This is a genomic window from Streptomyces sp. NPDC002926 (assembly GCF_053591755.1).
Map to the genome: position 1 here is coordinate 393,294 of NZ_JBSFUK010000004.1, position 50,445 is coordinate 443,738.

The window sequence follows — 50,445 nt, forward strand, 5'->3', positions numbered from 1 at the left end:
GAAGGTGGCGCTGATCCTGCCCGGCGTCCTGGTCGCGGTCGCCGCGTTCATCGCGATGTGCGGACTGAACACGGTCGCGCCGGGCGAGGCGCGGGTGGTCCAGCTCTTCGGGCGCTACCGGGGCACGATCCGTACGGACGGCCTGCGTTGGGTCAACCCGTTCACCTCGCGGGTCAAGATCTCGACGCGGGTACGGAACCACGAGACCGCGGTTCTGAAGGTGAACGACGCGTACGGCAACCCGATCGAGCTGGCCGCGGTGGTCGTATGGAAGGTCGAGGACACGGCGCAGGCGATGTTCGAGGTGGACGACTTCCTGGAGTTCGTCTCCACCCAGACGGAGGCGGCAGTGCGGCATATCGCGATCGAGTACCCCTACGACGCGCACGAGGAGGACGGCCTGTCGCTGCGCGGCAACGCGGAGGAGATCACCGAGAAGCTGGCCGTCGAGCTGCACGCGCGCGTGGAGGCCGCGGGCGTGCACATCATCGAGTCGCGCTTCACACATCTCGCGTACGCCCCGGAGATCGCCTCGGCGATGCTGCAGCGCCAGCAGGCGGGCGCGGTGGTGGCGGCGCGGCGGCAGATCGTGGACGGAGCGGTGGGCATGGTCGAGGCGGCACTGGCCAGGATCGCGGAACAGGACATCGTCGAGCTCGACACGGAGCGCAAGGCGGCCATGGTGTCGAACCTGATGGTGGTGCTGTGCGGAGACCGCGCGCCGCAACCTGTCCTCAACACAGGCTCGCTCTACCAGTGACGCCACCCGAGCGGAAGCCGGCGTCCGAGCGGAAGCAGGTGCTGCTGCGGCTGGATCCGGCGGTGTACGACGCGGTGGCGCGGTGGGCGTCGGACGAGCTGCGCAGCGCGAACGCGCAGATCGAGTTCATCCTCCGCCGCGCCCTGGCAGACGCCGGCCGGCTGCCGGGCGGCGCCGGCCCGATCCCCCGGCGGGGCCGGCCGCCGGGGCGGGCACCTGACGGGGACGCGGAGTAGGAGCCGGTACACCCGCTGACCAGCGTCTCCACGCTGCAGAACTTCAAGCGTGACAGCCAGTTCTCCAGCGTGCGCACGGGTCTGTTCGTCGGCGCGACCGCGACGATGCTGCTGATCGCCGCGTCGATGCTCGTCTCCACCCTGGAGCAGCTCCGCGACCGTAAGCGGCTGCTGTCGGTGCTGGTGGCCTTCGGCACCCGGCGCGCCACGCTGAGCTGGTCGGTGCTGTGGCAGACGGCCGTGCCGATCGCGCTGGGCCTCGCTCTCGCGGTCACCGGCGGCATCGGGCTCGGTCTTGTCCTGCTCGAGCTGGTCGACAAGCAGGTCGCCGACCGGTGGGCCTTCCTGCCGGTCACCGGGGTGGGAGCCGCGCTGATCCTGCTGGTGACCGCGCTCAGCCTGCCGCCGCTGTGGCGCATGATGCGCCCGGACGGACTGCGTACGGAGTAGCGGGAGGGCCTGCGCGCGGGCCCGGAGCCACGCAGTCCGGGGAGTAGGGAGCGGTCAGCCGAGCACCCGCACCGGCAGCGCGCGCATCGCGTCCCGCAGTGCCTGTGCGAACTCCTCGAATTCGCCCTGGCGTGCCGCGCCCGCGCGCATCGCCAGGGCGATACGGCGCGCGGGGGCGGGCTCGGCGAAGTACGCCGTCTGCAGCCGGCCGGCCCGGCCCGTCTCCACCTCGACCGCCGTGCGCGGCAGCAGCGTCACTCCGAGCCCGCCGGCGACCAGCTGCACCAGCGTGGACAGGCCCGCGGCCGTCGTCGACACCGGAGCGCCGTCGGTACGGCCGGCCTCCCGGCAGATGTCGAGCGCCTGGTCGCGCAGGCAGTGGCCCTCGTCGAGCAGCAGCAGATGCAGTTCACGCAGCGCCTCGCGGGGGATGTCCTGGCGACCGCCCAGCCAGTGGTCCTCGGGCGTGACCAGCACAAAGTCCTCGTCGAACAGCGGCAGCTCGGTCACGCCCGGGACCCCGAGCGGCACAGCGAGCAGAAGCAGATCGAGCCGCCCCGCCGCGAGTCCCTCCCGCAGCGAGGAGGTCTGTTCCTCGTGGACCTGGAGGTCGAGGTCCGGGTACTTCTCGTGCACCAGGCGCAGCACGGTCGGCAGCAGATACGGGGCCACGGTCGGAATCACGCCGAGCCGGAGCACCCCGGTGAAGGGAGCGCGCACCGCATCGGCCTCCTCCAGCAGGTCACCGACCGCGTCCAGCACGGCCTTGGTCCGCACCGCGAGCCGCTCTCCGGCCGACGAGAGCAGCACCTTGCGGGTCGTACGCTCCAGAAGCTGGACACCGAGTGCCTCCTCCAGCGCCGATACGGCACCGGAGAGGGCGGGCTGACTCATCCCGATTGCTGCCGCGGCGTCCCGGAAGTGCAGATGCTCGGCCACGGCCGCGAACGCGCGCAGCTGCGCCAGGCTGGGCTGCTTACCTCTGGGATTCCCCTTATTTACGGCATTACCGACATTACCAATGGCCACTGATAGGCACCTCCGATCGCGATGACCCAGTCTAGCTATTTCCGTGATCAATGCACTCTGTGCCACTATCAAGATCCGTCCAACCCCCCGGAAAGACCCCACAGGGGAATTCCATTCTGCAAGGAGAGCGTGTGCTCACTGTTGGTGACCAGTTCCCCACGTTCGAACTGACTGCCTGTGTCTCGCTGGAGACCGGCAAGGAGTTCGAGGAGATCAACCACAAGTCCTACGAGGGCAAGTGGAAGGTCGTTTTCGCGTGGCCCAAGGACTTCACCTTCGTCTGTCCGACCGAGATCGCCGCGTTCGGCAAGCTGAACGACGAGTTCGCCGACCGTGACGCCCAGATCCTCGGGTTCTCCGGCGACTCCGAGTTCGTCCACCACGCCTGGCGCAAGGATCACGCGGACCTGCGTGACCTGCCCTTCCCGATGCTGGCCGACTCCAAGCACGAGCTGATGCGCGACCTCGGCATAGAGGGCGAGGACGGCTACGCGCAGCGCGCCGTCTTCATCGTCGACCCGAACAACGAGATCCAGTTCACCATGGTGACCGCCGGCTCGGTCGGCCGTAACCCCAAGGAGGTCCTGCGGGTGCTCGACGCCCTGCAGACCGATGAGCTGTGCCCGTGCAACTGGACCAAGGGCGAGAACACCCTCGACCCCGTCGCGCTGCTGTCGGGCGAGTGATCCGAGTGTCTCTCGATGAACTCAAGGCTTCGGTACCGGACTACGCCAAGGACCTGAAGCTGAACCTCGGGTCGGTGATCGGCAACAGCGAGCTGCCGCAACAGCAGCTCTGGGGCACCGTCCTGGCCTGCGCGATCGCCTCGCGCTCGCCGAAGGTGCTGCGCGAGCTCGAGCCCGAGGCCAGGACCAACCTCTCCCCCGAGGCGTACACCGCCGCCAAGTCCGCCGCCGCGGTCATGGCGATGAACAACGTCTTCTACCGGACCCGGCACCTGCTGTCGGACCCGGAGTACGGGACGCTGCGCGCCGGTCTGCGGATGAACGTCATCGGCAACCCGGGCGTGGAGAAGGTCGACTTCGAGCTGTGGTCGCTCGCCGTCTCCGCCATCAACGGCTGCGGCCAGTGTCTCGACTCCCACGAGCAGGTGCTCCGCAAGGCCGGCGTGGACCGCGAGACGATCCAGGAGGCCTTCAAGATCGCTGCGGTGATCCAGGCCGTGGGCACGACGCTGGACGCGGAAGCCGCGCTGACCGCGGTAGTCGCGCCGGCCGGGTAGTCCGCCGAGGTACGCGTACGAAGGGTCCCCGCCGACTCCGGTCGGCGGGGACCCTTTCGTCTGCCGCTGCCATCAGCTCTTGAGCTCGGTCATGCGCGTCCGCAGGAGGGCCGGGGACGTCCGCAGGAAGGCCGGGGACTCGTGTCCCTCACCGGTTGCGGCCCGGACATCACTCCGGTACCTCCCCGGCCACGGCGGGCGCCGGCGACGGGGTCGGCGTGGGGGGCGCCGGGGCCGGCGTCGGCTCGGCCTCGACCGCCGTAGCGCCGTGCGGCTGCGGTGAGGCCCGCAGAGTCTGCTCCTTGCCGTAGGCGCGCAGATAGCCGACCACCGTATTGGTCACCGCCACCAGCGGCACCGCCACCACCGCGCCACCGATCCCGGCGATCAGTCCGCCGGCCGCGACCGCGAGGACGACGGCGAGCGGGTGCACACGGACCGCGCGGCCCAGGATGAAGGGCTGCAGCACATGGCCCTCGAGCTGCTGCACCGCGAGGACGACGATCAGCACCATCAGCGCGGTGAACACGCCCTGGGTGACCAGCGCGACGACCACCGCGAGCGCGCCGGAGACGACCGCGCCGACCAGTGGGATGAAGGCGAACAGGAAGATGAACACGGCCAGCGGTACGGCCATCGGGACGTCGAGGAAGTAGATGCCGAGGCCGATGAAGATCGCGTCGATCAGCGCCACTATCACCGTGCCGCGGACGTACGCGGTCAGCGTCCGCCAGGCGCGTGGCCCCGCTCCGGCGACTCCCTCGCGGGCCTGGGCCGGGACCAGCTTGAGCACCCAGTGCCAGATGCGCTTCCCGTCGTACAGCAGGAAGAGCGTGGAGAACATCGCCAGCAGGATGCCGGTCAGTATCTCGACCATCACCGTCACACCCTGCAGACCGGCCGAGGTGATCTCCTCGGTGTTGGTCCCGATGGTGTCGCTGAGGTTCTTCGCTATGTCGTTGATCTGCTGCTCGGTGACATGGAACGGGCTGTCGAGCAGCCAGCGCTTGAGTTCCTCGATTCCGTCCCTGACCCGGTCGGAGAGATTGTCGAGGTTGTCCATGACCTGCCAGACCACGAACCAGCCGACCAGGCCCATGATGATGAAGCCCGCGATCGCGGTGACTGCGGTGGCGAGCCCGCGCGGCAGACCCAGCTTCTTCAGCCGGGCCACGGTGGGCTGGAGCATCGCGGTGACGAGCAGCGCGGCCACAAAGGCGAGGACCACCAGCTGCACGGCGCTGATGATGCGCATCAACACCCAGAGCGTGCCTGCCAGTACGAGCAGCCGCCAGCCGGCCTCGGCCGCGACGCGCATGCCCCAGGGGATCGCGGCGACCGGATCGGGCCTGGCCGCGACGGCGGGGGCGTAGGCGGGCGGCGGCGGGACGCTGTCCGGAACGGGCAGGACGACGACGGGCACATCGTCGTCCGCGTCCTCGCTGCGGTGCTCGTCCAGGCGCTCGCCCATCCGGGTCAGCCCGGCGCCGAGGTCGGCGAGCCATCCTGGCAGTCTCGACATGATCTTTCCTCTTCCCCCCACCACTCCCCCGGAAGCCTTTGCGACCGACCGTACACGCACGGAGCCCCCCACCGTAGGACGGTGGGGGGCTCCGAAAAGTTGAGCGCCGGCAGATCCTAGTACCAGTTGTTGGCCTGCCAGAACGACCACGCGCCACAGGGGCTGTCGTAGCGGCTGTTCATGTAGTTCAGGCCCCACTTGATCTGGGTCGCCGGGTTGGTCTGCCAGTCGGCGCCGGCCGAGGACATCTTCGAGCCGGGCAGTGCCTGGACCAGACCGTATGCACCGGAGGAGGCGTTCTGCGCCTGGTAGTTCCAGCTGGACTCGTGGTCCACGATGTTGCTGAAGCACTGGAACTGGTCGGCAGGGATCATCTGCCGGGCGATCGCCTGGACCTCGGCGACGGAGTAGGAGCTCTTCGCGGAGAAGGTGGAGGCCTCGCGCACCGAATCACGGCTGGCTCGCGCCGCCTTGGCCTCGCGCTCCTGCTCGGCCTTCTCCTCGGCGGCTTCCTTCTTCGCCTCGGCGACCTTGGCGGCCGAGATACGGGCCGCTTCCTCCGCGGACTTCTTCGCGGCAGCGTCTGCCGCAGCGGCCTGTGCGTCGGCCTGCTGCGTCAGGGACGAGACCTGCACCTGGGCCTGCTGACCCATGGGGATGTCTGCGAGGAGCGTCGTGTCGGCTGCGGTCGCCTCGAGGTTGTCGTTCGAGGGCTGAGTGCTGCCCGACGCAACGCCCACGACGGCGCCAACGGTGGTGACCGCAGTAGCTGACGCCACTGCGAACCCCCGGACCGAGATCCGGCTCACACGGTTTCCTTCCAGCAACTCCCGCATGGGTGACCTCGCGGGCGCAATCGTGCCCCTGACGCTGGCCTCCCCACTGCTTGGGTCACGGGAGGCGCGGGCCCGGTGGGCAACTCCTTTGACGGGAGTGCCGCATGTTGCTCGCGGGCGGCATACGACGGCAAGTGTTGAGTTGTGTGGTGCTGTGCACCTGTGGAGGTGCGGGTGTGCCGTATGCGGGGCCTGACGGAAGCAAGACTCTGCCGGAAGCAGACGCCGCAAGGCAATTCTTCGTTGCGTGTGAAAGCTCACACCTCGTTTGCGCCAGGTGTTTTACGGAAACGGGCGGACAGCACGGCGCCGCCCGGTTAGGCTCTTGCGCTCCGCCGGGCGGCGCCAACTGCCTCATTCCGTATTAGATCTGACCTTCCTCCAGCATTTCGGTCACGAGTGCGGCGATCTGCGAGCGCTCGGAGCGGGTGAGGGTGACGTGCGCGAAGAGCGGATGACCCTTCAGCTTCTCGACCACGGCGACGACTCCGTCGTACCGTCCGACGCGCAGATTGTCCCGTTGTGCCACGTCATGAGTCAGGACGACCCGCGAATTGGCCCCGATACGGGACAGAACGGTCAACAGGACATTCCGTTCCAGGGACTGGGCCTCGTCGACGATGACGAACGCGTCATGCAGCGAGCGGCCTCGGATATGAGTGAGCGGCAGGACCTCGAGCATGCCGCGTCCGAGCACCTCCTCGATCACTTCACGGCCCGCCACGGCCGAGAGCGTGTCGAAGACCGCCTGGGCCCAGGGGCTCATCTTCTCGGCCTCGGTGCCCGGCAGATAGCCGAGCTCCTGCCCGCCGACCGCGTACAGCGGCCGGAAGACCATCACCTTCTGGTGCTGCCGGCGCTCCAGGACCGCCTCGAGGCCCGCGCAGAGCGCGAGCGCCGACTTGCCGGTGCCGGCCCGGCCGCCCAGCGAGACGATGCCGACGTCCTGGTCGAGGAGCAGATCCAGGGCGATGCGCTGCTCCGCGCTGCGGCCGTGGATGCCGAAGGCCTCCCGGTCGCCCCGTACCAGCCTCACATTGCCCTCGGCCGAGATCCGGCCCAGCGCCTTGCCGCGCTCGGACTGCAGAACGAGACCGGTATGGACGGGCAGTTCCGCCGCTTCGGGGATGTACAGCGTCTCCTCTCCGTACAGCAGATCCACCTGTTCGGCGGAAAGGGGCAGTTCGGCCATTCCGGTCCAGCCGGAGTCGGTGATGGCCAGCTCTGCCCGGTACTCCTCCGCCAGCAAACCGACGGACGAGGCCTTGATACGGAGAGGCAGGTCCTTGGACACGACCGTGACGTCGTACCCCTCGGCCTGCAGATTGCGCGCTACCGCCAGAATCCGTGAGTCGTTGTCCCCCAATCGGAAGCCGGCCGGAAGGACGCCGGGATCGGAGTGATTGAGCTCGACGCGGAGCGTGCCGCCGAGGTCGCCCATCGGGATGGGAGCGTCGAGGCGGCCGTACCGGATACGGAAATCATCCAGAAGGCGCAGCGCCTGCCGGGCGAAGTAACCGAGCTCCGGATGGTGCCTCTTTGCTTCCAGCTCCGTGATCACCACGATCGGGAGCACGACTTCGTGCTCCTCGAAGCGGGTCAGGGCGTTCGGATCGGCCAGCAGGACGCTGGTGTCGAGAACGTAGGTGCGCCTGTCGGGCATGCGGCGCTTTGTGCTGTTCACCACGGAAGGACGTACCCCCTCGGATGAGGTCGGCAGTGCGACGGCGTCGCGGGCCATGGGGTCTCCCCGCCGAAGGCAGGGGACGGGCCGGGCTCTGGCCACGATGCACGGGCCGAGCTCCGGCCCTCCGCGGTGTCCGCACAAGGAGTGCGGTCCTTCGTGTGCAAAGGACCTCCCGGGCGAGCGGTTTCGGCCGCTCACTGAGATACGACGTTCGTGGATCGGACGTCGACCTGGAAGGGGTATTCCCTCGAACATGCGCAGCCATGCCACGGCATATGACGACGCGTGGATGAACAGCGGGTGATCAGTGCTACGGGGGGCCCTAGGGGGCCTCAGCTGCCGTAGCGGCGGTGGCGCGCGGCATAGTCGCGCAGCGCACGCAGGAAGTCGACCTTGCGGAAGGCCGGCCAGAAGACTTCACAGAAGTAGTACTCCGAATGGGCGCTCTGCCAGAGCATGAATCCGGACAGCCGCTGCTCGCCGCTGGTACGGATGACCAAGTCGGGATCGGGCTGGCCGCGTGTGTAGAGGTGCTCGGAGATGTGCTCGACATCGACGATCTCGGCGAGCTCCTCGAAGCTCGTGCCCTTGTCCGCGTGCTCCAGAAGGAGGGAGCGGACGGCGTCGGCGATCTCCTGTCGGCCGCCGTAGCCCACGGCGACGTTCACGAGTATTCCGTCGACGCCGACCGTGGCCTGCTCCGCTTCCTTCAGTACGGACTGGGTGCGGGCGGGCAGCAGGTCGAGCGTGCCGACGTGGTGCACACGCCAGCGGCCGTCCGCCGCGAGGTCGCGGACCGCGTTCTCGATGATGCCGAGGAGCGGGATGAGCTCGTTCTCGGGGCGGTCCAGGTTGTCCGTGGACAGCAGCCAGAGGGTGACGACCTCGACATCGGTCTCGGCACACCAGCCCAGCAGCTCCTGGATCTTGCTGGCGCCTGCCTTGTGGCCCTGCTCGGCCGTGCCGCCCGACGCCTTGGCCCAGCGTCGGTTGCCGTCGAGGATGACACCGATGTGCTTGGGCACCTGGGCGTGGTCGAGGCGGCCTTCCACCCGGCGTGCGTAGAGCCCGTACACCAGGTCGCGCAGGTTCACTTTTCCAACCCCTCCATGCGGCAGTCCCCGAGGCCGCCACACTACTGCGGACGGGCCACAGCGGCCCAACCCGGTCTGTCACAAGTCCGTGATAGGGAGGGTTGCGTGACTGATACCTCTTCCTACCGAGCTGCCGCCGACCGCTACGAGTCGATGGAGTACCGGCGTACCGGCCGTTCCGGGCTGAAGCTTCCCGCGCTCTCCCTCGGCCTCTGGCACAACTTCGGCGACGACCGCGCCCTCGACTCACAGCGCGCGATCCTGCGGCGCGCCTTCGACCTGGGTGTGACGCACTTCGACCTGGCGAACAACTACGGGCCGCCGCCCGGGTCGGCCGAGCTCAACTTCGGCAAGATCTTTGCACAGGATTTCGCACGATACCGCGACGAAATGGTTATTTCGACCAAGGCGGGCTATCTGATGCACCCGGGGCCCTACGGCGAGTGGGGTTCACGGAAGTACCTGCTGTCCTCGCTCGACGCGTCCCTGAACCGGATGGGGCTGGACCACGTCGACATCTTCTACTCCCACCGCTTCGACCCGCACACCCCGCTTGAGGAGACGATGGGCGCGCTGGCCTCCGCGGTGCAGCAGGGCAAGGCCCTGTACGTGGGTGTGTCGTCGTACAAAGCGGAGCAGACCGCGGAGGCGGCCCAGCTGCTGAAGGAGATGGGCGTACCGGCCCTCATCCACCAGCCCTCGTACTCGATGATCAACCGCTGGATCGAGGACGACGGACTGCTCGACACGCTGGAGAGCGCCGGCATGGGCTGCATCTCCTTCGTTCCGCTCGCCCAGGGACTGCTCACCGACAAATACCTCAAGGGCATCCCGGAGGGCTCGCGAGCCACGCAGGGCAAGTCCCTGGACCCGAATCTGCTCTCCGACGAGGTCGTGCGGCGGCTGAAGGGGCTGAACGACATCGCTGTCAGGCGCGGTCAGTCCCTGGCGCAGCTGGCGATCGCCTGGGTGCTGCGGGACGAGCGGATGACCTCCGCGCTGATCGGCGCCTCCAGCGTGAAGCAACTGGAGGAGAACGTCGCGGCGCTGGCCGGACCGGCCCTGAGCGCCGACGAGTTGAAGGAGATCGACACCTTCGCCGTGGACACCGAGGGCACCAACATCTGGGCCGGGCGGAGCTGAGCCACCCCCCGGAGAAACAACCGGAGAAACAACCGGCGGAACATCCGGGGACATAAAACGGGCCGGTCCGTGGGGGGGATACGGACCGGCCCGAGGGGGGGTTTCCACCATAACCCTTCGTAGCGGTGTGGAGTGCCACGCCATGCCGTAACTACGCTCCGAATGCGGCGTACGGCTGGGAAGCTGTCCCACGGGCCGGGAAAATGGCTGGTTCCCGGCCAAGGCGAATGTTCTGGGGCCGTCCCTCCCACGAGGGACCCCCGGTCACAGGCGTGACATTGACGGTGCGTCGGCCCAACGGCCCGACAGACTGCGGCCACCCTCTGCTAATTGGCGAGAATCCGCCCATGAAGGTGTCTCCACTCTCGCCGAGCGGCGGCGGGGCGGCGTCGCGCGCGTGGCCCATCCCGTACGTCACCGCGGGGGCTGACCACCGCCTCAGGAAAACGGCTTCATGCGGACAGGTACTGTCCTATATGGACCCTAGAGTCATCCGTATGACGACGCGACGCGTGACATGGACCCAGGCCAACGCCCGCCGGCTCGCACGGCAGGGACTGACCGCCCCGGCCAAGACCTCCCCCGCCGGGATAGCCGCCGCGATGCTCGGAGCGCACGCGCAGGTGTTGTCCGCCGCCGAACTGTCCGTCGCGCTGCGGCTGGACGGCGGTGCGACGCGTGCCGACGTGCGCGAGGCGCTGTGGACGGACGGCAGCCTGGTGAAGACTTACGGACCACGCGGCACCGTCCATCTGCTGGCGGCGACCGACCTGCCGCTGTGGACCGGCGCACTGTCCGCCATCCCGGCCGGCGCGAGCCCGATGCCCATCGCTGTACGGATGACGGCGGAGCAGACCGAGCAGGTCGTCGCGGCCGTCGGTGACGCTCTCATCGGCGCGGAGCTGACGATCGACGAGCTGACCGAGGCGGTCGTCGAGCGCACCGGACCCTGGGCCGCCGACCCGGTGATGGAAGCCTTCCAGGGCAAGTGGCCGCGCTGGCGGCAGGCGATGCACACGGCCGCGCACCGCGGTGCGCTCCGATTCGCGCCCGACCGAGGCCGCAAGGCCACCTACACCAGCCCCGGCGTCACCCCGATGGACGGCCCGGCCGCGACGGCGGAACTCATGCACCGCTATCTGCGCGCCTACGGGCCCGCCACCCCGGCGCACTTCGCCAAGTGGCTCGCCGCGCCCAGGGGCTGGGCCACAGAGCAGTTCGCCGCCTCGGCGGGTGAGGGGCGAATCGAGGAGGTGGCGTTCGAGGGCGGCCGGGCCTGGGTCGCGGCGGGCGACACCGAGTTCCCCGAAGAGCCGCCGCGGGGTGTACGACTGCTGCCGTATTTCGACGCGTACGCCATCGCCTCGCAACCGCGCGAGCTGCTCTTCCCCGGCCCCGCGTACGGGCGCGCGCTGGCGGGCAGCCAGGCGGGGAACTTCCCGGTGGTGCTCGTCGACGGGATTGTGGCCGGGGTATGGCACCAGCGGCGGTCCGGGCGGAGGATCGCGGTCACGGTGGAGCCGATCGGCGACGCGCTGGGCGCCGCCCGGCGCCGCGAGCTGGCCCAGCAGGTGGAGCACCTCGGTGAAATGCTGCAAGGTCGGGCCGAGTTGACGGTGGGTACGGTCACGGTCGGGCCGCACGCCTGAGTCGTAGCAGGGTGACGCCGTCGCGCTGGGCGATGCGCTCATAGCCGTACTTGCGCTGCGCGGCGTCGAGTTCGGCCCTCTGCTGCTCGATCGGGTAGGGCCAGTGGCCCGAAGGGTAGGGCCAGGCCTCCGGCGCCCTGCTGTCATGGATGATCCACTCGGCGGTGGGACGCGGCAGCCGCGTCTTGTCGTACTCGTACAGCTTCGCGTCGACCGGGAACGTCGGGAAGAGAACGACCTCGCAGCGTGAAGTGAGCTGCGGGACAAGGCGGTTGGAGGCTGCGACGCTCGCCCCGTCCGGGATCTTTGCGAGCAGCGAGCGCGCCGCCTCGATATGGGGCGTCGAGCGCCATGTGGCCCGCTGGGCCAGTTGGGCGAGCGGGAACGACGGCAGCATGACGACCGTCACAGCGAGCACGGTGACGAGCGAGGCGCGGACATGGCGGGCGGAGAGCGGATGGTGCGCGCCGCGCCACTGCCGCAGCGCGTCGATGAGGCCGGCGAGGACGATGGGCATCAGGACGGCGCTGTAGTGGAAGGACGTGCCCCAGTGGAAGCCGATCTGCGACAGCATTCGCCAGGTCAGTGTGGGCACGGCGAGGATCGCGAGTGGTGAGCGCAGCGCGAGCAGCGCGGACGGGGCGAAGACCAGGATCACTGTCATGGCCTTGATGTCCGGGCGCAGTGCGTCGAGCGGGGCGAAGGCGATGGTGGAGAGCAGCGAGCTGTGCGCGCCTTCGGTGAGATTGGCACCGTGCGCGTATTCACCCCCCGGATTGAAGGCGGGCAGCAGCAGCTTGATCTCGACGGCCGAGGCGAGCAGACCGGCCACGGCGGTGGCGATGCCGAGACGGCGGGGGCCCTTCCAGGCGACGTAACAGCCGAGAGCGGCGAGCGTGAGGCCCAGGTCTTCCTTGATCAGGACGAGCGGAGCCGCCCAGGCGACGGCGGGACCCCAGCGGCGGCGGCCCAGTGCCTCCAGGGCGAAGGCGAGCAGCGGTACGGCGAGGACGACCTCGTGGAAGTCGAAGGCGGCGGCCGAGGCGATGCCCCAGCTCAGCCCGTAGCCGACGGCGACGACATGTGCCGTGCGACGCCCGAGCTCCCGCAGAGCCCAGCGGGCCAGGGGGACGACGGCGAGGGCGAGCAGCGCCGACTGGGCCAGGAGCAGACAGAGGGGCGACGGCCAGAGCCGGTAGAGAGGGGCGAGGACAGCGAGCGCGGGATGGAAGTGGTCGCCGAGCAGATTGAAGTGGTCGCCACGCAAGGGGACGATCGGCGGCCGCAGTTGGGAGTACGCGCGTACGGCCTGTTCGAAGATGCCGAGGTCGTAGCCGGTCGTGCGGAGCAGCATATGACGGCGTACGGCGACGGTGGCGTAGAGCAGAAAGAGCGCCGCCGCCCAGCTCCAGGGGAGAAGGGCGGCGGGGAAGCGGGCAGTGGGGCGCGATCGGGTTTCCGGAGAGGGAGTGGGGATGAGGGACCACAGCACGCCGCGCCGAGTTGCCACATTGTCAGAGAATGTCCGCATACGCCCCGATGCTAGACGGGGCATCCGACGCTGGACGGCTTGACGGCCTCGATGAGAAAGCGCGTCGTCGTGGGACCCTCATGCAGTCGTCGTGGGGCCCCTCATGTACACGCTGTCATGTCGCCGTGTGCCCGGTGGTGCTGTCGACGTGGTCGGGGATCTCGCCGTCGCGCCCGAGGCTTGCGCCCGGCTGTCTAACCCGCCGCGAGGCCGCCGAGCAGCAGCCCGGTGAGCGCGCCCACGATCATGAACGGACCGAACGGGATCGCGGTCTTGCGGCCCGCGCGACGGAGCACCATCAGCCCGACCCCGTACAGCGAACCCAGCAGAAAGCCGGCGAAGGCTCCGGCGAAGAGGACCGTCCAGCCGTACCAGCCGAGGGCTACACCGAGCGAGAGGGCGAGTTTGACGTCGCCGAAGCCCATGCCGTTCGGGTGGATCAGAAAGAGCACGAAGTAGGCGGCGCCGAGGACGAGTCCGCCGAACAGGGCGGTGGGCCAGGAACCGGCGGCGCCGGGAAGCAGCGCGGCGAACCCGAGGAGCACGGCGGCCGCGGCGGCGAGCGGGAGGGTCAGCCGGTCGGGCAAGCGGTGGACGTTGCGGTCGACAAGAGCGAGAAGTACCGCGAAGGGCGCGAGCAGCAGCCAGGCGGCCAGCTCGGGGCGGGGGCCGGTGGCGGCTGCGAGGGCGGCGCAGGAGAGTGCGGTGACAAGAGGAACGAGCAGGTGGCGTTGTTCCGTGACTGCCGCGGCGGCGCAGGGCGCGCACCGCGCACCACCGAGCCAGCCCTGCGCGGGCCCGGCGAAGGAGTGCCCGGCGGGGCAGGTGTCGCGCCATGCCTCGTCCGGCTCGACGGAGAGCCGGTACGCGGCGCGCGGGACGAGCAGCCCTGAGGCGGCGCCCCAGAGGGCGGCGACGGTGATCAGCGTGGCGTACACGGCAGTGAGCGTAAGGGGCTCGGCCCGCCCGGTCATGGGCCCTGGGGCCCACTCCTGGTGATCCGGGGCGCATCGCCGTACGCCGGGCGCTACGGTCTACGACCATGGGCCGAAGGCGTCAATGGCGGGATGGCAATGGGTCGTTGAGGATCGCCGAACTGGACGGGACGGTGGCGGAGCCGGGGCCGGGGCTTCCTGTGGTTTCGGTGGATCCTCTGGTCCCGGTGGAGATCGCGGCTTCGTACGGGACACGACGGCGCGGACTGCTGGGGCGGAACGGTATCGAGGGCGCGATCCTGCTGACCCCGTGCAACAGCGTCCACACCTTCCGGATGCGCTTCGCCATCGATGTGGCGTATCTGGACAAGAAGTTGAGGGTCCTGGACGTCCACACGATGAAGCCGGGCAGGCTCGGCAAGCCGCGGCTCAGAGCGCGCCATGTGCTGGAATCGCAGGCGGGGGCGATGGCGGACTGGGGCGTACGTCCGGGCGTACAGCTGACGATCGCGCTCTGAATCCGGGCCGCCTCGCGGCTTCGGCTGCCGTGGCGGCTGTGCGGTCGCTTCGGCCGCTTCGGCCGCTTCGGCCGCTATTTGAGCTTGGCGATCTGAGCGGCGAGAAGCGTCGGCGGAATCGTCGGGGTCTGCGGCCCCTCGAGGTTCGCGGTGTAGAAGGTGGCCAACGTGCCGCCGGAGCGTACGACCTCAAAGACCAGCGGTACGGAGTCGCCCTCGAAGTCGCCCGTGACCTGGTAGGCGAAGGCATCGTCCCCGACCTTGGCGACAGGCAGCTTCTTTACGCTCTTGTACGCCGACGGCCCTTCGCCGCCGCTCGACGTGAAACCCCTCTCACACGCCTCGACGGCGGTCCGCAGCCGACTGAGCACCGTCATCGCGCCCTGCGCCCCATGGGCGGTGAGGAACTCGGAGACGGCGGGCCGGCCATCCCCGGCGCCGGTGAGCTGCCGGTACACGGAGGCTTGGGCGACGGGTTCCGGCTTGCCGTTGATGACGGCCGTGATCGGAATGCACTCGGCCTTGTCGGCCGTCTCGCCCTGGAGCGGCGGAGGCTCCATCGGCCCGACGTTGAAGCCGGACACATCACCCTTGGCGAGGATCACCTTCTCCAAGTCGGTTGTGGAGAGATCTTTTCCGGGAGTGTCGGGAGCTTCAGGAGAGGGGGTCACGGGGGCAGTGGTCTGCCGGGGCGGCGTGGACGTCGGCTTCGACGCGGCGGCGGCGTTGTCTCCACCGGTGCCGTCCGCTCCGCTCTTTCCGCCGCAGGCGGCCGTAAGCCCCACCACCAGAGCGAGGACCGCTGCCGCCACTGCCGTGCGCTGCCTCATCCGTGTCCCGTCCCGCCCGTGTGAATGGTGCCGTTGCCGCACGCTAACAGCGGTGCTCGCGCCCTCGCATGGGCCCAGGGGCCCAATCCGGCTGCCCCTACGGCCGCCGCTCCGGAGACGCTTTCAGGGCGGGCCAGCGTTCGCGCATGCGCCGCCGCACATCGGCGCTGAGCCGGCCGAGCCCGTCCAGGGATTCGCTCCCTTCGGCCATCCGCGCCACGACCCCGAGCCGGTGCAGCAACCGCTCCCGCGCGCTCACTGTCCCCCACTCCCAGTCCTCGTCCAGAACCCGGGCCAGGTGGTCGACACTCCCCCGGTGCGCGCGCTGGACCAGCGCGTCGCCCCGGATCAGCCACCCCGCGCAGGCGTCGACGAGCTCACCCTCGACATCCGCGCCGGTCGCCGACCGCCAAGCGGTGCGGTACGCCGCCTCGGCCTCGGCCAGCAGCGGTCCGGGAGCGGCGGTCACACACCAGCAGGTCGGGAAGCCGATGCGGAGATACGCGAGTTCCATGAGCCCGTTGCCGAGGCAGGCCTGCTCGAAGTCGATGAAACGAATGCCGTCGGGGGTGTGCAGATCGTTGCCGGGGCACGGATCCCCGTGCAGCAGTGCTCGCGGTCCGTTCAGCTTGCCCAGTCTTGGCAGCAGTTGGAGGAGTTCGTCCTCGACGCCGCCTGGCACTCCGGCCCCGAGTGCCTCTGCGAAGCCGAGAAACGAGCCGACGTCACCCGCGTCGGGCCCGGCCCAGGCCGGCAGCCCCGCGCCGCCCGCGCCCTCACCCTCGCTCCCGCTCACCGCCGCCGCGTGCAGCCGGGCGAGCCCGCCCGCGTACTCCACCTCCCATCCCTGGCGCGGTCGCCGGTGCTCCACGTACTCCAGCACCACGACCCGCGCATCGGCATCCACCCCGAGCACCCGCGGCACAACGGCCGGCCGCACCCGGGCGGCAAGCCGTAGCGCGGCCACCTCCCGCCCGTACCGCTCCCCGGCCTCCTCGCCGTCCAGCAAGTGCTTCACGACGGCGGGCGTACCGTCACCCAGCTCAACCTGCCAGACGGCGGAACGCGGACTGCTCTCGAGCAGCCGGGCACCGCGCAGCGCACCCAACTCGGCCCGCAGCCGGCCCCCGAAGGGCACACTGCCGACGCTGAACAGATCACCCGTCACGCCTCACGCCTCACTCCTCTGCCGCAGCCACCAGCTCTTCCCTCGTCGAGGTCTCGTCGACGGCAACATCGAAGCTGTAGCCGTCGTCGCAGAAGACAACCTCGATCTCCTTCGGAACGAGCTTGCGGTACCAGAGAGCGAAGTCTGCGACGAGATCGATGTTCCCGTCGAGGTAGATACACCGGCCGTCGACGTGGGTGTAACCCTCCACCTCTTCGTCACCGCGCTGCACCTCCCATTCGACATCACGGACTTCGGCGCCCTCGTCGAGTTCCCTGCGCCGCACGGCGGCCGCAGGCCACTCGGTCGTCAGAGACGACACGAGGGCGTCCTGACCCACACTCCACTTCTCGCTGTCGAACACCACCAGGTACGCCATCCCGTCCACTCCTCCACGCTTAAACGAGCTCACGGCTTCACTAGGCCACGGCTTCACGAGCTCACGGCTTCACGACAACCTGGCCAGGGATTCCGTACTGGCGCAGCTTGTCCTGGAAATACTGCACGGCGCGAGGATCATTCGTGACGATACGCAGCTTGTTCACCGGTGTGCCCTTGTCCTTGAGGACGGCGGCGTACCTCCGGAACTCGTCGTTGATCTCCGCGTCCACCTTCTCCCGGATGAAGTCGGGCGCCTTGGAATCCTTGATGAACGGGCTCCTGTCGGGCTTGTCGACGAACTTGGCGTCGATCAGTTCCCCGGTGTTGGAGTCGAAGCCGTCCGCCCAGACCTTCTCGCCGCCGCCCTCGGCCTGGTACTCGGTGTCGCCGGCGTGACGGCGCTGGTACGCGCGCTGCCTGGGGTTGCCGTAGTTGGCCGGACGCGTCTTCAGCTTGAGCTTGTACTTCGTCAGGCAGTCGTTGTTGTGGACGAGCGCCGAGCTGTCGCCCACCGCCACGTAGTACGTGTGGATACCGCTGACGGTGAGATCGTGCGTGGTCTGCCGCTTGACGAAGCTCTGGACGGCGCCGACCTGGACCGCGGTACCGGCCGAGGTGCGAAGGAACGCTCCGGGGCGGATGTCGTCCGCGTCGACCCAGCGATGGAGATCCACCACCCAGAACGGGTGGGTGTCGGTCGCGGTGATCACGGCGGGACCGGACTGCGTACGCGCGATGAGACGGGTGAAGGCCTTGTCCTCGCGGGTGGTGATGGTGTCCGTGACCTGCCGGGCGGTGGTCGCTCCACTCGCCGGATCGGTCGCCATGACACGGTCGCCGACACGTACCGTCTCGATGGGAATGCGTCGGCCGCCGGCGAGCAGGACCGGTGTGCCGGGCAGGAAACTGTGGCTGACCGGACACGCGGTCGGTTTGTCGCCGTCCTTGGGTTTCTTCTTGTCGGCGTCGAGCCTCTTCCTCGCGTCGGCGAGCTTCTTCTCCGCATCCGCGACCCGTTTGCGGTTCTTGATGAGCCCCTTCAGCCCGTCGTACAGCTCTCCGCCGTGCTTCTTGAGCTTCCTGACGAGCTCGACGGCCTTCTTCCATTTCCATGGCGCGCCGTACTTCGCCGCGAGTTTCCCGACCGCACCACCGATGACACTGAGGAGCACATTGATGAGCGTCTCGGTGCAGGCGCCCATGTCACCCTTGGTGATGCAGTCGAGGGCGTCGGTGATGCCGAGTTCCTCGGCGAGGATCTTCGCGAGTTCTTTCGCGGCCTCGATCGCCTTGTCCTGGTCGGACTTCTCCGCGGTCTGGGCGTCCTGGAGCTCTTTGAGCGCCTTGTCGTAGTCGACTTGGGTCTGCGTCGTGTGACCGTCGTCGCCGCCGTTGTCGGACGCGGGATCGCCGGAGTCGCCCGGATCGTCCCGCCCGCCGTGATCGCCCTGGTCGTCCTGCGCCTGGGGCGCGCCACCTCCGCCACAGTTCTCGCCGCCGGTGATCTTGCACACCTGGGTGCTGAGCCCTTCGGCGATGGTGGGGCCGATACCTGTTGCCAGCAGTGCCCCGACGATCGCCACGACGACGGCGACCAGACCCACGTACTCGATCGCCGACTGGCCGGACTGCGTCTTCCGCAGCCCCAGCAGCCGCGCGTCGGTGCGCGGGCCCCTCCTACGCACCCAACGATTGACTCGGCGAACAACCCCCACAAGCGACATGGCTCCGACGCTAGGCAGCATGCCCCTCCAAGGCATGGGCCCGCGGGCCCAAACCCGGGCTCAAGTCTCTTTGGGACCACGGTCGTTAGCCTTGGCGCGGTCAGCGCTCCCACGGCAGGGGCGACGACCCTCAGGACGCCCGCTGGGCCGACCTCACCGGCTTTGCGCACCGCTCCGCATTCCTCCGGCCCACTCGGCCGCGACCCGGCCCACAGCGCACTGGGGGCCGGCTGTACCACGTATGACCGGAGGGATCTCAGCTGCTTCCACCCGTTGGGAAAGAGACCTCGACCCTGCGGTTCTTCGTACGGCCCTCCTCCGTGGCGTTGTCGGCGATCGGGTAGTCCTCGCTGTAGCCGCGGACCTCGTAGGTGATCCCGGCGTCGGCCAGCTGCTGCGCGAGCACACCGTGAACGGCGCCGGCGCGCTTCTTGGAAAGGACCTGGCCGTGTTCGTAGGTGCCGAGGTTGTCCGTGAATCCGAAGACCCGGATCCTCTTGGCGTTGTGCTTCTTGATCTCCGCGACGATTGCGGCGATCCGGCCGTTCGCCTGGGGAGAGAGGTTCGCGCTGTCCTTGCTGAAGAGAACTTCGGCCTGCAGGGCGAACTTCAGGTTCGAGTTGGTCTCCTCGCGGCGCTCCTCACCGCCCTCGGACTCGACGATCGAAACGATGTCCAGCACCCGCGAATCGGCGAGGGTCGCGCCGTCGCGCATCTTCAGGCCGGGATTGTCGCTGTCGATCTTCGGCGGTGTGTACGTCGATTCGCTGCCCGGCGGGATGCTCGGATCGTCGTCGGCCGACGCGCCGTTCGCCGTGGCGAGCTGGCAGCCGACGAGCAGGACCGCCGCGGCGAGTGAGGTCGCTGCTGGACGCACATGGGCCTTGAGCCTGTGAGGCGCCGTGGCCCGCATCAGGAGATCTCAATCGTGGCGGAGGGCATCAGCGGAAGCTGCATATCCACCTTGTTCGTGGCGTTCGGAGGCGCCGGGAACTGGGCGAAGAAGTCGACGCTGCGCCCTGCATCAACGCCACTGAGCCCTGTCGTGGTCAGCGGGAATCCATCGGTGTCGCGCAGCACGTAGTAGCGCTTCTTCCCCACCTTGTCCACCAAGGTCATCCCGGCGAAGGACGGGCCGGTCCGCTTGACCTGGCTCTCTTCGCCGTTCCACTGGAGCGGAGGGAACTGACGCTTGCTGCTGGTGTTCTTGACCACGCCCGAGACCGTCAGGAAGCCCCCGTCGTCGCGGGCGGCGCTGTGGATGACGATCTGGAATCCGTTGCTGCCGTTGATGGTCGCCAGGGTCTTGGTGGTGTCCGGCACGGTATTGCCATCACTGGGCTTGGTCTCCTCCTTGCCCGGTGGGGCGGAGGTGGACTTCCCGCCTTCCGTCCCGTCCGACCCCTTTTCGTCGCCGCCGCAGGCGGTCAGCGAGACGGTCAGCGCCACCGCCGCAAGGGCAGCTGCCGCTGCCCTGCGGGTCATCGCTCCATGCCGAATACTCATCACTGGTGTTCCTTTGCGTTCGCTCGCGGTCAGTCCTCGGCCAGCCGGACAGAGAAGAGATGGGACAGGACCGGAAGCTGATCCGGATTCTCGGGATCGATGTCCCAGTCGTCGCCGTCGCAGACGAGCCGTCCCGGGGAGGATGTTTTGCCCTTGTCCGGCTCGTCTTCGTGGCCGTCGCCGTTACCCGGTTTCCCCTCGTCCTCCCGGGGTTTGAAGGTGCACAGGGGTTCGACGACGGCGGTGGCCACGGCCCATGCGTAGTCGCCCTCGGTGCCGGGCAGGATCGTGTCACCGACCGGCTTCTGCGAGACGACTCGGACGGTGAAGCCCCAGCGGCCGCCCTTCTCCCAGTCGCAGTTCTTCAGCTCCGTTCCGTTCCCGAGAGCTAGGCGCCCGGCCGTTCCGCAGCCGTCGTAAGTCCCGATCCTGTCGCCGTTGAAGAGGTCACGCAGAAGATCGAGGTCGAGAAGATTTCCCTGCAGGAAGCCCCGGAAGTGGTCACGGGATTCCTGGGCCGCGGCGAGCGCGGCCGCGTCGGCGCCGGACTGGGCGCCATTGCGCGTGGCTCCTGCCTGTCCTACCGCAAAGAACGCGAGCGCGAGAAAGAGCAGGCCCGCCACCATCGTGATGTAGATGGGAGCGGCCTGCCCTGCCTCACGAAACCTGCTATTGCCTGCTGTGGTTACTGGCCACCGCCGCCCCCACCGCCACCGCCGTTGCCCAGAATCTCGCCGACCTTGTTCTTGAGACCCGTCGCGATGTCGTTGGCCACACCGGAACCCACGATGGCCGCGATGATCAGGGCGACCAGAACGATCACGCCCACGTACTCGACGGCGCCCTGCCCCTTGTCCCTGCGGTCCTTCATCGCAACCGTGATCGCCGCCATCCAACCGGCGACGTAAACACGGGCGTTGACCATGGTCTTCAGCGTCACGTTCGACATGGTTTTCCCCTCCGGTGCCGGCCGCCCGATAACCGGCCGGCTCGTACGAGTCCTTTGTGCCGCCCGCCCTACCGGCTTCCTCCTGGCCGGTCGGGCCGGCGACGTCAGAAACGTACGCCGGGTCCACATCTTTCGACATGGGCCTCAGGGCCCAACTCCGGGCCCAATCCGGGGATTGGGCCCCTCCGGTCCGCACGGCGCGGACACCCCGGGCAACAGAACGCTCAGCCATGCCGTAACGACCCCCCTTGCGCCATGCCGTGCCAGATGGCGATGGCCTCGCCCCTGCTACCCGCATTCAACTTGGCAAAGATGCGGTTGATGTGGTTCTTGACCGTCTTCTGACTGATGAAGCAGGAGTCGGCGATCTGCTGGTTGGTCATGCCGGACGCAATCAGCTCCATCACCTCGACCTCCCGCTGGCTCAACTCGGTGATCACTCCTCGCAGCCCTCCGACTACATCGGAGCCTGAAGAAGAATGTGCCACATTCGCTTGCGTAAGCGAAGACTGTTGAGCAAATTCCTGCTGGCTCGGACCGGCCTGAAAGCCCTGTCCCGACTGACTCGTCGGATGATGCCGGGCATCCTGCCCCGGTGTCGCGTATGCGGTCGCAGACGATTCCCGAGGGACGAGCGGATACCCGGACCCGCTGAAAGCCGCACCCAGCCCCTCGGGCAGCGGCTGTCCCTCCCGTCCTTCCGCCGCGTCCCCACGGACACTGGCCAGCAGTGCGCTGGAGGCGGAGTGCGTGAAGTGCGCCCGGCCCTGCTTGATGTCCTTCACCGCGGCGACCAGTTGGTCGGCGGTGAACTCGCCGTGTACGAGGTAGCCGCCCGCGCCCAGCCGCAGCGCTTCATGCACGATCGCGCTCTCCCTGCTGTACGTCATCATCAGCACAGGAGCCAGGCGCACCAGGTGCGGCAGGGCCGAGAGGCCGTCGACGCCCGGCATCCGGACGTCCAGCAGTACTACGTCAGGGCGGTGTTGGACGGCCGCCTCGTAGGCCTGGCGTCCGTCGGCGGCTTCCGCGACGACTTCGAGGTCGTCACGCCCCTGCAGCAGCACGGTCAGGCCTGCGCGTACGACGGGGTTGTCGTCGGCGACGACAACCCTCAGGGGCGGGGCGGTCGGCAGCGCGGCCGGGTCCGGGAGGGCGGGGAATTCGCCGGTTGTCACGGGCGGCGCGGAAGCGAGCGGGTTGCCCGTGGTGTGGTCGGAGCTGAGCGGGGTGGCGTGCGAGGACGTGTGCTGCGAGACATGGGACTGCTGGGTCCAGTTCTGCCCCGAGCTGCGGGAGATGTCGTCCGGCATGACTGCAGCCTCCTCTCGATGGATGGGGACGGTGGGTTGTCGAGTTTGAGTGGTGAGCGGTGAGCCGTCAGTTGAGCAGTGGAGCACGGTGCTGCCTCGGCTGGGCGGGGATCCCCGGCGCGAGGTTCAGGGCGACGACCGGCAGTTCCAGCCGCACTTCGGTGCCTCTCGCCGCACGCCCCTTGCCGATCCGGATGCGTGCGCCGATGGAGGCTGCCCGCTCGACCATGCCCACCAGACCGAAGTGGCCGGCCTGCCTGAGTCCGTCGAGCGAGGTGCCGGGGGGAAGTCCCCGCCCGTCGTCGTACACGCTGATCCGCAGTACGTCCCCGACAACACCGGCCGACACGTCCAGGTAGCTGGGCCGGGCATGGCGGTGGGCGTTCTCCATCGCCTCGGCGGCGATCGTGAGCGCCTGGCGGGCAACGGCGTGGGGCACGGGCGGCGCCGTTCCGTCCCCGAGCCTGCGAAAAGTGGTCCGCACGCCGTGGCGGCGGGCGAAGTCCTCGGTGCGGGCGCCCAGTTCGGCGAGTACGTCGACGCCGCCGTCCAGACCGGACTCCCGCCGCAGGTCCGAGAGGAGTTCCCGCGACTCCGCGGCGGCGCGGCGCGCCGAGCGGGCCACCAGCTCGGCCTGGTGCTTGACGGTGAGCGGGTCCATCCGGTCGGCGGTGCTGGCGAGTCCGTCCGCTGCCAGGGCCAGACCGTGCAGCGTCTTGGCCACCGAGTCGTGCATCTCGCGGGCGAGCCTGGCCCGTTCCTCCTCGACGGCTCCGCTCACCGCCAGCCGGGCGCGTGCCTCGGTAAGGGCCTGACTGGCCGCCCCGAATCCCAGCATCAGGTTGCGCAGCGTGCTGCCGATTGCTCCGGCCAGGATGCACAGCCCGGGCAGGAGGAGGGCGTTGAATCCCGCCCTGACCTCAAGGTTGACCGCGTAGGCGCCGCCGATGATGAGCGACTGGAGCACAGCGAAGACCGCGGCGCCCCGCCAGCCGTAGATCAGTCCCGCGAGCAGCGGAGTGCACATGGTGACGTAGGCGAGAGTCGAATCCGGCGAGGCCGTGACCAGCAACAGAGCGCCGAAAGCCATGTCGGCGCCCAGCAGCCAGGGATGGCGCAGCAGGACGGGCCCGAAGCGCTCCCAGTCGCGCAGGAGGACGTACGAGGTCATGAAGGTGACCAGGACCGCCGCCCCCACCAGCCAGCTGGCGGGCCCCTGTCTGGTGCCGGCCAGCGCGAAGGGCGCGGCCAGGGCGATCATCGCAAGCCGGAATCCGAAGACCTGACGGCACAGCGCCTGAAGGGCGTTGACCTGGATGGGCAGCGACGGCATTCGGGCCGGTCCGGCGCCCGCCACGTCGTGTGTCAGCTCGCCGGCGTTGCCGCCGCTGAGGGCTGCTGTTCTCGTGGCCATGGGGGTCACCTCCCGTTCGGTGTCTGCGGCGTCGTCGGCGTCCGGCGGAATGCTGCGGCGGTGGCGGTCATCCGCCCAGTACGGCTCCGAAATCCACTCCGGAGCCGTAGTAGAAGCTCATGACGATCAGAATCATGGTTGCGGGGAGCATCACCATGGTGACCACGAGCGTCGATTTCGGCACCGCCTTGGCGGCATTGCGCCGCGCGTTCTGGGCATCGGTGCGCCGCATGTCCGTGGCGATCTGAATCAGGGTGTCGACGATGGGCGCGCCGAGTTCCTCGCCCTGCTGGAGGGCTGTGACGAACATCGACACCTGTTCGGAGTCGTTGCGCTTGCGCAGCTGGTCAAAGGCCTCACGCCGGCTGACACCCATGTCCATCTGCCGCAGCGTGATGCGCAGTTCGTCGGACCAGGGTCCCTCGTACTTCTCGGAGACGCGCTCCAGAGCCTGGCGGAAGCCGAGACCCGCGGAGACGACGACGGCGAGGACGTCGAGGAAGTCGGGGAGGGTGCGCTCGATGTCCGACCGGCGCTTGCGGACGGCCGACCTGATGATGACGTCGGTCCACAGCAGCCCGTACAGCAGGGCGAGGATGCCGATCACCGGCTGCCCCCGCAGGAGCATCGCGAATGCCGCCATCACCCCCAGGGAACCGTAGACCGCCCGGCGCGCGGCATAGCGGTCGACGGTCATTCCGCCGGGGTTGCCGGCCATGTCGAGGCGTCGCCGCAGTGTGTCGACGCGTTTGGGTCCCATCATCCGGAGCACGGAAGGGGCGTACCGCATACCGAGCCGATCGATTCCGGAGCCCATCGCGCTGGTGCGGGTGGAGCCGACCTCCAGGGCGACCGCGAGATCGCGGGGAAGCTTGGCGTCGGCACGGTACAGGCGGATGCCGTGGAAGATGCCGTACACGGCGAGCCCGAGAAGCGCAGCGAGCAGAAGTCCCATGGTGTCTCTCCTCCCCCTCAGACCTGGATCCGGGACATACGGCGAATCAGGAACGCGCCGAGGGCGTACAGACCGAAGGCGATGAGGGTGGCGAACTGACCCAGCACCGAGCCGGTCATCTTGTCGAGCGCTCCCGGCGTCATCGCGTTGATCATCAGCAGGAAGCCGAGACCAAGCAGCGGCACGGCCAGGGCGGTGACCTTGATCTGGGAGAGCATCGTGCTGACCTCCCTACGGGTCTCCTTGCGCTCCTCCAGCGTCTCGGTCAGGTTCCGCAGGGAGGTGACGACGTGTCCACCCGCCCGGTTGGAGAGGATGAGCGTGGTGACCAGGACGATGAGCTCGCGGGACGGCAGCCGGTCGGCGAGCTCGCCGAGGGCGTCGTCCAGGCTGTGGCCGACGGCCAGCTGGTCGGCGACCTTGCTCAGCTCCTGACCGGCCGGATCGTCGAGTTCCTCGGCCGCCATGGCGAGAGCCGTGCGCATCGCGAGGCCCGCCTGGGTGGCGTTGGCGAGGACCCGGGTGAACTCGGGGAGCTGATTGATGAAGGCCTCGGTACGTTTGACGCGCTGCCAGTTGAGAAACGCGTTGGCGCCCCAGAGGCTCGCGAAGGCGGCCAGCACTCCGAAGAAGGGCGCGAAGATCGCGCCGACGATGAAGTACACGGCGAGCAGGGCCGCGACGACATAGACGAAGTACTCGCCGCTCGTCAGGTCGAGGCCGGTCGCCGTGATCCTGCGCTCGATTCGTTTGCCGAGCTTCGTTCTCCGCAGTCGCCGGTCCAGGCCGCTGAAGCGGCGACGCCTGCCGCCTTCGATCGCGATCTGGCCCGTCTGGGACATGCGCTCGACGAGTGCCTGTCGCTGTGCCCTGCCCGCGGTGTAGGTGTGCACGCCGACGACGGAGAGCACACAGGCGAAAAGTGTGACTCCGATCGTCAGAAGCGGGAGATTATCCATATCGGGCGAGACCTTCTCGGTGGGCGGCGGACGGTACGGGGCTGGTGCCGGATCTGGTCAGACTGCCGTTCTGCGCAGAGCGAGCTGGGTCTCCGACTGGGCGATGCCGAAGGCCGGGGGCAGGGGCTCGCTCTTCATATAGAGGCGTTCGGCGACGCGGCGGGGCACGGGGTAGTACGCGAACTCTCCGTGGATCAGTCCGTCGGCGGACATGGGCCGGGAATTGAAGCGGCAGACCGAGACGATCCGGTACTCCTCCCGACCGTAGGAGTCGACGACGGCGATCTCGGTGATCCGTCGGGAGCCGTCGGCGTGCCGGGTCAGCTGGACGATGACGTCGACGGCGCTGTTGATCTGGTCCTTGATCGCCGCGAACGGGATCTCGACCTCCGACATGGAGGCCAGGGTCTGCAGTCGCATCAGCGCGTCCTCGGCGCTGTTGGCATGCACTGTGGCGAGTGAGCCGTCGTGACCTGTCGACATCGCCTGGAGCATGTCGAGCGTCTCGCCGCCACGGACCTCGCCGACGATGATGCGGTCGGGCCGCATACGCAGGGAGTTGCGCACAAGATCGCGGATGGTGACCCGGCCCTTGCCCTCGACGTTGGGCGGGCGGCTCTCCAGGGTGATGACATGGGACTGCTGGAGCTGAAGCTCGGCGGAGTCCTCGATGGTGACGATGCGCTCGCCCTCCGGAATGAGCCCGGAGAGGGAGTTGAGCAGGGTGGTCTTGCCCGTGCCGGTGGCCCCGGAGACGATCACATTGAACTTGGCGCGGACAAGGCCGGCCAGCAGCAGCGTCATCTGCTCGTCCAGCGAGCCGACGGCGATCAGCTCCTGCAGGGTGAAGGCGCGGGGGAAGCGCCGGATGGTGAGGATGGGGCCGCTCAGAGAGAGCGGTGGGATGATGACATTGACACGCTCACCCGAGGGGAGACGGGCGTCGACCATCGGGTTCGCCTCGTCCACGCGTCGGTTGACGGTGGAGACGATGCGCTCGATGGTCTGCATGAGCTGCTCGTTGGACGAGAATCGCAGAGGGAGCATCTCCAGGCGTCCCCCGCGCTCGACGAAGACCTGTTCAGGGCCGTTGACCATGATTTCGCTGATGGAGGCGTCTTCGAGCAGTGGCTCCAGGATGCCGAGACCGAGTGCCTCGTCGACGACCCTGCGGATCAACTGCGAACGCTCGACGGTGGAGAGGACGGGGCCCTCGCGGCTGATGATGTGGCCCAGCACTCGTTCGAGACGTGCGCGGCGCTCGGCGGCCGCCAGTGCCGACATCTCGGCGAGGTCGATCTCCTCGAGAAGCTTGGCGCGGTAGATCCCGACGAGGCGGTTCTCCTCGCTGTGGCCATTGACCGGCTCGGGACTGCTGATGCGCGCCCGCAGGCTCATGTCCTCAACTCCCAGGTGCTGCTGGTGCGGTGCTGTCGGGTGCTCGGTGTCGGTGCTCGGTGTCGGTGCTCGGTGCGTTCCTGGCGGTACGGGGGCGGATGACGGGTCAGTCGCAGCGCATCGTGGTGGATCTCGTCGCGTCGCCGAAGTCGAAGACGGGAAGCAGAGCCGGGACCTTGACCCTGACCGTCACCTTGACCTCGTCGAAACTGCCGCCGGGTGCTTCGGAGATGACCGCCTCGTCCGCGAGCCAGTCGCTCATCGCCGCTTTGCCGGATTCCACATAGCGGTCGGCCCCGCCTTCCTGCGAGGCCACCCGTGCGGCGGCCCGCGACGCCGTACCCGCCTGCTGAGCTGTGTAGGCCACCAGTCCGAGCTGGATGGCCGCGAGTGCCACGAAGAGCAGCAGGGCGAGCACACCCGCGTACTCGACGGCCGCCTGGCCCCGGTCGTCGCGCGCCGGGCGCGTCATCGCACAGCCTCGTTCACCGCGGAGGCGCTGCCGTCGACGGTGAAGGGGAGGTTCACGCTGCCCGGGAAGAGCACCGGCACCCGGAGCGAGACCTTGGCCGTGAAGAGGTCGCCGCCGGAGGGTTGACAATCGAACCCGGCCGCTCCGCGCCATGCCTCCGGAAGGTGCTCACGGCCCGCTCGTCGGCAAGCCGCGCTCTGGTCGGCTCGCGCGACGGCCCCGGCCCGTGCGGCCTCGTCCGCCGCGTTACCCGCGAGCGAGAAGGTGTATCCCACGAGTGCGGCCTGCCACAGCAGGACCATCGTGGCCAGGACGATCGGAACCATGCCGGTGAACTCGATGGCGGCCTGGCCCCGGTCGTCGCGCAGCCGTACGGATATGCGGCTGGGTGTCCCTGGAGATCTCATGGCTCAACGCGTCCCCTCAGTCCTGTCGCCTCGGCCGTGCCCGCAGGACACCGATCGAGCCCCGGTCCCCGCGTAACCTGCCCTGCTTGTCCGCCCCTTCCGGCACTCGTACGAGTCCCAGCTCTCCCGCCAGGCCCCACAGCGCCTGCTTCACAGTGGACTTGGATTCCAGGTCCTGCATCCGGCCGGCGTCGACCACCGGCTGAAGTTCCTTGAAGTTGGCGGGCACGACCACCCGCGAGACCCGGGTGCTGGTGATCTTCTCGATCAGCGGCGGCTGGATCTCTGTACCGCGGGTGTAGCGGTTGACCACCGTGACCGTCTCCTCCGCCTTGCGGATCTGGAGCCGGTCCCACATACGGACCATGCGTTTGGCCGCCCGTACGGCGACCACGTCCGGCGTGGTCACCAGCAGCGTGATGTCGGCCATTTCGATGGCGGCGGCATTGGCGCCGTTCATCTGTGTGCCGCAGTCGATGACAACGACCTCGTGGCGGTTGCGCAGGGCGCTGACGATCTGGCGGACCGCCCGGTCACTGACCTCCTCGCCGCGCTCGCCCTCACTCGGCGCGAGCAGCAGCCCGATCCCCGTCTGGTGGGCGAAGAGCGCGTCCTGGAGCACACGGGGTGAGATGTCCTGGATGCCGGCCAGGTCGACGATCGACCGGCGGAACTGCACATCCAGATATGAGGCGACGTCCCCGGCCTGGAGGTCCAGGTCGGCGAGTGCGACAGTCCTTCCCGACGCCTGGGCCGCCAGGGCCAGTTGGACTGCCGTCAGGGTGGTGCCGACGCCGCCCTTGGCCCCGCTGACGGTGACGACCGTTCCGCCGGGGCCGGTGAAGACATCGCCGCTGTGTCCCAGGTGTCGCCGGACGCCGACGGACCAGCCGGCCGCGGCCTGGACCCGCTGCACCAGTTCCTCGTACGAGAGCGGCAGCCCGACCAGTCCTCGCGCGCCCGAGTCCATGGCCGCCGAGTAGAGACCGGGACTCGCGTCGGCGGTCACCAGAACGACCCCGACCGCCGGAAAGCGCAGGGCCACCTCCCGGATCAGTTCAAGAGCGGGAACCGGCCCGATCCGCTCATGCACCAGGACGACCTCGGGCAGTTCGTCGAGCGACTCGGCCGCCAACCGGGCCAGCATGTCGAGCAGCGAGGTCGAGTCGCTCACCGGCGAGGCCGGCTCCGCGTCCGGGAGCTGGCTGAGCAGAGTGGTGATGGACCGGGCGGCATCGGCTTCACCGACGGCCGGGAGGATGCGTGTCGTCATACAGCCCTCACCTGTTCTTGTCTTCGTCGAGGGTGTAGGTGCTGTCGCCCGGGCGCAACGTGGCGGGGCTGCCCTTGGCGAGAAGGGCGAGCCGCACATGCTCGGCGAAGGACTCGGCATAGGCGACGCGCTGCGCGTCGGTGGTGTTGAGGGCGAAGGTGATCGGCACGGCTTCCCTGGGACCGCTCCTCCTGTTGTCGTCCTTGGGCTCCAGCGGGGTGAGCCGGCCGACGTCGATGACCTTGGCGTTGGGGACGATGATGCGGGACTGGTCCGCGTCACCCTCCTTCTTGCCGGCGAAGGTCGCGAAGATATTGACCAGGTCTCCCGGGGTGATCTTGCCCGCCACGCCGGTCGCCGCATCGATCATGATGGCGATCTCCTGCTCACCAGCAGCGAGTACCGGCCGCTTGACGATCATGTCGTCCTGGAGCAGCGACCCCTTCTTGAGCCGAGTGACGGCGATCTTGCCTTCGATTACGGAGATATCGGTCACCGCACTGTCCGAGAGCCAGCGCCTGGGCATGGTGATCTTTTCGAACTGTCCCGCCTGCAACACCGTATAGGGAGACACGTCGCTCTTGAGTCGGTATGCGGCGACCTCGGGACCGACCTTCGAATTCACATCGCTGATCACGGAAAGCACGCCGGCGAACGCACCGAAAGCGCACAGAACCGAGAGGAGCAGAAGTATGACGCCGCGGCGTTGGCGTGAATTCATGGTCAGGACAACCTCGTTCGCAGATGGGGACTGACGGAGCGGACAGAGCGAGCGGAGTGATCGGGTGCACGCTTGCGACAGGCCGTCACCGTCGGTACGGACTGCCGGGGAGGCAGTTCACGATCCCTGGTACGTAGGTGTTCCATGTTTCAGGACACCAGGATCCTGGGATTGGTTCTCCGCCGCGGCGAGGGTGGCCGAGCAGAAACCGCAGCGGTCACCTATGAGTTCAATTCCGCACCAGGTGCACCCCTCTCGCCGTACGGAGGAAACCAGCTGATAGAGCACTGAGATATCAGGCAGGAAAGCAGCGAACTCGATCAGCTTGCCCGTGCCCCACCAGCCCGGTGAGTCGGACGGAAGCGCGGTCTCCTGCAGACTCTGCGCCTGCCACTCGGGAGCCAGCGTCGAGGTGACCCACTCGGACTGCAACTGGCCCTTGGCCACGACGAGCTGGGTGACGAAGTCGGGGCCGGCGAGCCGGCCGGAGCCGATCTTGATCAGCTGCGGAGTGGGGTTGGCGAGTACGCCGAACTGGGAACCCGGAACCCAGGACTTGGCATGCGACTTCAGACTCACGGGCACCCGGTCGAGTTTGGTCACCGAGCTGAGCAGGGCGCCCGCGTAGATGTAGTGGGAGAGCAGGCGGGCGGCGGAGGCGACGACACCCGCACTGAAGTCGCAGATGGATAACTGGCGCAGCTGGCGTACGAGCACCGCTATGCCGAGCGGCGGCAGATCGACTTTGAGAAGCGCGATCCGATTGCTCTCCAGAACCGACCGGACGGTGTGCAGCCGGCGTTCGTGCGCGACCGGAATCGACGCGGGATAGAGCGCGATCACATAGCCGTGCTGCTCCAGCAGGACGGACATGTCGGCGAGCGCGGCACCCAGGGGCTGGGCATCCGGCGCCGGCAACAGAGCCGCTGTGGGGGTCTGGTGGTCGGTGGGCGGCAGCACCAGATCGGCGCTGGTGACAGCTATTGCGGTCGGCACGCTGGTTCCCCGTTCAGCTCCGGCCGCCGGAAACCCGACGCCCGCAGATCCCTACTGCTCCGTGCTCCTGCAGCAGCACTTTAACCACGACTTAGGAGGCAGAGAACACCTTTCAGAACCCAGAGCCCCAACCCGCACACGCTCCGCACAGGCGATATCGGACGAACAGGTCAGGAGTTAACTCTCGTTACACCAGGGTGAATTCGGCGGTGCTCCGGTCCACTTTGGGCCCCGCCCTGGGTCCACGGACCCACGCCAGGCACAACCGGTCGTTCGTACGCTCCACTTCCGTATCCGCGAACGAAAGGCACGCGGCCGCACGGCCACCGAGGGGGACGTCGAGATGGGACGGGACCTGAGAAGGGCTCCGGTACGAGACCGGGGCGCCACCGCCACGGAGTATGTGGGCCTGGTGCTCGTCGTCGCGGTGATCACCGGCGCGCTCGGCGTGACCGGCGTCGGCACCCGGATGGCGGAGAAACTCCTGTGCCTGGTCAGCTTCGCCGGGCCGTGCGGCGCAGGGGGGAGGCCCGAAGCCGAACCCAAGACCGACGCCGACTACGAGCCCCCTCTCTGCCAGATCTCCTCCATCACCGACAAAGCCGGCGCCAAAGCCAAGATCCTCTTCATCGAGTGGGGCGAGGAGTACGGCTTCCAGCAGCAGACCTTCAAGGCCGGCACCGACGTCAACGGCGACGGCGCCGTCGACGACCGCGATCAGTTGGTGATGACGACCTTCACGGACGCAGCGTCCGTCGCCGCCAGGAAGGACTGGAAGCCCGGCGCCAAGGTCGCGAAGTTCGGCGCCGACAAGGTCGAGCTCGGCGCCGGGATCAAGGTCACCAACGGCGACACCTGGGTATTCGACAGTGAGACGGACGCCGCCGCCTTCCGTGCGGACCTCGAGTCGCTCAAGACGTACGAGCTCACCAATCGGCACGCCAACTCCCAGGGCGGCGGGCTCGGTACCGGCATCCTCTACTTCTTCGGCAAGGGTCCCCTCGCCGAGGAGGAGAAGCTGCGCAAGCGCATCGAGGAGAAGCTGGGCAACCGTCACATCAGTTACGGCAAGGTCGCGCTCGACGCCAGTGCCGCCGGTGGGCTGAGGCTTTCGGCCGGGGACGAGAAGAGGCTCGGCGCGACCCTGGGCGGGTCCTTCAGGTTCACACCCGAGGCGACCTGGACCGACAACGAGTTCAACGGGACCAAGTCGTATACGTACAGCGCGTCGATCGAGTACGGCTCCAAGGCCGGGTACGAGGCCGGGCCGCTCAGTGGTGAGTCGTCCGCGTCCACCACGCAGACCGGCACCGTCACCGTCACCCACGACAAGAAGACCGGCAAGCTGCTGCGTATCGACATGACCCGCACCGCCGAGGAGGGCGGGACCAAGGACGGGGCCAAGGCCGGCGGCGACAACGGCAGGTCGGGCACGGACAAGCGGGGTGGCGGCGGAGGGGTCAAGGGCAGCGATCAGAGCACCGGGATCGAGGTCGTGACCAACTCCGTGACGTTCACCCCGGGGGCCGAGGGCGATGCCGGACGGGCCATCGCACAGGACTGGCTGGACGGGAGCGGGCAGTACGGCGCCCCCTTCACCCTGATGTTCAGCTCGCGTGCCCCGACGCAACGGCCCGGTTCCGACGACAGATTCGGGCAGCTGCTCTTCGACGAGGGCCTCTCCGGCAAGACGACGTACACAGGGCGGACGGATGCGGCCGAGTACGGCTTCGAGCTGAATCTCGGGCTCAGCCTCGGCTTCTCGGTCTCCATCGAGGAGAAGGAGGAGACCCTCAATGCCGCGGAGTTCCTGGGCGCACCCCGGGGGAACGGACGTCACTATGTGCCGTACAGCTACTGCGCCGACTGACCAACCCCGGGGGAGCACCCGCGATGCGTAGCCGGAGGAAGACCGCCGCCGCGTGGCTGTGCGCCGCAGCCCTGCTGGCCGCCGGATGCGGTACGGAGAAGGCGGGCCGGGCCCCCGAGGGCTGGGGCACGCTGCGGACAACGGCCCTCACTGTCGCCCATCCGCCCGCCTTCACGCCGCAGGGCGGCGCGGAACGCGGCAAGCACAACGCGGCCGCCGCCACCCTCACCGCGGGCGGCAGGGCGGTCGGTGTGATCACCGTGCAGTTGGACTTCACCGAAGCCGATACGGCGGAGGAGGCCGCGATCGGCGCGGAGGCGGGCATCGCGCTCGGCTCGAAGCTTCATGGGCAGCGGGACGTCAAGGTCACGGGCCCGGACGGCAGGGAGGCGGAAGCCCGGCGCGTCGACTTCGAGTTCAGCCTGCGGGCGACACGGATCAAGGGCGTGATCGTCGCCGGGCTGGACGCGGCGAAGAAGGCGTACGCCGTGCGGATCGACGCGGCCGATGGGCGGCTCGCGGACGAGGATCTGAAGAAGATCATCGGCTCGATCACGGTCATGGCGCGATGACACGGTACGGCTACCAGAGGGTTCGGCCGCAGCGGCGTGGTGCGGCGATTCTGGCGCTCGTACGGGCCTGGGCGGCCGGAGCGGCCGTCCTGGTCCTCACCGAGTACGTCCAGGCAACTCTCGTTTACGACTATGTGGCGACGGGCCCGCGCCTGGACACCTTCGGCGGCCGGCTGCTGCTGATCCATCTGCCGAACGCGCTCTGCGTCGCGCCGGCGGTATGGGCGGCGGCGCGGATCCACCGCGAGCCGTACCGGGCCTCGACGCCCCGCCATCTGACGGCGTCCTTCGCCGTGCCGGTCGTGGCGCAGCTGCTCAATATGGCCGTGCAGTGGGAGGAGTTGGCGGCGGAGGGGCTTCTGCTGTCCAACGCGGTGCTGGTGGTGGGGTGCGTGGCGGGATACGCCGGGGACCGGTTGCAGGACGAGGCCTGAGCGCCGCCGTCCTGCTCACACCGCCGGATGCGTGGTGCGCGTCCGTATACGAATCATCGCCAGAGGTCTTGACAACCCTATTGGTCTGGACCAACTTGTACGCCCAACGGTGGCCACCGTTCCGTAACCCCCTCCACACCCCCAACTCCCCCACCGGAGGCAGCAAGTGGACCGCACCACACGCTCACGGAGATGGCTCGGTGCCGCCCTGGCGCTCGCCGTCGGAACCGGACTCACCCTCGTGGGCATCTCGGGGACCGCGCAGGCCGCCGACATCAATGTCGCCAAGAACGCCGGCTTCGAGTCCGGTCTCACCAACTGGACCTGCTCGGGCGGCAGTGGCGTCACCGCCTCCTCCCCCGTGCACGGCGGCGCCTCCGCGCTCAAGGCCACGCCCGCGGGGCAGGACAACGCCAAGTGCACGCAGACCGTCACGGTGAAGCCCAACTCGACGTACACCCTCAGCGCCTGGGTCCAGGGCGGCTACACCTACCTCGGCGCGAGCGGCACCGGCACGACGGACGTCTCCACCTGGACACCGGACTCCGCCGGCTGGAAGCAGCTGTCCACCACCTTCACCACCGGCGGCAGCACGACCTCCGTGACGGTCTACACGCACGGCTGGTACGGGCAGGCCGCCTACTACGCCGACGACCTCTCCGTCTTCGGCCCCGACGGGGGCGGTGGCGGCGACCCCTCGCCGACCGTGCCCGCCGCCCCGGGCGGCCTCGCGGTCGGATCCGTGACCTCGTCCTCCGTGGCCCTGTCCTGGAACGCCGTGTCCAACGCGACGGGCTACAACCTCTACCAGAACGGCGCCAAGGTGCAGTCGGTCACCGGCGCTTCGGCGACCGCGACCGGGCTGAGCGCATCCACCTCGTACCAGTTCCAGGTGACCGCGACCAACGCGGCCGGTGAGTCCGCGAAGTCCGCGGCGGTGACCGGTACCACCTCGGCGACCGGCGGTGGCGGGGGCGGCGGATCGGTGCCCAGGCACGCGGTGACCGGCTACTGGCAGAACTTCAACAACGGGGCCACCGTCCAGAAGATCAGCGATGTACCGGCCAACTACGACATCATCGCGGTCTCCTTCGCCGACGCGACCGGTACGCCCGGCGGCGTCACCTTCAATCTCGACTCCGCCGGGCTCGGCGGCTACACCGTCGACCAGTTCAAGGCGGACATCAAGGCCAAGCAGGCGGCCGGCAAGTCCGTGATCATCTCGATCGGCGGCCAGAACGGCACCGTCACGATCAACGACTCGGCCTCCGCGACGAACTTCGCCAACTCCGTCTACTCGATGATGCAGACGTACGGCTTCGACGGCGTCGACATCGACCTGGAGAACGGCCTCAACTCGACGTACATGTCACAGGCACTGCGTTCGCTCTCGTCGAAGGCCGGCTCCAAGCTCGTCATCACGATGGCGCCGCAGACCATCGACATGCAGTCGACGTCTAACGAGTACTTCAAGACGGCGCTCAACATCAAGGACATCCTGACCGTCGTCAATATGCAGTACTACAACAGCGGTTCGATGCTCGGTTGCGACGGCAAGGTGTACGCGCAGGGCTCGGTGGACTTCCTCACCGCCCTCGCCTGCATCCAGCTGGAGGGCGGCCTCACCCCGGCCCAGGTCGGGCTCGGCCTGCCCGCGTCGACCAGTGGTGCAGGCAGCGGCTATGTCTCCCCGACGATCGTGAACAACGCGTTGGACTGCCTCGCCAGGGGTACGAACTGCGGCTCCTTCAAGCCCTCCAAGACGTACCCCTCGCTGCGCGGCGCGATGACCTGGTCCACGAACTGGGACGCCAAGTCGGGCAACGCCTGGTCCAACGCGGTGGGCCCGCATGTGCACGCCCTCCCGTAACCGCCGGTCCTGACTCCCTCGGACAGCAGCGCCGCCGCTCCCCCGGCGGCGCTGCTGCGCGTTGCTCTACGTTGCGCCGGTGAACGCGATGGGGGACCACCTCGGGCCTTGCCACCAGCGCTGAAGTGTGACCTGGATCACCAGGGCGGCGTACGGGTGATCACGCAAAGGGGTCCGACGTTTCGGCTCTTCCTCGCGGTAGCGTGCCGATGGCTGAAGCGCGCTCTTGACCGGGTCATGCCATCCCCTCAAGATGTGCGCACACACCCGCACCACGTGCGTCGCAACTGAGTAACCCCCCACACTCCATACCCAGGAGACAGCATGCGACTTCGCCCACGCGGCGGCGGCAACGGATTGCCGAGCGGCAGGAAGACCGCCACCCTCGCTGCCCTGCTCGCGCTCGCAGTAGCCGCACCGTTCACCGCCAACGCCTCGCCCCCGAGAGCCGACACCCCCGACGCGACAGCCTCGGCCGCCGCCGAGGAGGAGCAGATCCTCCAGTACGAGATCCGGGGCCATGCCACCGCCGCCGCCCGCAGCGCCATCGCCGCCACCGGCGTCTCGGTCGACGAGGCCGACGAGCACTCCCTCGTCGTCAGCGCCACCGCCACCGAGGCGAAGCGGCTGCGCGCACTCGGATACAAGATCGCCGCTCTGCCCGCTCCCCCGGCCAGAACCAGGAGCGGCGTGGCGCGCAAGCCCTTCGACTTCCCGTCGGCCGACTCGCGCTATCACAACTACGCCGAGGCGACCGCCGAGATCGATCAGCGGATCGCCAAGTACCCGAACATCATGAGCAAGCGCGTCATCGGCAAGAGCTACCAGGGCCGGGACATCATCGCCGTCAAGGTCAGCGACAACGTCGCGACGGACGAGAACGAGCCCGAAGTGCTCTTCACCCACCACCAGCACGCGCGCGAGCACCTCACCGTCGAGATGGCGCTGTATCTGCTGCGCGAGCTCGGCGAGGACTACGGAACCGACTCCCGCATCACCAACGCCGTGAACGGCCGCGAGATCTGGATCATTCCCGACGTCAACCCGGACGGCGGCGAGTACGACATCGCCACCGGCTCCTACCGCAGCTGGCGCAAGAACCGGCAGCCCAACTCCGGTTCCACATCGATCGGTACGGACACCAACCGCAACTGGAACTACAAGTGGGGCTGCTGCGGCGGCTCTTCCGGTTCCGCCGGATCCGAGACCTACCGCGGCGCGCGGGCCGAGTCCGCGCCCGAGGTCAAGGTGGTCGCCGACTTCGCCCGCAGCCGGATCGTCGGCGGCAAGCAGCAGATCAGGACGGGCATCGACTTCCACACGTACAGCGAGCTGGTGCTCTGGCCGTTCGGCTACACCAACTCCGACACCGCTCCGGGGATGACCCAGGACGACCGGGACGCCTTCGCCACGGTGGGCAAGAAGATGGCCGCGAGCAACGGCTACACCCCGGAGCAGTCCAGCGACCTCTACATCACGGACGGTTCGATCGACGACTGGCTGTGGGGCAACCAGAGGATCTTCTCGTACACCTTCGAGATGTACCCGACGGGCTTCGGCGGTGGCGGCTTCTACCCGCCCGACGAGGTGATCGAGCGCGAGACGAGCCGCAACCGGGACGCGGTGCTCCAGCTGCTGGAGAACTCGGACTGCATGTACCGCTCGATCGGCAAGGAACAGCAGTACTGCACGAGCTGACGATCCGGTCTGAGGACCGGCGCGTCAGGGGTGCCCCGGGAGTCTGTCCGCCCCGGGGCACCCCTTCACATCCGCTGGCTAGACGGCCAGACTCAGCGCCGCCGCCACCGCGAAGCCCGCGACCGACAGCACCGACTCCAGCACCGTCCACGACTTGAGCGTGTCGCGCTCGGTGATGCCGAAGTACTTCGAGACGATCCAGAAGCCGCCGTCATTGACATGCGAGGCGAAGATCGAACCGGCCGAGATCGCCATGATGACCAGCGCCAGGAAGGCCTGCGAGTGGTGGCCGTTCTCGACCAACGGCAGCACGATGCCCGCCGTGGTGACGATCGCGACCGTCGCCGAGCCCTGCGCCACGCGCAGCACCAGCGAGATCAGATAGGCGAGGACGACGACCGGCAGCCCGATGCCGTTGAAGGTGTCGGAGAGCGCCTGCGCGACACCACTCGCCTTCAGTACGGCTCCGAAGACGCCGCCCGCGCCGACGACGAGCAGGATGTTGCCGACCGGCTTGAGCGACGAAGTCGACACGGACTCCAGGGACTTGCGGGACCAGCCGCGCCGGAAACCCAGCAGGTAGTACGCCAGGAGCAGCGCGATCGTCAGGGCGACGAAGGGGTTGCCGAAGAACTCGACGACCGAGCGCAGCGTTGAGGGGTCCAGCGCTATGGAGGAGAACGTGGCGGCGAGGATCAGGACCAGCGGCGTACCGATGATGGCCAGGACCGTGCCGAGACCGACCGGGCGCTCCCGCGGCGTGCGGCCCGCGGCGGTCTGCTCTGCGAGCACCGCGGCCTTGGATTCCTCCGCGGCCTCCAGCATGTCCTGCGGGACCCCGACGAACAGGCGCTTTCCGATCCAGGCGGCGTAGCCCCAGGCGGCGAGGACCGCGGGGAGGCCGACGACGATGCCCATCAGGATGACCCAGCCCAGCGAGACATGGAGCAGGCCCGCGGCGGCGACCGGGCCGGGGTGCGGCGGCAGGAAGGCGTGGGTCATCGACAGACCGGCCAGCAGCGGCATCGCGTACAACAGGATGGACCTGCCGGAGCGCTTCGCGGCGGCGTACACGATCGGCGCGAGGACGAAGATGCCGACGTCGAAGAAGACCGGGATACCGAAGATCAGGCCGGTGAGGCCCATGGCGAGCGGGGCGCGCCGCTCGCCGAAGAGGTTCAGCAGGCGCGAGCTCAACACCTCGGCGCCGCCCGACACTTCGAGAATCGCGCCGAGCATGGTGCCCAGACCGATGATGATCGCTACGTGTCCGAGGATGCCGCCCATGCCGGATTCGATGACCGACACGGCGGCCGACTTCTGGACGGTGCCGAAGAGTTCGGTGACGGAAAGGCCGGCGGCCAGGCCGACGGTTATCGAGACGGCGAGCAGTGCGACGAACGGCTGCAGCCTGACCTTGATGATCAGGAAGAGAAGGAGTGCGATACCGAGGGCGGCGACGGTCAGCAGACCGGCGGTGCCGTCGATGAGCAGGAGCAGACCGCCCGTGTGGGGTGGGGTCTCTGGTGGCGCGTCAGCGGCGAGCAGCATGGCGGGGACCTCGTTGTTCGGGGATTTTGGGCGTGGGGGATCACGGCACGGCACTCGGGGGGAGAGCGCCGCGCCGTGAAGAGCGGAGTAGTGCGAGATCAGCCGAAGGTCAGCCGAGGACTGCCAGGGCGTCGATCTCGATGAGCAGGCCCTTGGGCAGGCCGACGTACACGGTCGTACGGGCGGAGGCGGGCTCCTTGAGGCCCTGCTCCTCGAAGTACGCGTTGTAGATCTCGTTCATCTCGGCGAAGTGGGCCACGTCCGTGAGGTAGACGCGGGTCATCATCACGTCGTCCCAGCTCGCGCCGCCCTCTTCGAGCACAGCCTTGACGTTGGCCAGCGTCTGGAGAGTCTGCTCGCGCAGCGTGGGGCCCGCGGGCGTCGGAGGCCGGCCCTCGACGGCGGGCAGGAAGCCGACCTGGCCCGCGACCTGGAGGATGTTGCCCTTGCGGACGCCGTGGGAGAACCTCGCGGGCGGTGCGGTGTGGGTGCTCGGGGTGATCGCGGTCTTGTCCGTCATGGGCATGCCTTCTTCTGAGGGGTGTGCGACCGGCAGGGTCGGAGGGTGCCTTTCCACCGGCGGCTAGGGGCTGACGCTGCCTGAGTACTCCCTGCTGATGGCGTCGGCGGTGCGGCGCACCAGTGGGAGGAGGGTGAGGAGTTCCTCGGCGGTGACGACGACATTCGGCGCGGAGACCGACATGGCGGCGACGACCCGGCCGTCCGCACCGCGGATCGGGGCACCGATGCAATTGATGGACTCCTCGTGGCCGCCGAGGTCGGTGGCCCAGCCCTGTTCGCGCACCGCGGCGAGCTCCTTGAGGAACGCGACGTGGTTCGGGATCGAACGGGAGGTGTACATGGGGTAGTCGAGCTTCTCGGCGAGTGCACGCCGCTCGGCCTCGGGGAGGTCGGCGAGCAGCAGCTTGGCGACGGCCGCGACAGTGATGGCGACGGGCTTGCCGATCCGGGAGTACATCCGGACCGGATAGCGGCTCTCCACCTTGTCGATGTAGAGAACCTCGCTCTCCTCGTACACCGCGAGGTGGATGGTGTGCCCGATCTGCTCGTTGAGCGCGACGAGGTGGGGGTGGGCGATCTCGCGTACGTCGAGGTTCTCGACGGCTTGCTGCGCGAGCGCGAACAGGCGGGCGCCGAGGCGGTAGCGCTGGTCCTGCTGGCGGTAGACGAGTCCGTGTTCATGGAGCGTACGGAGCAGCCGCAGCGCCGTGGACTTGTGTACGCCGAGGCGTTCCGCGACCTGTCCGAGGTCGGCGGGTCCCTCGGCGAGCAACGGAAGGATGCTCAGCGCGCGGTCGACTGTCTGGCTCATACGGTACGTACCTCCACCTGGTCCTGCGGGTCCTGCGCGGGGCCCGCGGTCCACCCGGGGCCGAGTCGCAGTGTGCCCCAGGCGCGGGCGCCGAGTGCGGCGAGCCGGTCGGCGTGTGCGCGCTCGGGCGGCGCGGCGAGGTCTGTGGCGACGGTGAGGGTGGCGGCCGCCATGAGATGCCCGTGCCGCAGCCGGGCCCGGGCGGACAGGCCGCGCAGGGTGGCGGAGAGAAACCCGGCGGCGAAGGCGTCTCCGGCGCCGACGGGTGCGACGACGTCGACACTGAGGGCGGGCACGAAGGTCACCGTGTCGCGGGTGGGTCCACTGCGGACGTACGCCGTCGCCCCCTGCGCGCCCTGCTTCACGACCAGCGCCTCCGGCTCCGGCAGCGCCGCACGGATCGCCGGCGCACCGCGCAGGCCCCACGCCGCCTCCGCCTCGTCCTCGCCGACGAACACGATGTCCGCGCCCCGCGCCAGTTGCAGGAGCACCCGCGGGTCCTCGGCTTCGCGCCACAGGTTCACGCGGTAGTTCACGTCGAACGAGACGAGCGGGCGGCCCGGCCTACGTGTCGTCAGCTCGCGTATCAGGGCGAGGCAGTTGGCCGAGAGCGCCGCCGTGATCCCGGACAGATGCAGGATCCGTCCGGACCACAGGTCGTCGTACGGCATCGTCGCCGGGGACATGGCGGACGCCGCCGAACCGGCCCGGTAGTACAGGACCTCGGCGTGGTCCCGCTCCTCGCGCCGTGAACCCGGCAGCGAACCCGGCAGCGAACCCGGCCGTGGAACCGGCTGCGAGCCTGACTGCGAACCCGTCGCGCGCTCGCCCGCCGTGCGGAAGTAGATCCCCGTCGGGCGGTGCGCATCCCGCTGCACCGCCGAGGTGTCGACGCCGTACGACGCGATCGCCGCGACCAGATGCTCACCGAAGCCGTCCGCGCCGACCCGCCCGACCCACTTCGCGCTGTGTCCGGACGCCGCCAGAGCGCACGCCACGTTGGACTCGGCCCCCCCGATGCCGCGCACGAACGACGGCACAGCGGCGAGGCGCCCCGGCCGCGTCGGCAGGAACGTGACCATGGACTCGCCAAGACAGACGGCGTCGACGGATCCGGGCACGGTCGCGGTCACAGTCGCTCAGGCTCCTCGCTGGTCGGCCGCCGGACACCATTGACCCGGCGTGGCTCGGATGTTAGACAGCGATAAGCGAAGTACGCAATGGGTGTTGCAGGGAATGCAACGCGCAGAATGTACGCACTGCACGGCAATCTCCCGAGGAGGCCCCATGGCTGCCCGCGCCACCGATGCTGCCGAGACCGACGACACCGCGGCCGGACGACTCGAGCGGCTCGCCGACGAGCCGGTCGACCACCGCTTCAAGTCCCTCCCCCCGGACGCCGAGACCGCGGGCCTGACCGTCGGCGCCCTGGCGGCCGAGCGCCGCAACCTCTTCACCGGCGGCTTCACCACCCCCGTACTCGCCCTGTCCGCCGAGTCCGTCGAGCACAACCTCGCCCTCCTCGAGACCTACTCCGAGCGCCACGGCCTCGTCTTCGCCCCGCACGGCAAGACCTCCATGTCACCGCAGCTCTTCGCCCGCCAGCTGGAGTACGGCGCCTGGGGTATCACCGCCGCCGTCCCGCACCAGGTCCGCGTCTACCGCGCCTATGGGATCCGGCGCATCTTCCTCGCCAACGAGGTGGTCGACGCGGCCGCCCTGCGCTGGCTCGCGCAGGAGCTGGACACCGACCCCGGCTTCCGCTTCATCTGTTACGTCGACTCCGTACGCGGAGTCGAGCTGATGGACGCGGCCCTCGGCGAGGTGGGCGCGTCCCGCCCGCTCGACGTCGTCGTCGAACTCGGCGCCGGCGAAGGTGCCCGGACCGGAGCCCGTACGGAAGCCGACTGCGCGGCCGTCGCCGACGCGGTGGCCGCCGCCCCGACCCTCCGCCTCGTCGGCGTCGCCGGTTACGAGGGCGAGGTCCCGCAGGCCGACGGCGACCGCGTCCACGCCTGGCTGCGCCGCCTCACCGCCCTGGCCGCCGACTTCGACAAAGCCGGCCGCTTCGCCGCCACCGACGAGATCGTCGTCAGCGCGGGCGGCAGCGCCTGGTTCGACGCGGTCGCGGAGGTCTTCGCCGACATCCCCGAACTCTCCCTTCCCGTACTGAAGTTGCTGCGTTCCGGCGCGTATGTCTCGCACGACGACGGCCACTACCGCCACCTCACCCCCTTCAACCGCATCCCGCAGGAGGGCGCCCTCCAGCCGGCCTTCCGCCTCTGGGCCCAGGTCGTCTCCCGCCCCTCCCCCGACCAGGCGTTCGTCAACGCGGGCAAGCGCGACGCGGCATACGACCTCGATCTCCCCGAGGCCCAGGTCGTCCGCGACGGCCGCACCGGTGAGATCCGCCCGGCGCACGGCATCACGATCAGCGGGCTGTCCGACCAGCACGGCTGGGTCCGGACGACCGCGGAGGCCGAGCTCGAGGTCGGCGACTGGGTCGGCATGGGCCTGTCCCACCCGTGCACGAGCTTCGACAAGTGGCAGCTGATCCCGCTGGTCGAGGCCGACGGCACGGTCACCGACTACATCCGCACCTTCTTCTGAGAGGGCGGGCCATGGACCTCGTCATCCGCGACGTACGCGTCATCGACGGCTCCGGCGGACCCTCGTACCGCGCCGATGTCGGCCTGGACGGCGGCCGTATCGCCGCCGTGCGCCGTGAGGGCGATCCCGCCCTGCCCGGGAACCGCACTCTGGACGCGCACGGCCTCGCCCTGTCCCCCGGCTTCATCGACATGCACGCGCACAGCGATCTCGCGCTGCTCCGCGACCCCGCGCACGAGGCCAAGGCCGCACAGGGCGTCACCCTCGAAGTGCTCGGCCAGGACGGCCTGTCGTACGCGCCGGTGGACGACCCGACCCTCGCCGAGGTCCGCAGGGCGATCACCGGCTGGAACGGCGGTGCGCCCGGGGACACAACCATCGACTTCGACTGGCGTACCGTCGGCGAATACCTCGACCGGCTCGACCGGCAGGGCATCGCCGTCAACGCCGCGTACCTCGTCCCGCAGGGCACGGTCCGGATGTACGCGATGGGCTGGGACGACCGTCCCGCGACCCCCGCCGAGCTCGCCCGGATGAAGCAGCTCGTGGCCGAAGGTCTCGAACAGGGCGCGGTCGGTATGTCCTCGGGCCTCACCTACACCCCGGGCATGTACGCGGGCGACGCCGAACTCACCGAGCTCTGCCGGGTGGTGGCGCACTACGGCGGCTACTACTGCCCGCACCACCGCTCGTACGGAGCCGGGGCTCTCCAGGCGTACGAGGAGATGGTCTCCCTCACCCGCGACGCCGGCTGCGCCCTTCATCTCGCCCACGCCACCATGAACTTCGGCGTGAACAAGGGCAGGGCTCCCGATCTGCTCGCGCTGCTCGACGACGCGCTGGCCGCCGGCGCGGACATCAGCCTCGACACGTACCCGTACACCCCCGGCTGCACCACGCTCGCCGCGATGCTCCCGAGCTGGGCCGGCGAGGGCGGCCCGGACGCGGTCCTGGCGCGCCTGCGTGACGACTCCACCGCCGAGAAGATCCGCCACCATATGGAGGAGATCGGCGCGGACGGCTGCCACGGCGTACCCATCGAGTGGGACACCATCGAGATCTCGGGCGTGAGCGACCCGGGGCTCGCGAGCTGCGTCGGCAGGACGATCGCGCAGTCGGCGGCCCGGCGCGGCGAGGCCCCGTGGGTCACCGCCCGCCGGCTGCTCATCGACGACCGGCTCGGCTCGACGATCCTCCAGCACGTCGGCCACGAGGAGAACGTCCGGCAGATCATGCGCCACCGGGTGCACACGGGCGGCAGCGACGGCATCCTCCAGGGCGACAAGCCGCACCCGCGCGCGTACGGCACGTTCCCGCACTATCTCGGCCGCTACGCGAGAGAGCTGGGCGTCCTCGGCCTGGAGGAGACGGTGGCCCACCTCACCTCCCGCCCGGCGGCCCGCCTGCGCCTGCCGGACCGCGGCCTGGTCCGCGAGGGATACCGCGCGGACCTGGTCCTCTTCGACCCGGACACGGTCGCGGCGGGCTCGACCTTCGAGTCCCCGCGTACGCTGCCGACCGGTATCCCGTATGTGCTGATCGACGGCAGGTTCGTGATCGAGGACGGCCGGCGTACGGACGTGCTGGCCGGCCGCTCGGTCCGCCGAACGGACCGCCGCCCCGGCTAGTGCACGCCCCGCGTCCTGAACTGGATGCTGATGCGGGGCCCCACCGAACGCGCCGTCTTCGGCACCGCATGCTCCCAGGTCCGCTGGCAGGAGCCGCCCATCACGATGAGGTCGCCGTGCCCGAGCGGCCTGCGCACCGGGAGCCGGCCGCCGCCCCTGGGCCGCAGCACCAGATCGCGCGGGGCACCGACGGAGACGATCGCGACCATGGTGTCCTCCCGGGATGCCCGCCCTGCCGTGTCACCGTGCCAGGCCACGCTGTCCCGGCCGTCGCGGTAGTAGCAGAGTCCGGCCGTGACGAAGGGCTCGCCGAGCTCATCGGCGTAGTGGGCGGAGAGGGCGGCGCGAGCCTCGTCCAGGACCGGGTGCGGCAGTGCGTCGTCCTCCCGGTAGTGGGCGAGCAGCCGCGGCACCGTCACCACCTGCTCGTACATCTGGCGCCGCTCGGCCCGCCACGGCACACCGGACGCCAGCTCCTCGAACAGCGCGTCCGCCCCGCCGAGCCATCCCGGCAGGACGTCGATCCACGCCCCGTCCCCGAGCACGGTCCGCCGTATGTCCTTCAGCGGACCGAGACGGATCTCGTCGGTCTGGTCGAAGAGCGAACCCTGGAGGTGTGCTGCCATACCTCCAGGGTACCTCGATATTCGAACATACGAACGGATGGCCAGGCGCGGGAGCCTCCCGCCCCCGGGACCCCGGCCCGAGGTCCGGGCGTGACCCCGGGCCGGGTCACGGCACCGTGGGCGTTACGGCTTCGGCAGCGCGCAGCCCGGCCGCCCCAGATCGATCTTGTTGTCGAGGCCGACACACGGCACGATCCCGTAGGTCTCCTGCCCGTAGTTGATGCCTTCGCGCACCGTCACGTTCCCGTTCTCGTCCACCTCGCACGGGTTGTTGTCGGTGCAGCGCTGACCGTCCTCATTGCCGGTGTTGTTCACCGCGACGACCTTGCCGGTGGCGTTGTCGACGACGGGCGAGCCGGACGTACCGCCGATGGTCTTGCAGCTGGAGGTGTAGCGGACCGAGTCCTTCCAGGTCCACTCACCTTCCTTGAGGCGGTACGCGAAGCCGTCGATGCTGCAGCTGTAGATCCGCTTCCAGTACCCGGATACGACCTTGATGGCGGTGCCCTGCACCGGGTGCGCGGCGTTGATCTCGAGCGCCTTGATGCCGTAGCTGCTCTGGATCTGGGCGTAGGTGCGGGTGAGTTGGTACAGCGAGATGTCGGTGTCCGTCATCGTCGCGTATGCGATCTTGCTGGCGCGCAGCGTGGCGACTCTGCTGCCCGCGGAGTTGAGAAGGCCGAAAGTACGGCTCGACGGCTGATCGACAATGACCTCGCCGGCGGCCGGGAAGCCGCTCTCGATGCAATGCCCGTTGGAGAGTACGAGGGCGGGGTCGTCGGGCTCCGATGCGGGCATCCGCACCACCGATCCGGAACAGTTGCTGAGCGCCACCGTCCCGGCGAAGTCGACTGCTTTGACGTCGGCTTGGGGTGCGGTGGAGTTGGCGGCCGGTGCCGCGTCGGCGGTGGTGACCGCGATCGCGGGTGCCGCGCCCGTCCCGAGGAGTGCCAGGGCGAGGAGCGCGCCGACGAGAGGCTTGTTCATGTGGGGGTCCCCTCTTGCGACTTCAGTGACCGAAGGGTCTTCGGTTTGTCATGCGCATTGTTGGCGCATTCGTGTCGGTCGACAAGGTACGGAATCCGGTCAGGCGAGCGCGGGACCCGCGGGCTCCGCAACCGTTCTGACAGGCAGTCACGCCCGCGATCGGCACCGACGGCAGCGGAGCGGACGCCACGTGTCGCCTCGACCCTCCTCGCGGACTGTTTTCCGTATCATCACGATCACCACCGCACCTCGAGCAAAACACCCCACTTTGCACCCTGTTGTCGGCACGAACCTCACCGACACGCGCGCCAGGGTCGAAAAACCGTTCCTGCTGTCCCCCCGTTCCGCACCCTCGCAGTGACTTCGCCCGCGGGCGCGCGTTTGCCGCTTATGGCAAGGACTACCGCGCCTGCTCGATGGCAGCGCGTCCAGACGCTCTCAGCCCCGGATCCGACGAGTCCGCCCGCCGGCACCAGCCCGATCTACGAAGAGCTCGAGCGGGAGTGGGCAGCGGCCGGCCGCACCCTGCCGGGCCGGCCCGACATCGAGTGGACCCGCCTCGCTCACTATCCGCCCCGGCCGACGGGCGAAACCGACGCCCGCCCCGGGCCACCGACGCAGCGCAGGGGCTGGCTCCACGACCCGCATCCGGCCTGACAACGCCAACGATCACGGGCGCACAGCCCGGGCGACGCTGCCGGGCCGCGCTAGGCCGCCCGCCAGTCGTTCAGGCGCCCACGCCACCCGCGCGCGCCGCGGAGCCGTGTCTTCACGGCCCCCGCCCCGCTCTCGCGCCTCTCCGCCTGCGCGGCGCGCAGCCGGAGAACGGGCTCCAGACCGGACCCGGCCAGCAGCAGCCGCTGGTTGATGACGGCCCGCGGACGCCAGTGGCTCTTGTACGCCTCGTCCCCCCGCAGCAGGCTCAGAACCCGCCGGCCCGTGCGCGCGGCGAGCTCCGCGTCGTGCCGCAGCAGCATTGTCGCCACATCGACCTTCTTCTCCCGCAGCCCCGGGTGCGCGCCGTGCAGATAGCCGCCCGTCAGATACCCCGACTGCAGCGCCACATTGGCCGCGACCACCTCGCCGTCCAGCCGGAACTCGGTCAGCGAGGCCTCGCCGTCCCGCACCATTCGCTGCGTCGCCCGCGCCAGATGCTCCGCAAAGCGCGGCTTGAGGTGTTCCACGGTCACCCCCCGTCCCCGCCACTGGAGTTCGTGCAGCCGCAGCAGATGGTCGACGGCCGCGGGCACCTCGTGCTCGGGCACCGCGTAGTTCTCGATCTTCAGCGCGTCGATCTCGCGCAGCTCGGCCTGAAGGCGCAGCGCCCGGCCGGCCGGCAGCCGCTTGACGAGCTCCTCGACCGGAGCGGCGGGGAGTTCCAGACAGACCGAGTCCGTGAGCCGTCGGCGCGCACCCGTCCACGCCTCGTACAGCCGCTCGGCCGCCGCCCCGGGCCGTACCTCGCGCAGCTCGATCACCGCGTGCCGGGCGGCGCGGTACAGCCCCCGCTCCAGCGCCGTGACCGCGATCTCCGTGTGCTCGTCGTCCACGAGGATGTCGCCGAAGTCGGAGATCGGGCCTCCCATCGGCACGAGCAGCGGCAGCGGACGGTGTACGAGCATCAGGGGCGCGGCCGCGATCAGACGTCCGCCACGGCGTACGAGGACGACACGGAGCCGGTCGCCACTGCCGTACGAGAGCCACCAGGAGAGGAGCCAGGCGTGGCTCTGGAAGGGCGTGGCCGTGGCGCACCGGCGCTGCAGCGCCTCCCACTCCGGCCGGAGTCCGGCGAAGTCGCGGGGATCGCGGCACAGCCTTACGGAGAGGACCGTTCGCTCCCCGGCCATCACACCAGCTCCCGCTCGCCGACGGGTACGGGCACGGCCGGCGGTGTCCCCCGGGAGAAGCCGGGGGCCGCACCGGGCTGAACGTCCGCGTCGGACACGGCGACGACATGGCTGACGGCCGCGTACTGAGGTGCCGCGAACACGCCGCAGACGACTGCGCAGACCGTGCCGAGGAGTACGCAGGCAGGCAGCGCCCACCAGTTGGGCGGTGGGGTGATCCTCGCGAGGAGTGCGCCGATTCGTCGCGACAACGATCCGGGGACAGCGGGCTCCTGCTGGGGCGAGTCGGTCATCGGCTTGCTCTCTCGGTCGAGGGGGTGGTGTCCGGGGCAGACCTGGCCGACGGGGAGAGGGCGCGCCGACGGGTGCGCGGCGCCGGCCCGACCGCTGCGTGCCGCGCGAACGCAATTCCACGCCCGGGCAGTTGGGGCACGAACACCCCAACGAAGCGCCGGCGCGCTCCTCGTGGTCATCGCTGGGTGCGCCTCCTCGTCGTGTGTCGAGCCGGGCCCAGCAGTTCCTGACGCGGAGGCAGGTGGTGCAGCAGTTCCCGGTAGAGGCGGGAGACCGCCGCGGCGGTCTCCCGCACGTCGTGTGTCGCCCGTGCGTGGGTCCGGGCCTGGCGGCCGAGGGACTGCCGTAGTTCCGGCCCGGTGAGCAGCGTGGTGAGCGCCGCCGCGAGGGCGGGCGGGTTTTGGGGCGGCACGAGTCCGAAAGCTTCGTGGCCTGGCGGCAAACTCTCCCTGGCCCCGCTGACGTCTGACAGCACGACCGGCAGGCCGGAGGCCATCGCCTCCAGCGGGGCGAGCGCCATGCCCTCCCAGCGAGAGGGGAGCACGGCCACGTCCGCCGCCCGGAACCATGGCCTGGTGTCCCGGCACTCCCCGGCGAACACCACGCCCGGCGGGGCGAGCCGGGTCAGCGCCTCGCGGTCGGGCCCGTCCCCGACCAGCACCAGATGGGCATCGGTCACGGCCGCGCTCACCTGCGGCCAGGCTCGCAGCAGAATGTCCTGGCCCTTCTGCCGGCAGAGCCGGCCGACGCAGACCACCAGGGGCGCGGCGGCCGGGATGTGGTCCAGCTGCGGTAGAGCGGCCCGCGCGGACGCGCCGCTCACCGTGTCCTCGGGGCTGAAGTGGCTCAGGTCGATGCCGTTGCGGATGACGGCCCAGCGGGCGGCGATTCCGGCCTGCTCCCCGGCACTTCGCTCGGCCTCGCTGACGCACAGGGTCCGGGTGGCCCAACGGGTCCCGTACCGCTCCCACTTCAGCGCCAGTCCGGCGGCGCGCCCTTCCAGTGCGTCGAAGGACCAGGCATGCGGCTGGAAGACGGTCGGCACACGTCCGCGTACGGCGAGCCGCGCGGCGAGCCCGGCCCTGGCGCTGTGCGCGTGCACGAGATGGGGGCTGCTGCGGCGGATGAGCCTGGCTGCGGCCAGGACTTCGCCGGCCAGCGGGAGGCCCGGGGCCCCTACGGCGGACCAGGTGTGCACCCGGGCGCCGGCCGCCGCGGCGTCCGACGCGAGCGTCCCGCCGGGAGGGCAGGCCAGGACAGTGAGAAGGCCTTCGGCGACCTGCGCCCTGAGGAGGTCGGTGACGAGGCGTGCGACTCCCCCGTCCACCGGCTGGACCAGGTGAAAAACTGTCAGTTGGTTCTTCTCACTCCGACTTCTCTGCGGCACGGGCGGCTCTCTTCGTACGCGGACTTCAGACCTGGATCGGGCGAGCGGCGGCGCCGTGAAAATCAGCAGCGAGAATCTGCCGGCACAAAGAGAACGCGTTGCGGTTCCCGCCCCGTACGCGTGCCGAGTCGCTTGAACAGCCGGCGCTTCGCGGGGCGAAGCCCGGCGACTTCGCCATGACTGGCTCTCCATGTTCGTTAAACGCAACAAAGCAGGAGTGCACTTTGTCAGAAGGTCAGTGGGAAATCACGTCGGACTCGCCGGTACCGAAATGCTGGATCCAGAGGTTTCTCCTTCGGTCAGACGTCGTGACCGATGCCGACCGCGGCGAGAAACGCGGCCGCGGAAAGGATCCGAAGAGAGGAAGCGTTCAAAGGCTGCCGCGATCATTCTCGGCTCCGTGATGACGACGGGAGCGGCCGGAACGGGCCACCCGCGGCAGCGCGTTCGGGAGGGTGCGACCGTCGGCGGTCGCCGTTTTTAGGCTGTGTGCCCGGCCCGGAACAGCAACCAGGGTGGGGGGGCCCGGGGGGGGGGGGGGGGGGGGCGGGGGGGTGGGGGGGGGGGGGGGGGGGGGGGGTGGGGGGGATTTTTTAAAATTTGGGGGTTATTTGGGTGGTGGGGGGGTGAATTAAAAAT

47 protein-coding genes and 2 pseudogenes (1 of these 49 cut by a window edge) are annotated in these 50,445 nt (G+C 69.1%); 15 read left to right on the forward strand and 34 right to left on the reverse strand.

Annotated features, from left to right (window positions below):
- The 3 genes and pseudogenes from ACWDZ6_RS10900 to ACWDZ6_RS10910 form a co-directional block, all read left to right on the forward strand.
- A protein-coding gene (locus tag ACWDZ6_RS10900; protein ID WP_451502592.1) for an SPFH domain-containing protein crosses the window boundary here: on the forward strand, positions 1–760 show its 3' portion. It extends 176 nt beyond the left edge of the window; 760 of the gene's 936 nt are visible here — the last part of the coding sequence; its start codon lies off the left edge, out of view; the stop codon is at positions 758–760.
- Entirely contained in the window at positions 706–996 is a 291-nt protein-coding gene (locus ACWDZ6_RS10905; protein ID WP_451502593.1) for a hypothetical protein, read from the forward strand. Before ACWDZ6_RS10900 ends, ACWDZ6_RS10905 begins: the two co-directional genes overlap by 55 nt.
- A gap of 66 nt (positions 997–1,062) precedes the next feature.
- Positions 1,063–1,446, forward strand: a pseudogene (locus ACWDZ6_RS10910) (FtsX-like permease family protein); the annotation flags it as partial.
- Positions 1,447–1,500: 54 nt separating this feature from the next.
- Here the strand turns inward: ACWDZ6_RS10910 and ACWDZ6_RS10915 are convergent.
- Positions 1,501–2,475 carry a hydrogen peroxide-inducible genes activator gene (locus ACWDZ6_RS10915; protein WP_389174815.1) on the reverse strand — a complete coding sequence of 325 codons (975 nt, stop codon included), beginning with the start codon at positions 2,473–2,475 and terminating at the stop codon, positions 1,501–1,503.
- A 131-nt stretch (positions 2,476–2,606) separates the two neighbouring features.
- On the opposite strand from ACWDZ6_RS10915, the gene ACWDZ6_RS10920 reads away from it, so the two are divergent.
- Both ACWDZ6_RS10920 and ACWDZ6_RS10925 read left to right on the forward strand, forming a co-directional pair.
- Positions 2,607–3,161, forward strand: a complete 555-nt coding sequence (locus ACWDZ6_RS10920; protein WP_326652300.1) for a peroxiredoxin — start codon at positions 2,607–2,609, stop codon at positions 3,159–3,161.
- A gap of 5 nt (positions 3,162–3,166) precedes the next feature.
- Positions 3,167–3,718: an alkyl hydroperoxide reductase gene (locus ACWDZ6_RS10925; protein ID WP_451502691.1), complete on the forward strand. Its 552-nt coding sequence runs from the start codon at positions 3,167–3,169 to the stop codon at positions 3,716–3,718.
- A gap of 169 nt (positions 3,719–3,887) precedes the next feature.
- Here ACWDZ6_RS10925 and ACWDZ6_RS10930 read toward each other — a convergent pair whose 3' ends face one another.
- The 4 genes from ACWDZ6_RS10930 to ACWDZ6_RS10945 all read right to left on the reverse strand — a co-directional run bounded on the left by ACWDZ6_RS10930 (position 3,888) and on the right by ACWDZ6_RS10945 (position 8,857).
- Positions 3,888–5,240, reverse strand: a complete 1,353-nt coding sequence (locus tag ACWDZ6_RS10930; protein WP_451502594.1) for an AI-2E family transporter — start codon at positions 5,238–5,240, stop codon at positions 3,888–3,890.
- Positions 5,241–5,356: 116 nt separating this feature from the next.
- Positions 5,357–6,049, reverse strand: a complete 693-nt coding sequence (locus ACWDZ6_RS10935; RefSeq protein ID WP_451502595.1) for an aggregation-promoting factor C-terminal-like domain-containing protein — start codon at positions 6,047–6,049, stop codon at positions 5,357–5,359.
- Positions 6,050–6,440: 391 nt separating this feature from the next.
- Complete coding sequence (locus tag ACWDZ6_RS10940; protein ID WP_451502692.1) at positions 6,441–7,763, reverse strand: PhoH family protein; 1,323 nt, start codon at positions 7,761–7,763, stop codon at positions 6,441–6,443.
- A 332-nt stretch (positions 7,764–8,095) separates the two neighbouring features.
- Complete coding sequence (locus ACWDZ6_RS10945) at positions 8,096–8,857, reverse strand: isoprenyl transferase (protein WP_451502596.1); 762 nt, start codon at positions 8,855–8,857, stop codon at positions 8,096–8,098.
- Between the two features lie 105 nt (positions 8,858–8,962).
- Between ACWDZ6_RS10945 and mgrA the strand changes: the two genes are divergently transcribed.
- Positions 8,963–10,000: an L-glyceraldehyde 3-phosphate reductase gene (gene mgrA, locus ACWDZ6_RS10950; RefSeq protein WP_451502597.1), complete on the forward strand. Its 1,038-nt coding sequence runs from the start codon at positions 8,963–8,965 to the stop codon at positions 9,998–10,000.
- Positions 10,001–10,497: 497 nt separating this feature from the next.
- Positions 10,498–11,649 (forward strand): winged helix DNA-binding domain-containing protein, encoded by a 1,152-nt coding sequence (locus ACWDZ6_RS10955; RefSeq protein WP_451502598.1) that lies wholly within the window; start codon positions 10,498–10,500, stop codon positions 11,647–11,649.
- Here the strand turns inward: ACWDZ6_RS10955 and ACWDZ6_RS10960 are convergent.
- Positions 11,627–13,180 (reverse strand): DUF2079 domain-containing protein, encoded by a 1,554-nt coding sequence (locus ACWDZ6_RS10960; protein ID WP_451502599.1) that lies wholly within the window; start codon positions 13,178–13,180, stop codon positions 11,627–11,629. The genes ACWDZ6_RS10955 and ACWDZ6_RS10960 overlap by 23 nt on opposite strands.
- A gap of 194 nt (positions 13,181–13,374) precedes the next feature.
- Positions 13,375–14,118, reverse strand: a complete 744-nt coding sequence (locus ACWDZ6_RS10965; protein ID WP_451502600.1) for a prepilin peptidase — start codon at positions 14,116–14,118, stop codon at positions 13,375–13,377.
- Between the two features lie 104 nt (positions 14,119–14,222).
- Between ACWDZ6_RS10965 and ACWDZ6_RS10970 the strand changes: the two genes are divergently transcribed.
- Positions 14,223–14,633 (forward strand): DUF192 domain-containing protein, encoded by a 411-nt coding sequence (locus tag ACWDZ6_RS10970; RefSeq protein ID WP_451502601.1) that lies wholly within the window; start codon positions 14,223–14,225, stop codon positions 14,631–14,633.
- Between the two features lie 74 nt (positions 14,634–14,707).
- Here ACWDZ6_RS10970 and ACWDZ6_RS10975 read toward each other — a convergent pair whose 3' ends face one another.
- The 18 genes and pseudogenes from ACWDZ6_RS10975 to ACWDZ6_RS11060 form a co-directional block, all read right to left on the reverse strand.
- Positions 14,708–15,463 (reverse strand): hypothetical protein, encoded by a 756-nt coding sequence (locus ACWDZ6_RS10975; protein WP_451502602.1) that lies wholly within the window; start codon positions 15,461–15,463, stop codon positions 14,708–14,710.
- 97 nt (positions 15,464–15,560) lie between these two features.
- The gene (locus tag ACWDZ6_RS10980; RefSeq protein ID WP_451502603.1) at positions 15,561–16,631 is read right to left on the reverse strand and encodes a phosphotransferase family protein; all 1,071 of its coding nucleotides are present in this window, start codon (positions 16,629–16,631) and stop codon (positions 15,561–15,563) included.
- Positions 16,632–16,641: 10 nt separating this feature from the next.
- Complete coding sequence (locus ACWDZ6_RS10985) at positions 16,642–17,010, reverse strand: hypothetical protein (RefSeq protein WP_351452252.1); 369 nt, start codon at positions 17,008–17,010, stop codon at positions 16,642–16,644.
- 61 nt (positions 17,011–17,071) lie between these two features.
- A complete protein-coding gene (locus ACWDZ6_RS10990) occupies positions 17,072–18,697 on the reverse strand; it encodes a restriction endonuclease fold toxin-2 domain-containing protein (RefSeq protein WP_451502604.1) in 1,626 nt (541 codons plus the stop codon).
- Positions 18,698–18,992: 295 nt separating this feature from the next.
- Positions 18,993–19,649 carry an OmpA family protein gene (locus ACWDZ6_RS10995; RefSeq protein WP_451502605.1) on the reverse strand — a complete coding sequence of 219 codons (657 nt, stop codon included), beginning with the start codon at positions 19,647–19,649 and terminating at the stop codon, positions 18,993–18,995.
- Complete coding sequence (locus tag ACWDZ6_RS11000; protein ID WP_451502606.1) at positions 19,649–20,242, reverse strand: hypothetical protein; 594 nt, start codon at positions 20,240–20,242, stop codon at positions 19,649–19,651. The genes ACWDZ6_RS10995 and ACWDZ6_RS11000 overlap by 1 nt, the downstream gene beginning before the upstream one ends.
- A 29-nt stretch (positions 20,243–20,271) precedes the next feature.
- Positions 20,272–20,883: pseudogene (locus tag ACWDZ6_RS11005) on the reverse strand (pilus assembly protein TadG-related protein); the annotation flags it as partial.
- A 44-nt stretch (positions 20,884–20,927) separates the two neighbouring features.
- Complete coding sequence (locus tag ACWDZ6_RS11010) at positions 20,928–21,191, reverse strand: hypothetical protein (protein WP_451502607.1); 264 nt, start codon at positions 21,189–21,191, stop codon at positions 20,928–20,930.
- Positions 21,192–21,415: 224 nt separating this feature from the next.
- Positions 21,416–22,504: a response regulator transcription factor gene (locus ACWDZ6_RS11015; protein WP_451502608.1), complete on the reverse strand. Its 1,089-nt coding sequence runs from the start codon at positions 22,502–22,504 to the stop codon at positions 21,416–21,418.
- A 67-nt stretch (positions 22,505–22,571) separates the two neighbouring features.
- Positions 22,572–23,918, reverse strand: a complete 1,347-nt coding sequence (locus tag ACWDZ6_RS11020; protein ID WP_451502609.1) for a sensor histidine kinase — start codon at positions 23,916–23,918, stop codon at positions 22,572–22,574.
- 67 nt (positions 23,919–23,985) lie between these two features.
- The gene (locus ACWDZ6_RS11025; RefSeq protein WP_451502610.1) at positions 23,986–24,873 is read right to left on the reverse strand and encodes a DUF5936 domain-containing protein; all 888 of its coding nucleotides are present in this window, start codon (positions 24,871–24,873) and stop codon (positions 23,986–23,988) included.
- A 17-nt stretch (positions 24,874–24,890) separates the two neighbouring features.
- Positions 24,891–25,832, reverse strand: a complete 942-nt coding sequence (locus ACWDZ6_RS11030; protein WP_451502611.1) for a type II secretion system F family protein — start codon at positions 25,830–25,832, stop codon at positions 24,891–24,893.
- Positions 25,833–25,889: 57 nt separating this feature from the next.
- Positions 25,890–27,230, reverse strand: a complete 1,341-nt coding sequence (locus ACWDZ6_RS11035; RefSeq protein ID WP_451502612.1) for a CpaF family protein — start codon at positions 27,228–27,230, stop codon at positions 25,890–25,892.
- Positions 27,231–27,336: 106 nt separating this feature from the next.
- Complete coding sequence (locus ACWDZ6_RS11040) at positions 27,337–27,702, reverse strand: TadE/TadG family type IV pilus assembly protein (protein ID WP_451502613.1); 366 nt, start codon at positions 27,700–27,702, stop codon at positions 27,337–27,339.
- Positions 27,699–28,109 carry a TadE/TadG family type IV pilus assembly protein gene (locus ACWDZ6_RS11045; RefSeq protein ID WP_451502614.1) on the reverse strand — a complete coding sequence of 137 codons (411 nt, stop codon included), beginning with the start codon at positions 28,107–28,109 and terminating at the stop codon, positions 27,699–27,701. Before ACWDZ6_RS11045 ends, ACWDZ6_RS11040 begins: the two co-directional genes overlap by 4 nt.
- Positions 28,110–28,125: 16 nt before the next feature.
- The gene (locus ACWDZ6_RS11050; RefSeq protein WP_451502615.1) at positions 28,126–29,382 is read right to left on the reverse strand and encodes an AAA family ATPase; all 1,257 of its coding nucleotides are present in this window, start codon (positions 29,380–29,382) and stop codon (positions 28,126–28,128) included.
- 7 nt (positions 29,383–29,389) lie between these two features.
- Positions 29,390–30,103 carry a Flp pilus assembly protein CpaB gene (cpaB, locus tag ACWDZ6_RS11055; protein ID WP_451502616.1) on the reverse strand — a complete coding sequence of 238 codons (714 nt, stop codon included), beginning with the start codon at positions 30,101–30,103 and terminating at the stop codon, positions 29,390–29,392.
- 117 nt (positions 30,104–30,220) lie between these two features.
- The gene (locus ACWDZ6_RS11060; protein ID WP_451502617.1) at positions 30,221–31,099 is read right to left on the reverse strand and encodes a hypothetical protein; all 879 of its coding nucleotides are present in this window, start codon (positions 31,097–31,099) and stop codon (positions 30,221–30,223) included.
- Between the two features lie 343 nt (positions 31,100–31,442).
- Between ACWDZ6_RS11060 and ACWDZ6_RS11065 the strand changes: the two genes are divergently transcribed.
- From ACWDZ6_RS11065 to ACWDZ6_RS11085, 5 genes are all read left to right on the forward strand, one after another.
- Complete coding sequence (locus ACWDZ6_RS11065) at positions 31,443–32,969, forward strand: hypothetical protein (RefSeq protein WP_451502618.1); 1,527 nt, start codon at positions 31,443–31,445, stop codon at positions 32,967–32,969.
- A 23-nt stretch (positions 32,970–32,992) separates the two neighbouring features.
- Positions 32,993–33,541 carry a hypothetical protein gene (locus ACWDZ6_RS11070; RefSeq protein ID WP_451502619.1) on the forward strand — a complete coding sequence of 183 codons (549 nt, stop codon included), beginning with the start codon at positions 32,993–32,995 and terminating at the stop codon, positions 33,539–33,541.
- On the forward strand, positions 33,538–33,975 hold the full coding sequence (locus tag ACWDZ6_RS11075; protein ID WP_451502620.1) for a hypothetical protein: 438 nt from the start codon (positions 33,538–33,540) through the stop codon (positions 33,973–33,975). Before ACWDZ6_RS11070 ends, ACWDZ6_RS11075 begins: the two co-directional genes overlap by 4 nt.
- Positions 33,976–34,141: 166 nt before the next feature.
- Positions 34,142–35,845: a chitinase gene (locus ACWDZ6_RS11080; protein ID WP_451502621.1), complete on the forward strand. Its 1,704-nt coding sequence runs from the start codon at positions 34,142–34,144 to the stop codon at positions 35,843–35,845.
- A 324-nt stretch (positions 35,846–36,169) separates the two neighbouring features.
- Positions 36,170–37,543: a M14 family metallopeptidase gene (locus ACWDZ6_RS11085; RefSeq protein WP_366734379.1), complete on the forward strand. Its 1,374-nt coding sequence runs from the start codon at positions 36,170–36,172 to the stop codon at positions 37,541–37,543.
- 78 nt (positions 37,544–37,621) lie between these two features.
- Here the strand turns inward: ACWDZ6_RS11085 and ACWDZ6_RS11090 are convergent, their stop codons facing one another.
- The 4 genes from ACWDZ6_RS11090 to ACWDZ6_RS11105 form a co-directional block, all read right to left on the reverse strand.
- Positions 37,622–39,094, reverse strand: a complete 1,473-nt coding sequence (locus ACWDZ6_RS11090) for a GntP family permease (RefSeq protein ID WP_451502622.1) — start codon at positions 39,092–39,094, stop codon at positions 37,622–37,624.
- A gap of 109 nt (positions 39,095–39,203) precedes the next feature.
- Positions 39,204–39,614 carry a RidA family protein gene (locus ACWDZ6_RS11095; RefSeq protein WP_451502623.1) on the reverse strand — a complete coding sequence of 137 codons (411 nt, stop codon included), beginning with the start codon at positions 39,612–39,614 and terminating at the stop codon, positions 39,204–39,206.
- 63 nt (positions 39,615–39,677) lie between these two features.
- Positions 39,678–40,427 (reverse strand): IclR family transcriptional regulator, encoded by a 750-nt coding sequence (locus tag ACWDZ6_RS11100; protein WP_451502624.1) that lies wholly within the window; start codon positions 40,425–40,427, stop codon positions 39,678–39,680.
- On the reverse strand, positions 40,424–41,509 hold the full coding sequence (locus tag ACWDZ6_RS11105; RefSeq protein WP_451502693.1) for a sugar kinase: 1,086 nt from the start codon (positions 41,507–41,509) through the stop codon (positions 40,424–40,426). Before ACWDZ6_RS11105 ends, ACWDZ6_RS11100 begins: the two co-directional genes overlap by 4 nt.
- A gap of 205 nt (positions 41,510–41,714) precedes the next feature.
- On the opposite strand from ACWDZ6_RS11105, the gene ACWDZ6_RS11110 reads away from it, so the two are divergent.
- A complete protein-coding gene (locus ACWDZ6_RS11110) occupies positions 41,715–43,037 on the forward strand; it encodes an amino acid deaminase (RefSeq protein ID WP_451502625.1) in 1,323 nt (440 codons plus the stop codon).
- A gap of 11 nt (positions 43,038–43,048) precedes the next feature.
- Entirely contained in the window at positions 43,049–44,665 is a 1,617-nt protein-coding gene (locus ACWDZ6_RS11115; protein ID WP_451502626.1) for an N-acyl-D-amino-acid deacylase family protein, read from the forward strand.
- On the opposite strand, the gene ACWDZ6_RS11120 is transcribed toward ACWDZ6_RS11115, so the two are convergent.
- The 5 genes from ACWDZ6_RS11120 to ACWDZ6_RS11140 all read right to left on the reverse strand — a co-directional run bounded on the left by ACWDZ6_RS11120 (position 44,662) and on the right by ACWDZ6_RS11140 (position 49,806).
- The gene (locus ACWDZ6_RS11120) at positions 44,662–45,291 is read right to left on the reverse strand and encodes an alpha-ketoglutarate-dependent dioxygenase AlkB (protein WP_366734372.1); all 630 of its coding nucleotides are present in this window, start codon (positions 45,289–45,291) and stop codon (positions 44,662–44,664) included. The two genes, ACWDZ6_RS11115 and ACWDZ6_RS11120, sit on opposite strands and share 4 nt — an antisense overlap.
- A 123-nt stretch (positions 45,292–45,414) precedes the next feature.
- On the reverse strand, positions 45,415–46,278 hold the full coding sequence (locus tag ACWDZ6_RS11125) for a S1 family peptidase (RefSeq protein WP_451502627.1): 864 nt from the start codon (positions 46,276–46,278) through the stop codon (positions 45,415–45,417).
- A gap of 707 nt (positions 46,279–46,985) precedes the next feature.
- The gene (locus ACWDZ6_RS11130; protein ID WP_451502628.1) at positions 46,986–48,125 is read right to left on the reverse strand and encodes a GNAT family N-acetyltransferase; all 1,140 of its coding nucleotides are present in this window, start codon (positions 48,123–48,125) and stop codon (positions 46,986–46,988) included.
- On the reverse strand, positions 48,125–48,418 hold the full coding sequence (locus ACWDZ6_RS11135; protein ID WP_451502629.1) for a hypothetical protein: 294 nt from the start codon (positions 48,416–48,418) through the stop codon (positions 48,125–48,127). The genes ACWDZ6_RS11130 and ACWDZ6_RS11135 overlap by 1 nt, the downstream gene beginning before the upstream one ends.
- Positions 48,419–48,594: 176 nt before the next feature.
- Complete coding sequence (locus tag ACWDZ6_RS11140) at positions 48,595–49,806, reverse strand: glycosyltransferase family 4 protein (RefSeq protein ID WP_451502630.1); 1,212 nt, start codon at positions 49,804–49,806, stop codon at positions 48,595–48,597.
- Positions 49,807–50,445: the final 639 nt, after the last annotated feature.

What these genes read in the sequence shown, in the direction of transcription:
- ACWDZ6_RS10930 (WP_451502594.1), bottom strand. Translation starts at nt 5,240, where the DNA reads ATGTCGAGACTGCCAGGATGGCTCGCCGACCTCGGCGCCGGGCTGACC.
- ACWDZ6_RS10955 (WP_451502598.1), top strand. Translation starts at nt 10,498, where the DNA reads ATGACGACGCGACGCGTGACATGGACCCAGGCCAACGCCCGCCGGCTC.
- ACWDZ6_RS10960 (WP_451502599.1), bottom strand. Translation starts at nt 13,180, where the DNA reads ATGCGGACATTCTCTGACAATGTGGCAACTCGGCGCGGCGTGCTGTGG.
- ACWDZ6_RS10970 (WP_451502601.1), top strand. Translation starts at nt 14,223, where the DNA reads ATGGGCCGAAGGCGTCAATGGCGGGATGGCAATGGGTCGTTGAGGATC.
- ACWDZ6_RS10975 (WP_451502602.1), bottom strand. Translation starts at nt 15,463, where the DNA reads ATGAGGCAGCGCACGGCAGTGGCGGCAGCGGTCCTCGCTCTGGTGGTG.
- ACWDZ6_RS10985 (WP_351452252.1), bottom strand. Translation starts at nt 17,010, where the DNA reads ATGGCGTACCTGGTGGTGTTCGACAGCGAGAAGTGGAGTGTGGGTCAG.
- ACWDZ6_RS10995 (WP_451502605.1), bottom strand. Translation starts at nt 19,649, where the DNA reads ATGCGGGCCACGGCGCCTCACAGGCTCAAGGCCCATGTGCGTCCAGCA.
- ACWDZ6_RS11000 (WP_451502606.1), bottom strand. Translation starts at nt 20,242, where the DNA reads ATGAGTATTCGGCATGGAGCGATGACCCGCAGGGCAGCGGCAGCTGCC.
- ACWDZ6_RS11010 (WP_451502607.1), bottom strand. Translation starts at nt 21,191, where the DNA reads ATGTCGAACGTGACGCTGAAGACCATGGTCAACGCCCGTGTTTACGTC.
- ACWDZ6_RS11015 (WP_451502608.1), bottom strand. Translation starts at nt 22,504, where the DNA reads ATGCCGGACGACATCTCCCGCAGCTCGGGGCAGAACTGGACCCAGCAG.
- ACWDZ6_RS11020 (WP_451502609.1), bottom strand. Translation starts at nt 23,918, where the DNA reads ATGGCCACGAGAACAGCAGCCCTCAGCGGCGGCAACGCCGGCGAGCTG.
- ACWDZ6_RS11025 (WP_451502610.1), bottom strand. Translation starts at nt 24,873, where the DNA reads ATGGGACTTCTGCTCGCTGCGCTTCTCGGGCTCGCCGTGTACGGCATC.
- ACWDZ6_RS11030 (WP_451502611.1), bottom strand. Translation starts at nt 25,832, where the DNA reads ATGGATAATCTCCCGCTTCTGACGATCGGAGTCACACTTTTCGCCTGT.
- ACWDZ6_RS11035 (WP_451502612.1), bottom strand. Translation starts at nt 27,230, where the DNA reads ATGAGCCTGCGGGCGCGCATCAGCAGTCCCGAGCCGGTCAATGGCCAC.
- ACWDZ6_RS11040 (WP_451502613.1), bottom strand. Translation starts at nt 27,702, where the DNA reads ATGACGCGCCCGGCGCGCGACGACCGGGGCCAGGCGGCCGTCGAGTAC.
- ACWDZ6_RS11045 (WP_451502614.1), bottom strand. Translation starts at nt 28,109, where the DNA reads ATGAGATCTCCAGGGACACCCAGCCGCATATCCGTACGGCTGCGCGAC.
- ACWDZ6_RS11050 (WP_451502615.1), bottom strand. Translation starts at nt 29,382, where the DNA reads ATGACGACACGCATCCTCCCGGCCGTCGGTGAAGCCGATGCCGCCCGG.
- cpaB (WP_451502616.1), bottom strand. Translation starts at nt 30,103, where the DNA reads ATGAATTCACGCCAACGCCGCGGCGTCATACTTCTGCTCCTCTCGGTT.
- ACWDZ6_RS11065 (WP_451502618.1), top strand. Translation starts at nt 31,443, where the DNA reads ATGGGACGGGACCTGAGAAGGGCTCCGGTACGAGACCGGGGCGCCACC.
- ACWDZ6_RS11070 (WP_451502619.1), top strand. Translation starts at nt 32,993, where the DNA reads ATGCGTAGCCGGAGGAAGACCGCCGCCGCGTGGCTGTGCGCCGCAGCC.
- ACWDZ6_RS11075 (WP_451502620.1), top strand. Translation starts at nt 33,538, where the DNA reads ATGACACGGTACGGCTACCAGAGGGTTCGGCCGCAGCGGCGTGGTGCG.
- ACWDZ6_RS11085 (WP_366734379.1), top strand. Translation starts at nt 36,170, where the DNA reads ATGCGACTTCGCCCACGCGGCGGCGGCAACGGATTGCCGAGCGGCAGG.
- ACWDZ6_RS11090 (WP_451502622.1), bottom strand. Translation starts at nt 39,094, where the DNA reads ATGCTGCTCGCCGCTGACGCGCCACCAGAGACCCCACCCCACACGGGC.
- ACWDZ6_RS11095 (WP_451502623.1), bottom strand. Translation starts at nt 39,614, where the DNA reads ATGACGGACAAGACCGCGATCACCCCGAGCACCCACACCGCACCGCCC.
- ACWDZ6_RS11100 (WP_451502624.1), bottom strand. Translation starts at nt 40,427, where the DNA reads ATGAGCCAGACAGTCGACCGCGCGCTGAGCATCCTTCCGTTGCTCGCC.
- ACWDZ6_RS11105 (WP_451502693.1), bottom strand. Translation starts at nt 41,509, where the DNA reads ATGGTCACGTTCCTGCCGACGCGGCCGGGGCGCCTCGCCGCTGTGCCG.
- ACWDZ6_RS11110 (WP_451502625.1), top strand. Translation starts at nt 41,715, where the DNA reads ATGGCTGCCCGCGCCACCGATGCTGCCGAGACCGACGACACCGCGGCC.
- ACWDZ6_RS11115 (WP_451502626.1), top strand. Translation starts at nt 43,049, where the DNA reads ATGGACCTCGTCATCCGCGACGTACGCGTCATCGACGGCTCCGGCGGA.
- ACWDZ6_RS11120 (WP_366734372.1), bottom strand. Translation starts at nt 45,291, where the DNA reads ATGGCAGCACACCTCCAGGGTTCGCTCTTCGACCAGACCGACGAGATC.
- ACWDZ6_RS11125 (WP_451502627.1), bottom strand. Translation starts at nt 46,278, where the DNA reads ATGAACAAGCCTCTCGTCGGCGCGCTCCTCGCCCTGGCACTCCTCGGG.
- ACWDZ6_RS11130 (WP_451502628.1), bottom strand. Translation starts at nt 48,125, where the DNA reads ATGGCCGGGGAGCGAACGGTCCTCTCCGTAAGGCTGTGCCGCGATCCC.
- ACWDZ6_RS11135 (WP_451502629.1), bottom strand. Translation starts at nt 48,418, where the DNA reads ATGACCGACTCGCCCCAGCAGGAGCCCGCTGTCCCCGGATCGTTGTCG.